Origin of the sequence: Stenotrophomonas sp. TWI377, from assembly GCF_039674525.1 — a bacterium.
In the GTDB taxonomy this organism is placed as follows: Bacteria; Pseudomonadota; Gammaproteobacteria; order Xanthomonadales; family Xanthomonadaceae; genus Stenotrophomonas.
Genome location: NZ_JBDJNT010000001.1, coordinates 519043 through 576433 on the forward strand (window position 1 = coordinate 519043; position 57391 = coordinate 576433).

Sequence of the window (57391 nt, forward strand, 5' to 3'; positions counted from 1 at the left end):
ACCTGATCGATCAGTTCCTCCGCGATGGCAGTAACCAGCGCACCGACGACTACGGTGGCAGCATCGAGAACCGCACCCGTCTGCTGGAGGAAGTGGTCCGCGCGATCGTCTCGGAAATCGGCGCCGACCGCACCGGTGTGCGCCTGTCGCCGGTGACACCGGCCAACGACGCTGCCGATTCCAACCCGCAGCCGCTGTTCGAACGCGCCGTCGAACGCCTGGATGCCATTGGCCCGCTGGCCTTCATCCATGTGATCGAAGGGGCGACCGGTGGCCCGCGTGACAACATCGCCTTCGACTACGCCGCCCTGCGCGCCAAGTTCAAGGGGGCCTGGATCGCCAACAACGGCTATGACCAGGCACGCGCGGAAGCGGCCGTGGCGTCGGGCTATGCCGACATGATCGCGTTCGGCCGCCCCTTCATCGCCAACCCGGATCTGGTCGAACGCTTCCGTCTCGGCGTAGCGCTGTCCGACCTGGACCAGGACACGCTGTACGGCGGCGGTGCGCACGGCTATACCGACTACCCCAGCGTTTCAGGCTGATCCGCGCGCGGTTACGGGTCGCGCATCGCATCGGTCACATCGCCGCCGGCAAGCACCGGCAGCAGCGCCCGGGGCAGCGTGCAGGGGCGCGTGGGCACACTGTCCACGCGCCACCCGCGCCCGAGCAGGATGCCCTTCCCCTTCGAGGGCGGGCCATTGCCGGGTGCCGGACAGCTGATGTCACTGAGCAGCACCTGTCCGTCGCGATCCAGCCATTGCTGGACGAAGTACTCACCCTCGGCAAAGCGCATGGTGCCGAGATTCAACAGCGTCAGCGGCTGACTCTCCACGCCCCCTTGCCAGGTGGACTGCAGTTCCACGCCGCTGAACAGCAGGCGTCGTCGCAGCAGCACCTGATGGTTGGCATCCAGCAGGACCAGTTCCTCATCGCCCCCGTCCAGATAGCGGCGCGTCCAGGTGCGGTCCGCGCCCCAGGGCAGGATATCGAAGCTCTCCGGCGGCGCCGGTTCGCTGCCATCGGCCAGCATCATGCCCAGCTTTCCGTCCCGGCGGAATACCACCCGGCTACCGTCCATGCGCACCACATCGTCGACGGGACGACCCACGATACGGCCACGCTCGAGGTTGTACAGGTGCTTGACGCCGGCGGCCTGATCCCGGAGCAACAGCAACGGCGGAGTGACGTGGTTTTCGTCGATGGCCATGTCGGCAGGCACCGTGTAGGCCGTGCGTCCATCCCACCACAGGCGCGGTGAGGATTCGCTGCCAAACCTGCCGAGCAATCCAGTGCCGACGGCGTCGAACCGGGTCACGTCTGAAGGCGCGAACACGACCTCGCCATGGCAGTCCAGCACCCCTGCGGTCTCGGTCTGGGTGGGATGGCGCACGCGCCACGGCGGTACCTGCCGCTGTTCGGCATCGGGTTCGTCGAGCACCGCTGCCAGCCCGGCCGGGGCGGCGGTGGGCGGGTGGGCGCCCTCCTTGTCCAGCACCTGCCAGCGGCCACCGCAGTAGTCCAGGCGGACGGCGCCACGCTGTGCGGCAAAGTGTCCGTCGGCCATCAGCCAGCCGGGCTCGGGCGTGTCGTCGGCGCTGCCGGTAGCGTGCCGATAGACCTGCTCGGGCCAGTCGCGCCGGCCTGCGGTACCGCCGTACTGTCGGTAGCGGGGATACAGGCCATCCTGCCGATAGCGGGCGATGTCCGTCGCCCTGCCCTGTGCATCCACCCGCCGCCACAGCTCGCCCTGACGCAGCCACCAGCCACCGTCGCTAACCGGCAACAGCGCGTCGATGTCATCGGAAAACACCGTCGTGCCGTTTTCATCCCGCACCTCGCAGTGCTCAGGCACCTGGACACTGCACGCAACATACACGTGGCGGCCGGCGAAGGGCCCGGCCACCCACTGGACCTGTCGCTCGTCCAGTTCCATGACCGGGCGCCCCTGCAGGTCATGGAAGCGCAGCGGACCACTGCGCGCGTTCCACAGCACGCGATCGGGTACCGCCAACGGCAGCCATTCGCCATCCTTCAGTGCCGGCAGGCGCACCTGCCCCAGCGCATCCACGACGCCCCGGCCACCGACCGCCTCACCATCCGTCTGGATGAACGCCTCCCACACAGGATCACCGGGTGGGGCCTGCCGCAGCACGAACCGTTCGTGATACTCGGTGTAGCCGCGGTCCTCGCGCAGCAGGCGTCCTGCATCGTCGTACCACTGCTGCGGCGTAGTGGGGCCCTGCGCGCGCATCCAGCGGTCGGCGGACAGCCGATGCATGCGCGCACCATTGGGGGGCACCAGCAGACGGCCATCGACGGACACCAGCGCCTCGGCGCCGAAACTGTTGCCCAGCACGGTGAACGACTGCGCGGGCGCGCCGCCTGCCAGCGACATCAGCGCGCCGACCACGAACATCCTTTTCATCGGTCACATCAGGGAAAGCGGAGCTGCACGCTACCGCCTGTCCACGGACGATGCAATGCAACCGGAGCGGCCCCGCACGCGGCGTGCCAGCGCAGCCGCGTGGGAAAGCAGGCTGTGTCCGCTCAGTACACCGGCAATGAAATGAAACTGGCCTGCTGCGGCGCGTGCCAGATCTGCTGCGTCGCCTTCTGGTAATCGCCCGGCTTGGCCAGGTAGATATTCGGCACGAACGTCTGCGGATTGCGGTCATACAGCGGGAACAGGCTCGACTGCACCTGCACCATCACCCGATGGCCCGGCTGGAACACATGGTTCGCCGTTGGCAGGCCGAATCTATAGTCCAGCACCTGGTTGCCCGCGATCGCCTTCGGGTCGCTGAAGCTCTCGCGGTACCGGCCACGGAAGATCGCCATCGAGACCGACAGCTCGTACCCGCCCATCTCGGGCGTCGACGGCGTCTGGTCGGGATACACATCGATCAGCTTCACCACCCAGTCGCTGTCGCTGCCACTCGTCGCCGCCTGCAGATTGACCTGCGGCGCACCACCGATCCGCAGCGGCTCGGTCAAGGGCTCACTGACGAAGGTCAGCACGTCCGGCCGGCCGTCCACGAAGCGCTGATCCTTCACCAACCAGCTCGTCCACATATCGCGGTCAGCGAACCGCACCGGGCGCGGCACGAACGGCACCGGCTTGGCTGGATCGGACACATACGCCTCGAACGTCGCCTCTCCCGCCTGCGGTGCTTCGAAGGACAGCTTGCCGCCCGCGCGCAGATACAGCGGCCTGGATTGGGCCACGCTGCGCGGCCACTGCTGCAGCTTGTCCCACTGGTTTTCGCCGGTGTTGTAGATCAGTACCGGCGGCGTCTGCGCCTTGGGCGCGCCATCCACGAGGTACTGATCGAAGAACGGCTTGAGCACATCGCGGCGGAACTGCAGCGCGGTGTCGCCGTCGAACTTCAAGGCGCCCAGGCTGCTGCCGTCGTAGTTGACCTGGCTGTGCCGCCACGGCCCCATCACCAGATAGTTCAGTGTGTTGCCGGTGTCACGCGGCTCCATCGCCGCATAGCTGTGCACCGCGCCCCACATGTCTTCCTGGTCCCACAGCCCCTGCAGCCACATGGTGGGTACCTTCAACTCGGTCTTGGCCATGCGCGCGTCCAGCGCCTGCTCCTGCCAGAACGCGTCGTAGCTGGGGTGTTCGATCAGCTTGTGCCACCACGGCAACTGATCCAGGCCATTGGCCTTGGCGTAGTCCCCGGCCGAGCCGGCGCGCAGGAAGGTCGTGTAGTCGTCGTAGCCCACGCTGGGAATCGACGGCCCCTTGCCGCGCTTGGCCAGCTGACCGGTGAAATAGCCGAAATTGACCTGCCGGAACGCACCGTAGTTGAGCCAGTCATCGCCCATCCAGCCATCGATCATCGGGCTCTGCGGCGCGGCCACCTTCAATGCCGGGTGCGGGTTGGTCAGCGCCATCACCACGGTGAAACCCTCATAGGACGAGCCCAGCATGCCGACCTTGCCGTTGCTTTCGGGCACATGCTTGACCAGCCAATCGATGGTGTCCCATGCGTCGGTCGCGTGGTCCACCTTCGTGGTGTTGAGCGGCCCGCGCAGCGGCCGGGTCATCACATAATCGCCCTCGGAGCCGTACTTGCCGCGGATGTCCTGGAACACCCGGATGTAACCGCCATCAACGAACACCTCATCCCCCTGCGGCAGGATGTCGCGCATGTTCGGCGAATCCATGCGCTTGGCACGGTTGGCGGCATCGTACGGGGTACGGGTCAGCAGGATCGGCGCGTTCCTGGCGCCCTTGGGCACCACGATCACCGTGTAGAGTTTCGTTCCGTCACGCATCGGCACCATCACCACGCGCTTGTCGTAGTTGTCCTGCGCCGTGGGCGTCACGAAGCCCTTGGCGGGAATGTCCGGGGTCATCGGCGAGGTCTGCGCCGACACACTGGCCGCAACCATCAGACTCAACAGCGCAACTGGCAATACACGCACACGCATGGGGCTCTCCCGGCAGTGATGGCAACTCCCGCAGCCTAGCGCCGCAGGCGCGGCCCCGGTAGATGCCGATCGGCCTGTTCCGTGGCCGTTTCGCGCATTCAGCTGCCAACCACCGTTTCGTGCAAAGCCTGCCAGCGCAGCGTGCCGTCCGGGCGGCTCACGAGGACAGCCAAGGCCTCACGTCGATGGCCGGTGCCATCCGCACCGATCTGATCCTCGCGATAGCGCACCGCGCAGGCGGCTGGCGCGAGCGGCAGGTACTGCAGTGCATCGACCGTGATCCGCAACCCGGGCCGGCTGCCATGGGCGGCGGCGAAGAAGCCGGCCAGCGCGGGCGTGTCCAGGCGGACGCCACGGATCCCGACCATGCTGAAGTCCTCGCTGAAGTGGGCCAGCAGTGTGTGCAACGCAGCCACCGGCGAGCGCCCGGTGAACCAGTCTTCGATCAGCACATGCAGGTCATGGATCTCGTTGAAGGCAAGCGTGTCATTCATGGGGAGGTTCTCAAGGCAAGGGAAGACGCCGGCAGGCGCCATAGCAGAAGCATCGGCAGCAGGCTCATGGCCGCCGCCAGCATCAGGGTGAGCGGGAACGCGTGCGCTGGCAGCACGGACGACAGCACTGCCAGCACACAGGCCAGCAGCGCGGCGGCCAGACAGAAACTGAGTTGACGGTTGAGATTCCACAGCGCACTGCCCGGCAGCAGCTCCGCGTCCGCCAGCCTCTGGAACGCGAGCGTCTGTGCGCTGCTGCTGCACAGGCTCCCGCCCAGGCCCATCAGTGCGAAGGCCAGCACCGGCAGCCACGGCTGGCTGGCCTGTATGCCGATCAACAGCGCGATGCCGACCGCCTGGCATCCCATGCCGGCCGTCAACAGCGGGCGCGCCCCGATGCGTGGCAGCCAGTGTCGTGTGGTGGCGATGGCGCAGGCCGAGGCGATCGCCCACGGCAGCATGAAGCCGCCGATGGCCGCGGCGCCGTAGCCCTGGCGATGCAGCAGCAGCGTGGCCACCAGCTGGGTGCCGATGAACGTACCGGGCACCAGCAGATAGACCAGCATCGCCAGCCGCAGCGAGGCATGCCGCAGCAGCGACCACTGCAGGACCGGATGATCCGTACGGCGTGCACTGCGGGCATACAACGCCAGCACCAGGGTGGCGACCACGAGCAGGCCCGCGCCCAGCATCCACTGCCCCGGCTCTGCCAGCAGGCTCAGCGCGACCAGCAACACGCTCAGGCCCAGTGAGCCGAGCAACAGCCCGCGACGGTCCAGCGCAGGTACGGCCACCGGCGCACGCGGGCGTACCCACGCGGCCGCCAGCGCGAAGGCCACCATGGCCAGCGGCACACTGACCAGCAGCACGCCGCGCCATGAGCCCCACTCCACCAGCACACCGCCCAGTGTGGGCGACAGCGCCGGCACCAGCAGCGCCACCGCCATGATGCGGGCGGTCAGGCGCGCGCGGTCGGCCGGTGGGCATTCGCGGTAGGCCATCGCCTGCCCGACCGGAATCAGCAGTCCGCCGCCCAGCCCCTGCAGCAGCCGCCAGCCGATCAGCCCCTCGATGCTGGCCGCGGTGCCCGCCAGTACCGCGCCCACCGTGAACAACGCCAGCGAGACGCACAGCACCCGGCGTTCGCCAAGACGCGCCGCCAGCCAGCTGCCCAGCGGAATGACCAGGGTCAGACCAAGCATGTAGGCATTGCCGATCCACGCCAGCTGGGGCACGGACGCGTGCAGCTCGGTGGCGATGGCCGGATACGCGACGGTACCGATGAACATGTTCACCAGGTCCAGCGAGAATCCCAGCAGGTACAACGTTTCCACCCTGGCCCGGTATGTCATGCGGCGCTCCGATTGCGAGGCGGCAGCATGCGCGTTGGCGGCGGCTGGATATACAGGCAACCGGATGCAAGACTGTCAAACCTTTTTTGACAGTCAGAGCGCCGCCATGGTCAGCCTGGACCGCTTCGAGACCTTCAAGGCGATTGTCGACGCCGGCAGCCTGACCGCTGCCGCGCAGCGCCTCGGCCAGAGCCGCGCCGTGGTGAGCTTCAACCTCAAGCGACTGGAACAGGAACTGGGCGTGACGCTGCTGGTGCGCAATACGCGCAGCCTGGCGCTGACCGAGGCCGGCGAACGCTTTTACCAGCACTGCACTGCCCTGTTGACGACTGCCGAGCTGGCGATCGAGGAGGCACGCAGCGAACAGCTGCAGCTGCGTGGCACGCTGCGGCTGACCACCACGCCGGAGTATGCGATCGCCCGGGTCGTGCCGGTGCTGGAATCATTCCGCGCCCTGCATCCGGAGCTGCGCCTGCACCTGTCCACCTCACCGGCGCCGGCGGACCTGATTCCCGAGCGGTTCGATCTGGCGATCCGGTTGGGGCGCCTGCAGGACTCGCAGCTGCGCGCGACCCTGCTGGACGAACACGCGCTGTGCGCGGTCGCCGCGCCGTCGTTGTTGTCCACGCTGCCCGATGATGCCGCGCGCGATGACCCGGACTGGATCCGCACGCTGCCACGATTGGGGTATCCGCGCCTGGCGGATCTACCGCTGGTGGCGCCCGATGGCAGCGACCAGGTGTTTGCCTGCAACCCCGCCCATGCGGTGGTCACGGTCGACAACGCATCCACGCTGCGCGCCTTTGCGCTGGCCGGGGCCGGCGCGACCGTGTTGCCGCAGTGGTTGATCGATGACGATCTGGCGCAGGGCCGGCTGCTGCCGATCCTGCGCCGTCATCGCTTCCCGCGCCAGGGCGTATATGCGGTGTTTCCGAACACCGCCCAGCCCTCGCGCCGGGTCCGGCTGCTGCTGGCGCACCTGCGCGAGCACCTGCCGGGGTGAGCGGTGGCACGACCACCGGTCGTGCCCCACCCCGTAACGCGCGTTGCGTCCGATCCGCGGCCGGTACCGCCCGTGGGTCGGTACCGGCGCGTTCGTCAGCTCAGCGGACGACCTGCTCGGCCAGCTCCAGCGGCACGCGCTGCACCGGTGCATTGGCCGCGCGCGAGAGCTGCACTTCGTACTGCCCACCGGCGATCTTCCACTGCTTGGCGGCGGTATCGAAGCTGGCCAGCGTCTTCGGCTCGGCTTCGATGCGGATCCGGCGGCTTTCGCCCGGCTGCAGCGTCACCTTCTGGAAGCCGATCAGGCGGATCGGGGTGGTGCTGCCCTGCGGCAGCTGCAGGTACAGCTGCGGCACATCCGCACCGGCGACCTTGCCGGTGTTGCGCACGTCCACGCTGGCGACCACACGCTGGCCTTCCACGACCACCTGCAGGTTGTCGTAGCCGAAGCTGGTGTAGGACAGGCCATGGCCGAACGCGTACTGCGGGGTCAGGCCCTTGGCGGCGAACCACTTGTAGCCGACGTTGGCGCCTTCGATGTCGTAATCGATGGTGTCATCCGGCTTGTTCTTCGGGTTGAAGCCCAGGCCATTGACGTGCGGGCGCGGCAGCTGGCTGACATCGGTCGGCCAGGTCACCGGCAGGCGACCGGACGGATTGACCTTGCCGGTCAGCAGCGCGGCGATGCCTTCACCGCCCCGGATGCCCGGGTACCAGGCCTGCAGGATGGCCGGCACCTGCTGCAGCCACGGCAGCTCGACCGGACCATTGGTTTCCAGCACCACCACGGTCTTCGGGTTGGCCTTGGCCACACCGGCGATCAGCTTGTCCTGGTTGTCCGGCAGCTGCATGTGCGGCAGATCGACCGATTCGGCCGACCACTGCGTGGCGAACACGATGGCCACATCGGCGGCTGCGGCAGCGCGCGCGGCGGCGGCCACATCGCGGCCATCCACGTAATCGATGCGGGCATCCGGACGCTCGGCGCGCAGCGCTTCCAGCGGCGAGGACGGGTGGAAGATCACCGGGCCCGGCCAGGTGGTCGGCATCACGCCCGGCACCGCATTGGTGCCCCGCGCGGTCCAACCCACCATCGAAGAACCGCCGCCGCCGATCACGCCCTTGTCGGCATGGCCACCGATGATGACGATGCGCTGCACGTCCTTGCCCAGCGGCAGCAGATCATCGGCATTGCGCAGCAGCACGCTGCCTTCTTCAACGGTACGCTGCGCGGCGTGGAAGCCGGCCTCATCGTCGATCGGCTCATGCACCGGCGGCAGATCGAAATTGCCGTGCGCGAACATGGTGCGCAGGATGCGGCCGACCATGTCGTCCAGGCGCGCCTGCGGCACCACGCCACCGGCCACGGCCAGGCGCAGCGGTTCGTCGAAATAGACCGCCTTGTCGAACACTTCACCGGCCGACTGCTGGTCCAGGCCGGCCAACGCCGCCTTGGAGCCGCTGTGCACGCCACCCCAGTCGGACATCACGAAACCGGGGAACTTCCATTCCTGCTTGAGCACCTCGTTCATGAGGTAATCGTGTTCGCAGCCGTAGGTGCCGTTGATGCGGTTGTACGAGCACATCGCCGAACCGGGCTTGCCGATGTCCATGGCGATCTCGAACGCCAGCAGGTCCGATTCGCGCATCGCCTGCTCGCCGATCTCGGCACTGTGGAAATTGCGCGAGGTCTCCATGTCGTTGAGCGCGAAGTGCTTCATCGTGGAGATGACGTGCTGGCTCTGCACGCCGCGGATCGACTCACCGACCAGCACACCGGCCAGCAGGGGATCTTCACCGGCGTATTCGAAATTGCGGCCATTGCGCGGATCGCGCTGCAGGTTGACGCTGCCGGCCAACAGGATGTTGAAGCGCTGCTGCCAGGCTTCGCGCCCCATGGTGGCACCGCCAGCGAAGGCGATGTCCGGGTTCCAGCTGGAGGCCGTGGACGGGCCGGACGGCATCGCGGTGGCGTGGTCGCCCTTGCGCAGGCCGCCCGGATTGGTCACGCCAACACCGGCATCGGCCGACTGCTGCGCCGGAATGCCCAGACGCGGGACGCCCGGCACGAAACCGGCCGAACCCACCGCGCCCTCCGGCAGCGGACCGCCATCCTTGCCCAGCCCGAAGTAGCTGTGCAGCATCTGGAACTTCTCATCCACGGTCATCTGCGCGACCAGGGCCTTGGCGCGGGCATCGGCGTTCAGGCCGGTGTCCATCCACGGCGTGTCGCCACCGACCGGCGCGGCATAGCCCAGGGTCAGCAGCGTGGCGGCGGTGGTGCCCTTCTTGCCGTCATGGGTGCGCAGCTTGATCGCCGCCGACGTGGCAGACTGGAAGCCATCGCTGAAGTAGCTTTCATTGGCTTCCAGCGCGACACGCGACGGATCGAAGCCCGCGGTGGTGGCCGCATCGGCGCTGACCGCGCCCAGCAGCACGGCCGGTGCGCCCAGGCGCGAACCGGTGACCAGCGGCGGCAGTGCCGCGGCATCGGCGGCGCTGGTGTACAGCGCGACCACGTGGCGGCCATCGTTGAGGCGCAGGTAGTTCAGCGACGGCTGCTCGGTGCCCGATTCGGCCTCGATCGGCAGGCGGGTGAGCACGACACTGCCGGTCTGCTGCGCGGCGGCCGGATCGGCGGTCACGAAACGATAGTGATAACCCAGCGCATCGGCCAGGCCCTGCAGTGGGTCCACGCGGTCCGCGCGGCGCTCCACGTTGCGCACGGTCACTGCATCGACCTGCAGCTGCTCCAGCTGCGCGGCGACCACGGCGGCGTCCAGGTCACCCGGGGTCTGTTCCAGGGTCAGCACGGTGAACGCGTCGGTGGTGGCGGCCGGGGCAGCAGCCCAGGCGGAAGCGCTCAGCGAGAGCGCGATGGCGGCCGTCAGGGCCAGGGGCTTTGAAATCGTTTTCATGAGCGGACGAAACACCTTTGCTTGCGCAATAAATCCAGGGAGTCTTGCCGCAGAAGGGTGCAGCGCCATGTCGGCGGGAACCACGCGCGGGCGCGCGGAACCGTTTACAACGCAAGGCGATGACGGCTACGTCCAGGCCCCTCCGCCCGTCGTGACAGCCGCACCACCCGGGAGCCCGTGACCGGCGCCCCACCCGGAAGAGTGGGCGAGCGTGTTCATGCCTGTCAACAGGATGCTTACATTTGAGACACCGCAACCCGCGCGAAATCAGGGTGACAGGGGCTTCATCACCCGGGTGTCGGCGCCCTCAACCACCTGCCCACGCTGGTCGCGCGGCTGCATCGGCGCCAACGGCAGCCCATCGCTGTCGGCTTGCAGCACCGAGCGTGGCTCGCCGGGCGCGAACAGGAAGGCCTCGCCCCATTGGCGCAGCGCCACCACCAGCGGGAACAGCGCGCGACCGCGCTCGGTGAGCACATATTCCTGATAGCTGCGGCCTTCGCCCAGCGGCTGCTGCGTCAGCACGTCCGCCTCCAGCAAGGCCTGCAGGCGCTGGCTGAGCATGCTGCGCGACATCCCCAGGCGGCGCTGGAAATCGCTGAAGCGTCGCACCCCGTCGAAGGCCTCGCGCACGATCAGCAGCGACCAACGGTCACCGACCAGATCCAGCGCGCGCCCCACCGGGCAGGGGGTAGTGGCATCGGTTGTCATGTGCGGCCTCCTTTCGAGGTTTCATTTTAGAACCACATACTCCAGAATCAACTGGTTCTGTTTTGAGACTGCATCATGCCGCTCCCTGCCTCCGCCTCGCGTGCGTCCACCTCCCCGCTCCCCTCCGCCCTGCTGATGCTGTTCGCCTGCGCCGCCGGTTTGAGCGTGGCCAATGTCTATTACGCCCAGCCCTTGCTGGATGCCTTGGCCGCCGATCTCCAGATCAGCACGTCCCGCATCGGCGCGGTGATCGCCGCCACCCAGCTGGGGTCGGTGGCGGCGCTGCTGTGGGTGGTGCCACTGGGTGACCGCGTGGACCGCCGCCGCCTGATCGCGATCCAGACCATTGGCCTGGTGCTGGCCCTGCTGGCCGTCGCGCTGGCGGCGCAGGCCTGGAGTCTGTTGCTGGGCATGCTCGCAGTGGGCCTGCTCGGCACCGCGATGACCCAGGGGTTGATCGCCTATGCCGCCGCCGCTGCAGGCGTGCACGAGCGTGGCCGCGTGGTTGGTGCCGCACAGGCGGGCGTGGTGGTCGGGTTGTTGTTGGCACGCGTCGTGGCCGGCGCAGTCGCCGATCTGGGCGGATGGCGGGCGGTGTACCTGCTCTCGGCGGCGCTGATGGTGGTGACGGGCGCGCTGTTGTGGGCGCGTCTGCCACGGCTGCCGGCCTCGACTGCATCCACCGCACGCACCGGGTTGATCGCCTTGCTGCGGCAACAGCCCGTGCTGCGCCAGCGCGGCGTGCTGGGCCTGCTGCTGTTCACCGTGTTCGGCCTGTTCTGGAGCAGCATGAGCCTGCCGCTGGGCGCGCCGCCGTATGCGCTCAGCCACACCGCCATCGGCGCCTTCGCGCTGGTCGGGCTGCTGGGTGCGTTGGCGGCGGCACGCAGTGGGCACTGGAGTGACCGGGGCCATGCCGGGCGGGTCACCACCGGCGCCCTGTGGCTGATGCTGCTGAGCTGGCTGCCGATCGCCGCGATGTCCCACCACCTGGGCTGGCTGGTGGTCGGCGTGCTGCTGCTGGATCTGGCGGTGCAGGCGCTGCACGTGACCAACCAGAGTCGGATTCTGGCCGCAGCCCCGCACGCGCAGGCGCAGGTGATCGCCGCCTACATGCTGTTCTACGCTGCCGGCAGTGGGCTGGGGGCGCTGGCCGGCAGTGCGTTGTATGCCGCGTTCGGCTGGCCCGGGGTCTGCATGGCGGGTGCCAGTGTGTCGCTGCTCGCGCTGGTGGTGTGGTGGGCGATGCCGGGTTATCACGCCATCACCGGTGGTCATGAGCCCTGCCCGGTTCCGGGCGGATCGCGGCTCGATAATGACCGCTCACGTCCCGGAGCCGCCGCATGCCCCCACACCGCCACTTCGATCAACTCTGGCGCGACCGCAACGACACCTCCCGGCAACGCAGCCCGCGGGTGCTGATCCGGGTGTTCGTCGGCCCGGGCGAACTGGAAGCACGGGTGGCGTTCTACGAGCAGTTGCAGGGCGTGGTCGCCGATGCGGGCTTTCCGTTCCCCGAGGCCGGCCTGCGCCTGGCGATGGTCGGGGCATTCCTGCTGATCGAGGGCGCGCCGGACAAGCTGGCTCCGTTCACCTCCACCACCGGCACGCTGCTGGTGGATGACGTGCAGCCCTATTACGACCGGCTGGTGGCGGCCGGGGCGCAGATCATCTTTCCACTGCAGGTCGTGCCCACCGGCGCGGCCTTCAACGCCGTGCATCCGGACGGCACCGTGGTCGAGTACGTGCACCACCGGCCCGATCCGCAGGGGCGCTGAGTAGATCCTCGCCATGCGTGGATGCCCTCCATCACGCGCGTGGCCATCCCATCTGGCGCGCTGCCATTCCGCTCTCCTGAAGCATTCATCACCCTCAACCGGTTCGGAATCCGGCCGCCGAATTCGTTAGCATTTTTACTAATTGCAGGTAGGATTGTCGGTCTCAGCCTTTGACACGCGTGCTGCCGATACTCGCCGCCATGCCCTTGTTTCCTGCCCGTTTCCGCCTGCTCCAGCCCTGCCGGGAGGCCCGCTGATGGGCGCCGTGCTGGCCCTGGACCGGCTGCTGGAAACCCGCCGGGTCTGGCGGGGGCAGCCGCGTGCGGCCTTCCCCGAGGTGGCCCCGCACCCGACCGGCCACCCGGCGCTGGATGCCCGACTGCCCGGCGGTGGCTGGCCGCCCTCGGCGCTGTCGGAGGTGCTGCTGGCCTCGCCCGGGGTCGGTGAGCTGGCCCTGGTCTGGCCGACGCTGGCGCGGCTGAGCCAGCAACAGCAGACCGTGGTGCTGATCGCCCCGCCGCACCTGCCGCATGCCCCGGCCTGGGCCCGCGCCGGGCTGGCACTGAACCAGGTGCAGGTGGTCCAGGCCAGCCCGCGCGATGCCTTGTGGGCCGCCGAGCAATGCCTGCGCTCGGCCGCATGTGCGGCGGTGCTGTGCTGGCCGCAGCAGGCCGATGACCGCGCGCTGCGCCGGCTGCAGGTGGCGGCCGAAACCGGCCAGTGCCTGGGGTTTTCCTTCCGGGATGCCCGGCATGCGCGCAACCCCTCCCCGGCCGCGCTGCGCCTGCAGCTCGACGATGGCCAGGTGCGGGTGCTCAAGTGCCGCGGCGGGCTGGCACCGGCGCAGCCGCTGCCGCTGGCCGTGGCTCATTGAGCCGCCGCCGTGGACTGGGCCTGCCTGCTGCTGCCGCACCTGGCGCTGGATGCCGCCCTGCGCCAGCAACCGGACCCGGCTGCGCCGCTGGTGCTGGTCACCGGCCCGGCGCAGCGACGCGTGCTGCATGCGGTCAGTCCCTCGGCCCGGCAGCTCGGGCTGCGCCGCGGCATGCTGCTCTCAGCTGCGCAGGTGCTCACCCGCGACATGCTCACCGTGGAGTACGACCCGCGCGCCGAACAGGCCACCCGCCAGCTGTTGGCCAGTTGGCTGTACGGCATCAGCTCGCAGGTCAGCCTGGATTTCCCGCACGCGCTGGCACTGGAAATCCGGGCCAGCCGCGCGCTGTTTGGTGATTGGCCGAAGGTCGAGCAGCGGTTGACCCGTGGCCTGACCGAACTGGGTTTCCGCCACCGGCTGGTGGCCGCACCGAATCCGCATGCCGCCAGCGTGCTGGCCCGCGTGCATGGCCGGCTCGGCGTGGGTGCGCACCAGGTGGAGGCGGCGCTGGCCCAGGTGCCGATCGAACGCAGCGGGTTGCCGGCCGAGGCGGTCACGGTGCTGGCGCGCTCGGGGTTGCGCACGCTGGGCGCGGCGTTCGGCCTGCCGCGCGAGAGCCTGGCCCGGCGCTTTCCGCCACAGGTGCTGGCGCACCTGGATGCGCTGCGCGGGATCAGCACGCCGCCGCTGCGCTATTTCCAGCCGCCGGACCGCTTCGATGCGCGCATCGAGTTCGAGTACGAGGTCGAGTCCACCCAGGCCATGCTGTTTCCGTTGCGGCGCCTGACCGCCGATCTGGCCGCATTCCTGTGCTCGCGCGATGGCGGCGTGCTGCAGTTCGATCTGTGGTTCGAGCACGAACACCACCCCGATACGCGCCTCTCGATCGGCCTGCTCGCGCCCGAGCGCGAACCGGCGATGCTGTTCGAACTGGCCCGCAACCGTGTGGATCATCTGCAGTTGCCAGCGGGCAGCCGCGGCCTGCGCCTGCAGGCCGAGCAACTGCCGCCGTTCGTCCCGGCCGCACGCGATCTGTTCGACCCGCGCCCGCAGCAGGCGATGCCGTGGGAGCAGCTGCGCGAGCGTCTTCGCGCCCGGCTCGGCGATGACGCCGTGCAGGGGCTGGGGCTGCGTGCCGACCATCGGCCCGAACGCGCGACCGGTGACGCCCAGGGCGCGCCCAAGCCCCCGCCCCCGGTGCTGCCGATGCGCCCGGGCTGGCTGCTGGCCCAGCCGCAGGCGCTGCAGGATCCGCACCTGCGCATCCTGTCCGGGCCGGAGCGGATCGAATCGGGCTGGTGGGATGCCGGCGACATCCGCCGCGACTATTACGTCATCGAAACGCCGCAAGGCCAGCGCGGCTGGGCGTATACCGCCGCCGATGCACGCAGCGGGCCGTTCATGCTGCACGGCTGGTTCGCATGAGCGCACCGCTGCCCGGATACGCCGAGCTGCATTGCCTGTCGGCCTTCAGTTTCCAGCGCGGCGCGTCCATCGCCGAGGAGTTGTTCGCGCGTGCCAAGGGCCAGGGCTACCACGCGCTGGCGATCACCGATGAGTGCTCGCTGGCCGGTATCGTGCGCGCCTGGCAGGCTGCGAAGAAGCACGCACTGCCCCTGATCACCGGTGCCGAATTCCAGCTGGAGGACGGCCCGAAACTGGTGCTGCTGTGCACCGACCAGGGCAGCTACGCCGCGCTGTGCCAGTTGATCACGACCTGCCGCCGGCGCGCGCCCAAGGGCGAGTACCGCTGCCTGCGCAGCGACATCGAACCGCTGCACGCCGGCCTGCTGTGCCTGTGGGCAGACCCTGCCCCGGGCATCGAGGATGCGCAGTGGCTGCAAGCCTGCTTTCCGCAGCGGCTGTGGCTGGCCGTTGAACTGCACCGCGAGGCCGATGATCGCGCGCGCCTGCAGCGCCTGCGTCGTTTCGGCCGCGACCAGGGCATTCCACTGGTGGCCAGCGGCGATGTGCACATGCACGTGCGCCGCCGCCGCGCGCTGCAGGACACCCTCACCGCAATCCGCCACCACTGCACGCTCGGCGAGGCAGGCTGGCGGTTGTTCCCCAACGGCGAGCGTCACCTGCGCACCCGCCAGGCCCTGGCCACGCTGTACCCGCCCGAGCTGCTGGCCGAGACCCTGCGCATCGCCGAGCGCTGCCACTTCGATCTCAAGCAACTGAAGTACACCTACCCGCGCGAACTGGTACCGGCCGGCCACGACCCGGCCAGCTGGCTGCGGGTGCTGGTGGAAGAAGGCATGCAATGGCGTTGGCCCGCGGGCGAGACGCCCCAGCAGCGCCACCAGATCGAACACGAACTGGCGCTGATCCACACCAAGCAGTACGAGTCGTACTTCCTGACCGTGCACGACATCGTGCGCTTCGCGCGCCGGCAGCAGATCCTCTGCCAGGGCCGTGGCTCGGCCGCCAATTCCTCGGTGTGCTACGTACTGGGCGTGACCGAGATCGACCCCAGCGAGATGGAGCTGCTGTTCGAGCGCTTCATTTCCGCCGAACGCGACGAGCCGCCGGATATCGACATCGACTTCGAACACGAACGCCGCGAGGAAGTGCTGCAGTACGTGTTCAACCGCTACGGCCGCGAACGCGCCGCCTTGACTGCCGTGGCGATCAGCTACCGGGGCCGCAGCGCGGTACGCGATGTGGCGCGGGTGCTTGGCCTGCCGCCGGACCAGGTCAACGAACTGGCCGCCTGCCTGGACCGCTGGAGCAGCCATGAGCCGCTGCCGGAGGCCTTGCGTGAGCGCGGCTTCGATCCGGAGACCCCGCTGATGCGGCGGGTGGTGGCGCTGACCAGTGAACTGGTCGATTTTCCACGCCACCTGTCCCAGCACCCCGGCGGCTTCGTGATCTCCGAACACCCCCTGTCCACGATGGTGCCGGTGGAAAACGCGGCCATGGCCAACCGCACGGTGATCCAGTGGGACAAGGACGACCTGGATGTCACCGGCCTGATGAAGGTCGACTGCCTGGCGCTGGGCATGCTCACCGCGGTACGCAAATGCCTGGCGATGCTGGAAGCGCATGGCGGACCGACGATGACCATGGCGAAGATTCCGCAGGGCGATGAGCCCACCTACGACATGATCTGCCGCGCCGACACCCTGGGCGTGTTCCAGATCGAGTCCCGCGCCCAGATGGCGATGCTGCCGCGCATGCAGCCGCGCTGTTTCTACGACCTGGTGATCGAAGTGGCGATCGTGCGCCCCGGCCCGATCCAGGGCGACATGGTCCACCCGTATCTGAACCGAAGGAAGAAGCTCAAGGAAGAAGGCATCGAAGAGATCGACTACCCACCCGCGCTGGAGAAGGTCTTCAAACGCACCCTGGGCGTGCCGCTGTTCCAGGAACAGGTGATGCAGCTGGCGGTCGCCGCCGCCGGCTTCAGCCCCGGCCAGGCTGACGCACTGCGCCGCTCGATGGCCGCCTGGAAGCGCCACGGTGGGCTGGAGCCGCACCGCGACAAACTGCTCGCCGGCATGGCCGCCAACGGCTACAGCCGCGAATACGGTGAGCGCCTGTTCGAGCAGATCAAGGGCTTCGGCAGTTATGGCTTCCCGGAAAGCCACGCGGCCAGCTTCGCGCTGATCACCTATGTCAGCTGCTGGCTCAAGTGCCATCACCCCTCCGCATTCGCCGCCAGCCTGATCAACAGCCAGCCGCTGGGGTTCTATACCCCGGACCAGATCCTGCAGGACGCGCGCCGTCATGGCGTGCCAGTGCTGCCGGTGGATGTGCGCTATAGCGACTGGGACTGCACGCTGGTGCCGCCCACCTCGCCAGGCCGGCCATTTGGCATCCGGCTGGGGCTGCGCCTGGTCGATGGCTTCAGCGAGGCGGTCGCCACCGGCGTGGTGCAGGCGCGCCACCGTTCGCCCTTTGAGAGCGTGGCCGACCTGAGCCAGCGCGCACAGCTGGACCGTCGCCACCAGGGCCTGCTGGCCGATGCCGGTGCACTCAAGGGCCTGAGCGGCCATCGCCATCGCGCGCGCTGGGACGTCTCCGGCGTGGAAAAGCCGCTGCCGCTGTTCGACATGGCCCGCGCCACCGCCGAAGCCGCCGTCGCGCTGCCGCTGCCCAGCGCGTTCGAGGACATGCAGGCCGATTACAACACCACCGGCACCACGCTGGGCCGGCACATGGTCTCCTTCATCCGCAGCCAGCTGCGCCAGCGCCGCTGCCACCGCTCCGACGAACTGGCCGCCCTGCCGCACGGGCGCAGCGTGCGGTTTGCCGGGCTGGTACGCATGCGCCAGCGCCCGCAGACTGCCAGCGGGGTCACCTTCCTCACCCTGGAAGACGAATGCGGCATGGTCAATGCGGTGGTCTGGCGCAAAATCGCCGACCGCCAGCATCGCGTGCTGGTTGAAGCGCAACTGATGCAGATCGACGGCCGGCTCGAGCGCGTGGACGGCGTGCAGCACCTGATCGTCCGCCAGATGCACAACATCGACACCCTGATCGACGGCGTGCGTACCCACAGCCGCGATTTCCGCTGAGCCATCCCGTGACCAACCTCACGCTCTGAATGTAATCCCAGACTTTTCCGACTGGTGCCGTGAAGGGCGTATCCGGTATGGTCGCAGCCTTCCAAGGATCCGGAGAACCCCATGTCGCGCGCGCTGACCGTCACCACGCTGGTCGTTTCCAGCCTCGCCCTGATCGTTTCCGGTTGGACCGCGCTGCGCCTGCACCAGAGCCAGTCCGAGGAGCGTGTCATCACCGCCCGTGGCGTGGTGATCCGCGATGCCAGTGGCCAGGCGCGGGTGATTCTCGGCGCCCCCGTCCCCGATCCGCTCACCAAGGGCATCACCCAGGGGCCACGTGCGTCACCGCTGTCAGGCCTGATCCTGCTGGGCGCCGATGGCTCCGAGCGTGGCGGCTACGGCACCGCCGATGTCGGCGACGAGGCCATCCTCACCTTGGACGATGCCACCGGCACCACCGAGGTATTCAAGGTCACCGCCAACCCGGATCGCGGCGCCACCCTGGTCGTCAAACACCAGAACAGCACCGGCGCGATGCTGACCTCCTGGCAGGGCAAACCGGAACTGATCTTCCTCAACGACGACGAACAGACGCACTACGTCAGCCCGAACGCCGCCGCCGCGCCCTGACATCGGCGGGCGGTGATTTTCGGGTAGCGCTATGACAACCTGTCCGTTGTTACGGGACCGCCCTGCTGGCGCGCCGACGCGCCGCAGCCGTCCCCGCTTCCGGAGCTCCCCATGCCCATCGCTGCCCCCACCTGGCCCCAGGCCACCACTGTCGACGAGATCCGCCACAACCTGGCGATGGTCCGCGAACGCATCGCCCGCGCCTGCGCACTGGCCGGCCGCGACCCGGCCGGCGTGCGCCTGCTGCCGGTCAGCAAGACCGTCGATGAGGCCCGCCTGCGCCTGGCGTGGGAGGCCGGCTGCCATGAGCTGGGCGAGAACAAGGTGCAGGAAGCCCAGCGCAAGGCGGCGGCGATGGCCGACCTGCCCGGCCTGCGCTGGTCGGTGATCGGCCACCTGCAGACCAACAAGGCACGTGACGTCGCACGCTTCGCCAGCGAGTTCCAGGCGCTGGACAGCCTGCGCGTGGCACAGGCGCTGGATCAGCGGCTGGAACTGGAGCAGCGCACGCTGGATGTGTTCGTGCAGGTCAACACCTCGGGCGAAGACAGCAAGTACGGCCTGGACCCGATCGAGGTCGCCGACTTCGTGCAGCAGTTGCCAGCGTTTCCGAATCTGCATGTGCGCGGGTTGATGACCCTGGCGGTGTTCTCCCCGGATCCGGAACAGGTGCGCCCGTGCTTTGCGCGCCTGCGCGAACTGCGCGACCGGCTGCGCCCCACCCTGCCGACGGGCATCAGCCTGGAGGAGCTCTCCATGGGCATGTCAGGTGATGTCGAGATCGCCATCGAAGAAGGCGCGACCGTGGTGCGCGTGGGCCAGGCCATCTTCGGCGCGCGTTCGACGCCGGACAGTGTCTACTGGCCGACCCCGACATGAGCGGCTATCGCCTGCAATCGCAGCAGGCGGTCGGTGAGCAGCGGCGGCTGCACAGTGGTCCGGATGGACTGAAGGTGCTGAGCAGCGAGGCGGTTTATCGGGATATCCCTGCGCCATGAACGGGCGCACCCCGGATTCACTTCAGCGCACCCATCGCACGCCGATGCGCCGGCCGACACCGGATGTGCCATGCTCGCCTCCGTTGCAACCCACCTGGAGAGCGTCGCCATGGCCAAAGGCCTGAACAAACAGAAAGAGCAGAAGAAGAAACCTGCCAAGACCGCCAAGGAAAAGAAGGCGGAAAAGAACGAAAAGAAGACCACCCGCGGTTTCGCCCCGGTCTGACCGGCGGCACCTCCGCTTACATCGCGGGCATCATGGGAGTGCGGCCACACCACGGTGTCCCGCAGCTCCTCCCGATGTCATCGCGCAACCACCGGGCGGAAGTCCAGCGGGCTCATCGCCGTGACCGCCCTGAAATGGGCATGGAAGCTCGAGCGACTCATGCACGCAACGCGCGCCACCTCATCGGTACGCCAGACACCGCTGAAATTCGCCCGGATCCACACGATCGCGCGGACACTCGCGGCACGTAAACCCGCAGCGTGCCTGCCCGGGCACCGCGCGGGCACCCGCGCTTGAAAGCACAAACCGACAGATTCGGTGAAGAGGACCGGCGAATCACCGTGGGATAATTCGCCCCATGACCTCGCCAGACCCTCAACGCCCTCTCCTGTCCAGGGATGCGTGGAAGCGCCGTGCGGCCCTGTGGGGCGGTGCCGTGGCTGTCGCCCTGGTCGCGATCGTGTTTGCCAAGGCCAGCGATGCGGCCTTCCGGGTCTTCCAGTCGATCATCGCCCAGTCGATCTGGTGGGCGCTGCTGCTCACCCCAACGGTGTTCGCGTTGTTGGCGTGGCTGACCAGTGGTGCGCTCAAGCCCACCCGCGGCAGCGGCATTCCGCAGGTGATCGCGGCCCTGGAGATCCCGACGCCCACGTTCCGGCGTGACAATCTCTCGCTGGGCGTATCGGCCGGCAAACTCGCCTTGACCACGCTGTCGTTGCTCGGGGGCGCCTCGGTCGGCCGGGAGGGCCCTACCGTGCACGTCGGTGCCAGCGTGATGTACATGTTCGGGCGATGGTTCGGGTTCCGCGATCCGAAAGAGCTGTCCCACTTTCTGCTCGCCGGTGGCGCAGCCGGCATCGCGGCGGCCTTCAATACCCCGCTGGCGGGCATCGTGTTTGCCATCGAAGAACTCAGCGGCCGCTTCGAGCACCGCTTCTCCGGCACGCTGCTCACCGCGGTCATCGTGGGTGGCGTGGTGTCGCTGGGCCTGCTCGGCAACTACACGTACTTCGGCAAGGTGACTGCCACGTTGCCGCTGGGGCAGGCCTGGCTGGCGATCGTGCTGTGCGGCACCGTCGCGGGACTGCTTGGCGGCCTGTTCGCCAAAGCCGTGCTGCTGACCATGGAAGGCAGACCACGCTGGCTGGGCACGCTGCGCCAGCGCCATCCGGTCCTGCTGGCGGCGCTGTGCGGGCTCGCCCTGGTGCTGCTGGGCGCCGCCTTTGGCGCAGGGGCCTTCGGCACCGGCTACGAGCAGGCCAAGGGACTGGTGCAGGGAGCGCCCTCGGTGGGTCACGAGTTCGGCCTGATGAAGCTTGTGGCCAATCTGGTCTCCTACGTCGCCGGTATTCCCGGCGGCCTGTTCTCGCCCGCCCTGGCCGTCGGCGCCGGGCTCGGCCACAACCTCGCCGCCCTCATGCCTTCGGTCGATGAACGCATCTTCGTGCTGCTGGGGATGTGTGCCTACCTGACCGGCGTCACCCAGGCACCGTTGACCTCGGCGGTCATCTCGCTGGAGCTGACCGACAGCAGCGATATGCTGCTGCCCATTCTGGCCACCGTGCTACTCGCGCGCGGCGTCTCCGGCCTGGTGTGCCGCGTGCCGATCTACAAGGCCATGGCCGAACAGCTGGTCAAGCAGCTGCCTGGCCCCCACCCGGCTTAGTGCCGCGACAGGATCACGCGTTGACGTCGACCACAGTGCGGCCCTGTACACGCCCCTGCAGCACCTGGTCGGCCAGCGCCGGCACCTCGGCCAGCCCGATCATCTGCGTGGTGCGCGCCAGCTTGCCCAGGTCCAGATCGGTAGCCAGGCGCGTCCAGGCCTGCTCGCGCGCGGCGTAAGGCGCGTTGACCGAGTCGATGCCGGCGAGCATCACGTTGCGCAGGATGAAAGGCAGCACCGAACCTGGCAGATCCGCACCTTGGGCCAATCCGAAGGCCGCCACCACGCCACGATAGCGCGTCTGCGCCAGCACATTGGCCAACGTGTGGCTGCCCACCGCGTCGATCGCACCGGCCCAGCGTTCCTTGGCGATCGGTGCACCTGGCGCGGACAAGGTCGCCCGATCGATGATCTCGGCCGCACCCAGCGCCTTGAGATACGCGGACTCCTCCAGCCGACCCGTCGATGCAACCACCCGATAGCCCAGCGTGGACAGCAGTGCGATCGCGATGGAGCCGGCGCCGCCGTTGGCCCCGGTGACCAGGATATCGCCGTGATCGGGACTCACCCCGCCGTGCTCGAGTGCCAGTACCGAGAGCATCGCGGTGTAGCCGGCGGTACCGACCGCCATCGCATCGCGGCTGGAAAATGCCGCGGGAATCTTCACCAGCCACTCGCCGGGCACGCGCGCCTTCTGCGCATAGCCTCCGTGGTGGGTCTGGCTCAAACCCCAGCCGTTGACCAGCACGCGATCGCCCGGGGCAAACCCGGGGTGGGTCGACGTTTCAACCACACCGGCCAGATCGATACCGGGAATCAGCGGAAACGTGCGGATCACCGGCGAGCGCCCGCTCAGCGCAAGGGCGTCCTTGTAATTCACCGTGGAGTACTCCACGGCAACGGTGACGTCGCCGGGCATCAGATCCTGCTCGGTCAGCGGGACGACACCGGCCGCGATGGTATCGCCGGTCTTGGTCGCAAGGAGGGCGTTGAAGGACATGGGATCTCCGGTTCCTGTGCATGAGGGACAGTGCAGACAGGACCAGTGTGCGCACCTGGCCGTACCGACGCGTTAAACGGCCCCGGCTAGCGCCCGCTCATGGGATAGGACCCGGCGCACACGTCACCCTCCTCGACCCCGCCAACCCAGGCCTTGAGCTGCTTGATCCGATCCAGGGTCAGCTGCTCGTATTCAACGCTCTGGCACATCGGCAGCACGCTCCCATTGTCGTCTGGAGACGGATACCGCGCCGCGATCTGGGCATCGCGGAACACCAGCCAGGCGCGCTGGGCTGCCTTGAACCGTTCCAGGAACACCGTGTCCTGGGCATTGAGCGCCAGCACCTTGGCATAGATCCGATTGAGCTCGGCATCGGCGCGCTGCGCGCTGTTGCTGGCACATTGGTTGAGCCCGGCCTGCGACTGGTTTGGGCTGTCGCAGGCCATGCCATCGGAGGTATGCGGTGACGCCACGGCCCCGACAGCTGCCTTGGGTGCCTGGGCGTATGTCGCCCCCACCGGGGCCAGCGCGCAGACAAGGAGAAGCGAAGGAAGCATGCGCATTGGATCCGCTCCACACGGGACAGCGGGGAGGCCGCCACAGGCGGATTAACCGCGCCGATCCGTGAAATCCACGTGACTGCGCTTGCTTCCCCAGCACGGTTGCAATCGTGGCTGCCAGCAGCGCCCGCTACGTGTGTCGGCGTCTTCGGGCGTGCGGCCGCGCGCGATGTCGTGCTGCCGCAACCACGCGGTGATCGCCGCACGGGTCTGCCTGTCGTGCCGGCGCAGCACCTGGGCAATCACCGGATCGCGATGCGCTTCGGCGGTGATCTCCGCATACAGCGCGACATTGGCGATGGCATTGCCACGGTGAAGTTGTCCACCGGCTCAGCCGCGCTTCTTCGGGCGCACGGATGGTCTTCGAGCGCCGACCATCGCCAGACAATCCTCCACCACAGCCGCACTGAATGCCGCCGCATCCTGCTCCGGTGTCGCGATCAAGTCATCGGTTGCGCCATGCACACCGGCATAGATCAACGAGGCCGTCACCCTGGGACTGGGCAGCTGCCATAGCCCGGATGCCACCCCCACTTCCAGGATGCCCTGCAACTGCTGAAGGAGCGCATTCCGCTCGCGGTTGGCTCGATCAAGATGATGATGGTTGGCGTACACCACGTCGTGCACGGCATGGGTCCGGGCATAGAGGGCGATGCTCGCTTCGATCCAGGCGCGCAGGCGAGCCTCTCCATCATCCGCCGGATGCTCTTGCGTCGCCTGCTCCAGTGCGTCCACGAAGCGCTGCGTGTAGCGCTCCGCCAGGGCTCTCAGTACATCCGTTTTTGAGGCGAAGTAGGTATAGAACGTGCCCTTGGCCACATCGGCGGCAGCGACGATCTCGCTGATCGTCGTCTGTTCCACCCCGCGCGACAGGAACAGCGTCTCGGCCGCATCCATCAGTTCTTCGAGACGGATGGAGGCGGGTTTGGTGCGTGGCCTGGCCGGGGCTGGGGTCTGCATCGTGGGTATTGAAAGGGGAGCGATGGGTGTCGGTAGTGTAATCCGCCGAGACAGATGACTGACCGTCGGTCATTGACCGACGGTCAGTCATTATCTAGGATAAGCGCGGTCGCTCTACAGGCTCCGTCCCATGCAGCACTTCAAAAAGCCAGCGTTGGTGCTGGCCGCATACCTCGGTACCTTCCTTGCCTCGCTGGACATCAGCATCGTCAACGTCGCGCTGCCGACGCTGCAACGGGCGTTGCAGACCGACCTCGCCGGGCTGCAGTGGGTCATCAATGCCTATGCCATCGCGCTGTCCGCTTTCATGCTCTCGGCCGGCCCTCTCAGTGACCGCCATGGCCATCGCCGGATGTGGCTGGCGAGCGTGGCAACGTTCATTGCCGGATCACTGGTCTGCGCGTGCGCCACCGATCTGCCGGTCCTGGTGATCGGCCGCACGATCCAGGGCGTGGCGGGAGCGCTGCTGATCCCCAGTGCGATGCCCCTCCTCACCCATGCGTTTCCGGACCCCGGCCAACGGGCGCGCGCCATCGGAGGATGGTCCGCCTTCAGCGCGCTGGCGCTGGTGCTTGGGCCGTTGCTGGGCGGCCTGCTCGTACAGTGGACCGGATGGCAGAGCATCTTCCTGATCAACCTTCCGTTGGGGGCGGTGGCACTGGCGCTGGGCGCCTGGAGCATTCCCGAGCGACGTCATCCTCAGCACGCGGCCATGGATCCCGCTGGGCAGATCCTCAGCACGCTGGCCTTGGCAGCCCTCTCCTACGGGCTGATCGGTATCGGCGGGCGCGGGTGGTCCGCACCCGCTACCTGGTTCTCGTTGATCACGGCGCTGGTGGCATTGTTGGCGTTCTCGCTGATACAACGTCGGGTCACGCGCCCGCTGCTGCCGCTGGATCTTTTCGCCGACCGTCGCTTCGCCCTGCTCAATCTCGCCTCGTTCGTGCTCGGCTTCACTGCCTATGCCAGCCTGTTCTTCCTTTCATTGTTCTTCCAGCAGGTACAGGGAAAGACCGCGGCACAGGCCGGATGGCAGCTGGCCCCTCAATTCCTGGTGATGGGCGTGGTGTCGTTGATGTTTGGCCGCATTGCCGTGCGCCTCGGGCTGCATGCGGCGCTGGCGTGGGGCTATGCATTGGCAGGGCTGGCGCTGTGTGCGATGGCCCGTTTCACTACGGACACCGCCGGAGGCTTTGCCACTATGTGCCTCATGGCGCTGGGAGCAGGCATGGGTCTGGCGGTGCCAGCTACGGGCATGGCGGTCATGGCGCGCACCCCACCGGAACGCGCAGGTATCGCCTCAGCCACCATGAATGCCCTGCGCCAAGCCGGGATGAGCCTGGGCATCGCATTGCTTGGCAGCCTGATGAGCCTGTGGGCCGTACAGCAGTTCCGTACCACTGCGACGGCAACCGGGCAGTTCGTGCTCGCACAGCACGCGCACAGCATGATCCAGCACCCGGCTGCCGTTACGGGGTCCTTGCCAGCAGTGATTTACCGCAGCGCGATGGCCGGTGGCTTCGCCTGGGTGATGGGCATCGCCGGCATCTGCATGCTGGCTACCGCTTTCGCACTTCACCGGCGTACGCCGACGCGCACAGGCTGCCCTCCAGACGACAGCCCTTGAGGCCGGACTACTGCATCTGCGGCTCGCCCAACGGGCGTTCCTGCCGCTCGTCCTGATCGAACGTGATGTAACGGCGATGGATGAGCTTTGCCTCCATGTCCCAGCGATACGTCTCCACCCCGCCGTTGCCTGCACCGTCGGACAGCAGGCCCACGATGCCACGGGTCAGGTTGTCCGTGAGCAGCACCTGGGCCGCACCATCGGCATCCACGCGCAGGCTCAGGCGATCACGCAGGTGATCCTCGCCCTTCCCCACCGGAGCTGACGTCGTGCTGGCGGCGACGCCAGTCCGCCAGATCCTGCCCTCCAGCACTGCCTACGGCTGCTCGGTCATCACGCGCTCAATCCAATCCGCGTAGTGGCTCATCCGCACATTGCAGGTCACCTGACCATAGCGCCCGGGTCGAGCCGTCAGCACATTACCCTGCACGACCTTCCAGGCGCCCTGCCCGGCCAGCAGCCATTGGCCATCGCGCTCGATGAGCACCGGACCACCGCTGTCGCCGTTGCCCAGCACGCCCTCGAGGGGCAACGCTTCCGGCGGTTCGTCGAACACGTAGCAGAGCCAGCGGTCGTAGGCACTGGTGATCCGGTTGAACGCACGCCGGAGCTCGGTGCGATTGGGGCCGTTGGGAGAATGCCCGGTGGCGCCGGTACCCGTTGCACCCTTTCCTAAAATCTTCGCGATCTGACCGGCCTCGTCGCTGTCGCCGTAAAGGGCCACCGGCGCCACGTCGGTGACCGGCGCCTTCAACCGGATCAGCGCAACATCATCGCCCGAGGCGAGAAACACCACGATCAGCATCGCCTCGCCGCTGGCCATGGCCTGATCGATCAACGTCTGGGGCAGCGTCCTGTAGCCGGGATGGGTGATGACGCGCTCAACCTCCCGCGCAGTACCGTTGATCATCACCTGCTTGAGATCGGCCTGCATCGGCAGCGTGTGCGCGGCAGTCAGCACCCACTGTGGTGCGATCAACGCGCCGTGGCCCTCGCCGGGCATGTCCACGAGGGCGGGAAACTCGGTGGCGCGAACGCGGTACGCGGCATCCTCCACATCGTGGCGAATGACGATGGCACTGGCGGGTAACGACACTGCAAGCAGCAGCGGAAGCAGCGGGAATCCTTTCACGTGGAATGCCTTGAGGTTGTGACTGGGCCAAGCGACGAACAGGTGGGCTGAAACGTCCGCGGTGCGTCGTTACGGCTCGCGCTCCCGCGCTTCCAGCGCGCTGGCGAACTTTGCCATCAAACGCACCAGCTCCGATACATCCTGCGCAGGCCAGGAGGCGAAAATCTCCCGGCCGATCCGCTCACGTGCGGCATCCAACCGGTCCGTCATGTCCTTGCCCTTCGGCGCAATGGTCGCCTCACGGATGCGGCGGTCCTGGGGGTTACCGCGACGCGTGACCAGTTCCATCGCAGCCAGCTTGGCCACCTGACGGCTGATGGTCGTGTAATCCCGGCCCAGGCGATCGGCCAGCTCAACCACCCCGATCGGCCCTACCCGTTCGATCACCACCAGCAGCCGGAACAACGCCTGGTCCAGCGTCACGCCCGCCTCCTGGATCAGCCGTTCATCGTTGCGCGGGCGGTTCATCACACTGGCGAGGCTGACCATCGAGAGGTGAAGCGACCTCAACTCGGCCGAATTATGTGTATCTTGCACCTTCTTTTTCACCGGCATAGCATCCCCTCCAAGTAAGTGCATATTACACATACCTGGAGCGATGCAATGGGCAACACCCCTGACGTAGTGATCTGTGGCGCCGGCGCAGCCGGCCTCACCCTGGCCATCGAATTAGCCCGCCGTGGCGTGGCATTCCGCCTGGTGGAGCAGCGGGAAAACCCGTTCCATGGGTCGCGTGGCAAAGGTATCCAGCCGCGTAGCCAGGAAGTCTTCGAAGACATGGGCATCGTCGATCAGCTGTTCGCGGCCGGCGGCCTCTACCCGGTCTCGCGCTCGCATCATGCTGATGGCACCCACACGGACGCCGCCGTCATCGAAGCGGCGCCGGCTTCCCCGGCCGAACCGTATCGACAGCCGCTGATGGTGCCGCAGTTCCTGACCGAGTCCGTGATGCGCGACCGCTTGGCGGAGCTGGGGCACCGGGTCGACTTCGGACACGGAGTGATCGGCGTCGAGCAGGACGACACCGGGGTAAGCGTCCGTCTTGCCACGCCAACGGGCGAGCAGACCGTGCGCACGCGCTACCTGATCGGCACCGACGGCGGGCGCAGCTTCGTGCGCCAGGCGCTGGGTATCGGCTTCCCCGGCAAAACGCTGGGCGTGCGCGCGGTGGTGGCCGACATCGTGCTGCAAGGGCTGCCACGCGACGCCTGGCATACGTTCAACCAGGACGACATGGCGCGACGGATATCTCTGTGTCCACTCATGGGAACACGCCTGTTCCAACTGCAGGCGCCGGTCCCGCTGGAGGGTGAGGTGGACCTCTCGGCCGACGGCCTCGGTGCCATGGTGCGTGCGCGGACCGGTCGCCATGATCTCACCGTTCACGACGTGCAATGGGCCTCGGCCTACCAGATGAGCGCCCGGCTGGCAGAGCGTTACCGCGACGGCCGCGTCTTCCTGGCAGGCGATGCTGCCCATACGCATCCACCCACCGGCGGCCAGGGCCTGAACACCAGCGTGCAGGATGCGTACAACCTTGGATGGAAACTGGCTGCAGTGCTGCAGGGTGCACCGGACGCGCTTCTCGGTACGTACGAACAAGAGCGACGCCCCATTGCGGCCTCCATGCTTGGGCTTGCAACCACGCTGCTTGACCACGCACAACGCGGCGACAATCGACGTGGGCGCGAGGTCCAGCAGCTCGACCTCGGGTACGCCGACGCCTCGCTCTCGCTACCTGCCGAGCCCCGAAGTGGGCGTATCACGCCGGGTTGCCGCGCCCCTGACGCCCTTTTGCAGGGTGCGGGGGGGCAGCCAGTACGCCTGTTCGAGGTTTTTCGCGGGACCCATTGGACGTTGCTGGGTTACGAAACCCGCCGCGCCGCCGCACCTGCGCGGAAGGGTCTGCGCATGCATGTCATCGGCCAGGGCGGCGATCTGCGTGATGCGGCCGGACACTTCGCCGAGGCCTACGGTCTGGAGCCGGGTGAGTGGCTGCTGATCCGGCCGGATGGCTACGTGGCTGCTGTCGTTGTTGAGGCAGACATCAACGTGCTTGAAGCACACTTCGAACGGCATGCACCGTGATGCGATGCGCTCCTCACTTGCCGGCAGGGCCAGCCCGGGTTCCCTCGTCGCCCTGCGTCGCCGCACGGCTCTTCGCGAACTCCGGGAAGGTCTCCGCTATCGACGCTTTGTCCGGCAGGACGTAGAACACCCCGCCCCGCTCGAACGTTGCCTGGATGACCTTCTCGTAGAACCCTGGCGACACATTGATGCAGCCATGGGTAACGCGGTTGTCGTCCGGCGAGGGAGATGCCAGACGTTCCACGCGCCTTTCGGCCGGGACGCCCATCGCCGTCGGATGGATGGAGACGGCGGACTCGTAATCCACCCACAGCACGCGACCGGCATCGATCGACGGGCCGTACCCGCCCACGAAGCGACCTGCAGGCGTCGTACGGTCCCGACCCGGAATCTCGCGAAGCGCAAGACCGGCAATACCGGGGGCCGTATGGTCACCGGTGGCCGAGCCGAACAGCCCGGACGCCGCGCCGCGAAGCCGGCCCTCGCCATCGAAAACCAGCACCTGGGCAGCGGCCTTGTCCATGATGGCGAACGGATAGCCCTGGCTGTCCTTGGTGGCAACCACCCAGCCCGCGAGTTCGATCACGGTGTTGGATACTTCCTGGCCTGGCGGGAGTTCATCGACAGCGGCTGTCGGCTGCGCAGCTGCATCCTCGGCGTTTGCCACGCCGATGCTTGCCAGCGCCAGCGCCATGGTCAGTGCGCCGCGAAGGGCCAGGACTACGGGGTAAGAGTGCGTACGGATGGGACACTTCCTTGCAATGACGATTGCACGATCATCGACAACGGGTGGCCTGCGTAGGCCACCCGTTGTCGATTCAAACGTTGCTCACACACGGAGCACGAGCGATCAACCGCGTGGCTTGCGGCGGGGCGCCTGTTCGAGCTGCTGCACACGGCCTTCGATCTGATCCAGACGCTGGTTGGCCTGCTGAGCGGATTGATTGGCCGATTCGGCGCTCTGGGCCGCGCCCTGCACCTTCGTGTCGAGTTGATCAAGGCGTGAGTTGATCGTTGCGAACTCGTCCTTGTACGTGGCGCAGGAACTGAGGCCTACGGTAGCGATGATTGCCACAGCCAGCGTACGCGCCGTCGTCATTTGTTTTGTGGTCAGAAACATTGCAGTGCCTCCTTTGTCTGGGGTGTTCGGACTATAGCGGCCTTTTCACCAGCGCCATGACCGGCATTCAGTTGAAGCTGGGAGACGTAGAGGGAGCGTGATGATGGGCCGCCACCGGCGTGGTACAAGACGCAGCGTCCGATTTTCAGGCCCGGCCAGGCGAACCAAGCGGTGAGCCAGCTAGAGGCGACGTGCACGCTTTTCCATCGCTAGCGCACGAGGCGCGCGCACGACGACATGAGGCGACCGGGCGAGTGGCAGGACACGCGTTGCGCGCCACGTACTGCGCGTTGCGGATCTGGGCCAGCACGCGTCAGCCGTTGGGCACACCACCCAACCGCGCCAGCACGTCTTCCCGGCACACATCCAGAATCTCGTCCGCCAGCGGCGAGTCGTCCGGGCAGGACCTGGACAACACCATCGCGCCGACCGCCTGGGCCATCAACGCGATGCGCCGAGCACGCGCCTGTTCCGACGTGGGGCCGTCGGCCTGCCCTTCCGCGTAGGGAGAGACGGCCAGCTGCGCCTCGATACCTGCAGCGAAGGCCGCCTTGACCGGATCCGGCTGACGCGCCGCGTCGGTGCACAGCGCCGCCATGGTGCAGCCCTGGCCTGGCGCGTCACGATGCTGCCGGGACAGGTAGTAGCGCATGAAGCTCGCCAGGTCCATGTCGGCGGCGGCATCGGCCGATTTCGCCAGGCCGCAGCTTGCTGCCTCCGCCATCAGGTCGGCCTTGGAGCCGAAGTGCTTGTAGAAGCCGCCATGGGTAAAGCCGGCGGCCGCCATGAGGTCTGCGACGCCCACACCGTCGTAGCCCCGCTCCCTGAAAAGCGTGGAAGCGGTGTCGACGATGTGCGCCCGGTTGGCCTGCGCCTGTGCCTTGGTGACCTTCATGACGGGTGGTCTCTTGCCGTTCTGCCTCGATAGACGCGCACTTTACCACGGATAGATGATCACCATCATCAAACCATTGACATCTAAGATTACGGTCATCATCATTGTGTCACTTCCAGGCGACGCCACTGCCGGCCCGCCCGCGCCATCCCTCACCGCTCACGACCCCGCACCCACCATGACGACCTCGACGCTCTTCCAGTCCTACCCCCTTGGCCCGCTGACCCTGGCCAACCGCATCGTGATGGCACCGTTGACGCGCAACCGCGCCGGGGCCGGTCTTGTGCCCGGTCCGTTCGCCGCCACCTACTACGCCCAGCGCGCTTCGGCCGGCCTGATCATCACCGAGGCCACCCAGATCTCGGCGCAGGCCCAGGGTTACCAGGACACGCCGGGGCTTTACACGCAGGATCAGATCGATGGCTGGCGCAAGGTCACCGATGCCGTGCACGCGCGCGGCGGGCGCATCTTCGTGCAGCTGTGGCACGTGGGCCGCATCTCCCACGTGGATCTGCAGCCCGGCAACGCCGCGCCCGTGTCCGCCTCGGCCATCCGGGCGCACACCAAGACCTTCGTCCACAACGGCTTTGTCGATGTGTCCGAGCCGCGTGCACTGGAGATCGACGAACTGCCGGCCATCGTCAACGACTTCCGTCAGGCCGCCGCCAATGCGATCGCCGCCGGGTTCGATGGTGTCGAAATCCACGGTGCCAACGGCTACCTGCTCGAGCAGTTCATCAAGGACGGCGCCAACCAGCGCACCGATGCCTACGGCGGCTCGATCGAAAACCGTGCACGCCTGCTGCTGGAGGTCACTGCGGCCGTAGCCGCTGAGATCGGCGCCGATCGCACCGGCGTGCGCCTCTCGCCGGTCTCGCCGGCCAACGCCATCGCGACCATCAGCGATCCGCAGCCGCAGTACGACTACATCGTCGATCAGCTCAGCGCGCTGGGCGTCGTCTACCTGCATGTGGTCGAAGGCGCGACGGGCGGCCCGCGCGATGTCGCCCCGTTCGACTTCGACGGCCTGCGCCGCCGTTTCACCGGCACCTACCTGGCCAACAACGGCTATGACCTGGAGCTAGCCAACGCGCATCTCGCCGGTGGCAAGGCCGACCTGTTCGCCTTTGGCCGTGCCTTCATCAGCAATCCGGATCTGGTCGAACGCCTGGAAACCGGCGCGCCCTTGAACGCCCTTAACCCGGCCACGTTGTATGGCGGCGGCGCGGAAGGCTACACCGACTACCCCGCCCTGACCGACACGTTCGCGCAGTAACCCCGTCGCCATCGCCGCGCTGCATCCCCGTTCCCCCATTACATGTCAAGAGACACACCATGAGCCTGCTTCCTGCTGTCCTCATCACCGGCGCCTCCAGCGGCATCGGCACCGTTTACGCCGAACGATTTGCTCGCCGCGGCCACGATCTGGTACTGGTCGCGCGCGACACGGCGCGGCTGGACGCACTGGCCGTGCGCCTGCGCCACGACACCGGCGTTGCCATCGATGTACTTCCGGCCGACCTCACCCTGCGCAGCGACCTGGCCACCGTTGAAGCCCGCCTCCGCGAGGATGCGCGCATCGGCATCCTGATCAACAACGCCGGCATCGCCCAATCCGGTGGCTTCACCGAGCAGTCGGCCGACAGCATCGAACAACTGATCACGCTGAACACCCTCGCCCTGACCCGCTTGGCCGCTGCGGTTGCACCGCGACTGGCCAACGCCGGTGAAGGCGCGATCATCAACATCGGCTCGGTGGTTGGGCTGGCGCCGGAGTTCGGCATGTCCGTCTACGGTGCGACCAAAGCCTTCGTGCTGTTCCTGTCGCAAGGGCTCAGCCTGGAGCTGACGCCCAAGGGGGTCTACGTTCAGGCTGTGCTGCCGGCGACGACGCGCACCGAGATCTGGCAGCGGGCCGGTATCGACATCAACACGTTGCCGGAGGTGATGGATGTCGGCGAGCTGGTTGATGCGGCGCTGGTCGGCTTTGATCGCCGCGAGACCGTCACGATTCCACCGCTGCATGTGGCCGAACGCTGGGACACGCTGGACGCATCGCGTCAGGGCCTGCTCTCGGACATCCGGCAGGCGCAGGCGGCGGAACGCTATCGCCCCACCGAGTGAAGCCCTGACCCCACAGGTACGCGACCATGACGCTTCCCAGCACGCCCCCCGCCTCCAGACGTTCGTTCGAGAATGCACCGACCCGCTCGCTGGAGGTCGATGGCACCCGTTTCGCGTACCGCGAACTGGGGCCGCAGCACGGCTCCCCGCTGGTCATGCTCAACCACTGGGGCGCGGTGCTCGACAACTTCGACCCGCACATCGTGGATGGCCTGGCCAGCAGGCATCGCGTCATCGCCATCGACTACCGTGGCATTGGAGGATCAGGTGGCAAAGCACCGGTAACCGTCGCGGAAATGGCGCAGGACACGATCGCGCTGATTCGCACGATGGGCTTGGGCAGCGTCGATCTGCTCGGCTTCTCGCTCGGCGGTTTCGTTGCGCAGCAGGTGGTGCTGGACGCGCCCGACCTGGTGCGGCGGCTCATCCTGACCGGTACCGGGCCAGCGGGTGGCCGCGGTATCGACCGGGTGGGCCGCGTGTCCTGGCCCTTGATCCTCAAGGGCCTGCTGACGCGGCGCGATCCCAAGTACTACCTGTTCTTCACCGCCAGCGCCCGCAGCCGACAGGCGGCCACCGCGTTCCTGCAACGGTTGAAGGAACGCACGAATGATCGCGACAGGCCAGCCTCACCCGGGGCGTTCCTGCGGCAACTGAAGGCGATCACCGCGTGGGGCAGGCAATCGCCCCAGGACCTGGGCGACATCCGTATCCCGGTGCTCATCGCGAATGGGGACAGCGACATCATGGTCCCCACGCCCAACAGTGGCGATCTGGCCCACCGCATTCCCGATGCAACGCTGGTCCTCTACGACGACGCCGGTCATGGCGGGATATTCCAGTATCACGCCGAGTTCGTTCGGGACGCGCTAGCGTTCCTCGATAACTGATGCGCCCACCACGTTCCCTGCCCAGCAGCCTGACGGCAACCCTCCACCAGAGACACACCGCCCATGAAAGCCTTCCTCGTCGACCGTTATGGCAAAAAAGAGACCGGCCGCATCGGCGACGCCCCACAGCCTCCGCTGCGCGATGACGATGTGCTCATCCGCGTGCACGCGGCCAGCGTCAATGCGCTGGACACCAAGATACGCACCGGGGAGTTCAAGCTGATCCTGCCTTATCGCCTGCCGCTGATTCTTGGCAACGATATGGCCGGCACGGTGGTAAGTGTCGGTGCCGGGGTGCACCACTTCAACCCCGGCGATGAGGTGTATGCGCGTCCCGACGATGATCGCATCGGCACGTTCGCCGAATTCATTGCGGTCAATGCTGCCTCGGTGGCGCTCAAACCCGGCAACCTCACCATGGTGGAGGCCGCCTCGCTGCCCCTGGTCGCGCTGACCGCATGGCAGGCACTGGTCGAAACCGCCCAGCTCAAAGCTGGGCAGAAGGTCTTCATCCAGGCCGGCTCCGGCGGCGTCGGGACGGTGGCGATCCAGCTGGCCAAGCATCTGGGCGCCTTCGTGGCCACCACCACCAGTACCGCCAACGTCGCGTGGGTGAAGGATCTCGGCGCAGACGTCGTCATTGATTACAAACAGCAGGATTTCGCGACGGAACTGCGCGACTACGATGTGGTGCTCAACAGCCTCGGCAAGGATGAACTGACCCGCTCGCTGCAGATCCTCAGGCCGGGCGGGCATCTCATTTCGATCTCGGGGCCACCCACGCCCGCGTTTGCCAGTGCGCGCGCGCTGGCCTGGCCGCTCAAGCAGGTCATGCGCCTGCTCAGCCATGGCATCCGCAGCAAGGCCAAGCAGAAGGGCGTGACGTACACCTTCGTGTTCATGCGGGCCAGCGGCCAGCAGTTGAGCGAGATCACCTCGCTGGTGGAGGCTGGTGCGATCCATCCGGTCATCGACCGGGTCTTCCCGTTCCAGCAGACCCAAGGCGCCCTGGCCCATGTTGAGAGCGGCCGGGCCAAGGGCAAGGTGGTGGTGGAGATGCGGTAGGTCGCAGACGATCCAGCACCTCTTCTACCTGCGGTTACCGTCTTCCTTCCGGCGCGTCAGACGCCACCCGTCAGAGTCCCTCTCCAGTTGCCAGCCCTCGCTGAGAGCGAGGCTCCAGCCTGGTCCTGTCCAGTTCGAGGCACCACCAGCAAGCGCGCCGCCGCCCAAGGTCACGAGCCTCCAGTCTTTCGACAGCAACGCACCAGATTCCGCCGTCAGCTCGCCCCATTCGTCGCGCACCGTCAGCGGCGTATAGACCGTTCCCACCTCGCCCAGCGGAAAGAGCGTGCGCGGATCGAACGACGCGGAGGGCTTGCTCAGTGGCAGCCGAACGGCATCGCTTCCGAGGAACCGTTCGCGATACACAGCACTGCGCTGCGCCCGGATCGCTGCGCGCTCCTGCTCCTGCGCACGCACCTCGTCCATCCCATAACCGCGCCCGATGTCCTCGAGATCGGACGCGCTGGGCGGCATACCGAGTTGATCGGCCAGCAGCCCGGGCAGGTCGGACGTGGTCGACAGGCCGCTGCGCCAGCCCGGGGACCAACGATCCAGCAGAATGCCGTACGCCGGCCCGGTCACGTACGCCGCCGAGCGGACATAGCTTGCCGAGGCATCTGCCGCAGCCAGCGACCTCACCAACGCGGGCAGCACACTCTCTCCGTTGGCAGCGGCCGCCACCTTGCGGCCTGTGTACTCGGCAAGGCCCTCGTTGCGTTCAACCTTCGCCTCTTCGGCGAGCGCGCGGGCGCCCGACGCCACCTCGCCAGATCGAAGCGCCCGGAACCGCAACGCGGCCGCGATATGCCTTCGGCGATCGCCATCATCGGTCGCGGACAGCGCCTGCCCGAGCGCACGCAGCTCCAATCGCACTGCCGTTCGGCCACTCTCGTCATCCAGATGCGCTGTATCGCCTTCAGACGCCGAGAGTCCAAGCGCTGTCTGCACGCAGTGCCATTGTTCATGCCAGAACAGGGTCGCGAGTCCGTCGTTGTCCACGGGCAGAGGCAGCACCAACAGCACGTTGGAGGTGCCGTCGATGTCGATGCAGGTGTTCGCGGGCGGTTGATCCTTGCGCAGCGCAACAGACTCCACACCGCCAGTGACGGCATTCAAACGCCAACGTGTTCCGGTGGTGCGGTCATGCAGCACCACGGGCGCATCCAACGGCGTTCCCCACAATGTCTCTGCTGCCTGCGTCGAGGCGGGCGCCTGCGCGACGGCCGCTACGCGGTGGAGCGCCACCTCCAATCCGCTGGGCAGCGCCTCGGTCGCTGCTGCAAACGTCGTCAAGCCGACAGCGGAAAACGCAGCGGCGAGGAAAGTGGGCATGGATATCCTTATCATTGCAGGCACGTCTCCTTGACGATCCGATGACAGGTTTCAGGCCGATTCTAAGCCATACGGGTCACTGCCCGAAGGCGTCATAGGCCCGCACAAAAAGCGCGACGGTTGCACCGCACTCGGCCATGGGCCTTGCCCCACCAGGCAGGCCATGCCCTGCAAGGAGGAGCGTGAGGAACTTCTCGCCGTCACCTGCATTGCTCGCGCGGACTGAAGCCTTCGCAAACGCTTGCTCCGCACACGTGAGATACGGCTCCAGCATCGCGTTCCAATGTTCGATGTAGACCTCACTGGCGTAAATGGAGCGCGACAACGAGGCGCAGAATGCCCGACAGGAAGCATCTGCCGCCAGTCGTCCGATACCACTACTGATGCGCATCAGCGCGTCGCCCAGGCCTGCCGTTCCCTGCATGTCGGGCTTACCCGACGCCATCGTTGCGAGATGGCTGTCCATGACCGCCTTGTAGAGGCGCTCTTTGTCACGATAATGCGCGTAGATCGTGACCTTGGTGACGCCACAGACAGCAGCGATGCGCCTCATCGTTGCGCCCTCAAACCCTTCCTCTGCGAACACGGTAGCGGCCGCGTCCAGGATGCACCGTCGGCTCTGCGCCCTGGCATTCTCCCAGCGCAGCGTGGTTTTGCTTGCGAAGGAGCTTGAGGCAGCCGCGTTCATAGGCGTCGGAACAGCACACTGGCATTGACGCCGCCAAACCCAAACCCGTTGCTCAGGGCAAATTCGATATCTGCCTTCTGTGGCTGACCGGCGACGATTGAGAGCCCTTCTGCCAGCGCGTCAGGATGTTCGAGATTGAGGGTCGCGGGCGCAACCTGATCACGCAGGGCAAGAACGGTGAAGATGGCCTCAATGCCGCCAGCCGCTCCGAGCAGGTGGCCCGTGCTGGACTTGGTGGCAGAGATCAGCAGATCGGAGCGGGAACCAAACAGCGCCCGCATCGACGCGAGCTCTGCCCGATCACCGACCTGCGTAGAGGTCGCATGCGCATTGATGTGATCCACCTGCGCCGGCGTGATGCCCGCCTGCGCCAGCGCAATCTCCATCGCCCGCCGCGCGCCACTGCCGTCGTCGGGACCGGCCGTCAGATGGTAGGCATCAGAGGTTGTGCCGTAGCCAACCAGTTCGGCAAGCGGCTTGGCCCCACGCGCCAGGGCGTGGTCCAGCCGCTCAATGACCAGCAACCCTGCCCCTTCCGACATGACGAACCCGTCCCGCTGCGCATCGAAGGGGCGAGACGCTGCTTGTGGGGTGTCATTGAAAGAGGTACTCAACGCCTTGGCCGCCGCGAAGCCCCCCAGGCTGACCCGGTGCATCGCGGCCTCCGCCCCACCGCACAGCGCGATGTCCGCCTCTCCGGCCCGGATGAGGCGCGCTGCGTCGCCGATCGCCTGGACGCCCGCTGCGCACGCCGTCACGGGCGCGCCCTGCGGTCCCTTGAACCCGTAGCGGATCGATGCCTGCCCAGACGCCATGTTGGCCAGGAAGGTGGGCGCAGTGAACGGCGACAATCGACCAGGCCCGCGGCTGTCGGTGGTGTGGACCGCATTGACGATCGATCCAAACCCGCCTATCCCGGTGGCAATCACGGTGGCGGTTCGCAGCAGCCCGCGTTCATCGGCATCATGCCAGCCCGCCTGCTCAAGCGCTTCATGCGCGGCAACCAGCGCAAACTCAACGAACCGATCCATCTTCTTGAGATCTTTTGGCGCAATGATCCCGGTGGAATCAAAGCCCGCCTCCGGGTCTTGAACGCGGTCAGGCACACGTCCGCCGACTTCACTGCCGGTTCCGGCCGCAAGATCAGCACCCAGCGATCCGATGCCGGAGCGCCCCGCCAACAGACGGGACCACACGGTTTCAACCCCGCAGCCGAGTGGGCTGACTACGCCCATTCCGGTCACCACGATGCGGTCTTTGTCAGCAATGCTCATGAATCACTCCCATATAAAAGCGGTCCGGGCCATGTCAGGCAACGGGGGTCTTTTCCGCTCGGACCTTGAACCAGATGGCATACATCGCCGGCAGGAAGACCAGCGTCATCACGGTGCCGGCGATGGTGCCGCCAATCAACGTGTAGGCAAGCGTTCCCCAGAACACCGAATGGGTCAGCGGAATGAACGCAAGCACCGCTGCCAGGGACGTCAGGATCACCGCGCGCGCTCGGTGCACCGTCGCCTCGATGATGGCGTGGAAGGTTTCCATCCCGGCTTCTTCGTTCTCGTGAATCTGGCCGATGAGGATGAGCGTGTTGCGCATCAAGATGCCTGACAACGCAATCAACCCCACCAGCGCGTTGATGCCGAACGGCTGCTGGAACAGCAGCAGCGTTGGGACCACGCCGATCAGCCCCAACGGACTGGTCATGAAGACCATGATCATTGCCGAGATGGACCGCACCTGCAGGATGATGATCAGCAGGGTCACCGCCAGCATGATCGGGAACAGCGGCAGCATGGCGCTCATTGCCTTGCCCGATTCCTCAATGGAACCAGCCTGGGCAATGGCGTAGCCCTCGGGCAGCGAGGCAATGAGGGGCTCAAGCTGCTTGCTGATCGCTGCCGATACGTCCGGTGGCTGCAACGCATCGTCAATGTCACCGCGCACGGTGATGGTAGGCACCCGGTCACGGCGGCGCAGCACCGGCTCTTCCATCCGGACCTGCACCGTGCCGATCTGGGACAGCGGCACGCGCTGGCCCGCAGCGCCGACCAACGTGAAATCCGCAATCCGCGCAGGATCCAGGCGTGTGTCCCCGCCTGACCGAGCGACAACCTCGACGGTGCGGATGTCCTCGCGCACGGCAGTGACCGGCACCCCGCTCAGGAAGAACTGCAGTTGCTGCGAGACAGAGGCCGACGTCATTCCCATCGCTTGCAGGCGGTCCTGATCCAGCGTGAAGTGCAGCGTTGGCGTGCGCACGCCCCAATCGCTGTTGACCGTGCGCATCATCGGGCTGGCGTGCAGGGTCTGCTCAACCTTGGCCGCAATGCCACGGATGACGTCCGGGTCCGGACCACTGACGCGATACGCCACCGGGTAAGGTGAGTAAGGCCCAAACACCAGCTGGGTCACACGCACCCGCGCTTCGGGCGCCAAGCCCTCCGCCACCGCCTGACGCAGCCGTGCTTTCAAGGCATCGCGCTGTTCCTGGCTGTCGGTACGCACCACGATCTTGGCAAACGCCGGGTCCGGCAGTTCCGGCGAGATGGCGAGATAGAACCGGGGCGCGCCCTGACCGATGTAGGCCGTGACGATCTTCGCTTCTTCCTGCCCAGCGAGCCACTGCTCCACCTTCCTGGTGGCCAGGTTGGTCTGTTCGATGGCCGTGCCGTAGGGCATCTGCACTTCGACCAGCACTTCCGGCCGATCGGAAATGGGGAAGAACTGCTTTTTCACCAGCCCCATGCCCACTACAGCAAGCACAAACAGGCCAATCACCGAGCCTGCGGCAAGCCACTTGCGCGCAATCACGCGCGCCAGGATCGACCGGAAGCGGTTGTATCGCGGCGTGTCGTAAAGACTGCTGTGACCGCCTTCCACAACCTTGAGCTCAGGCAGAAGCTTCACACCCAGGTACGGCGTAAAGAACACCGCGACCGCCCACGACACGATCAGCGCGATGCCCACGATCCAGAACATGTTGCTGGTGTATTCGCCCGCGGTGGACCGTGCAAAGCCATTGGGCATGAAGCCCACCGCAGTCACCAAGGTGCCCGCCAGCATCGGCGCTGCCGTATGGCTCCACGCGTAGGCCGATGCCTTGACCCGGCTGTAACCCTCTTCCATCTTCACTACCATCATCTCGATGGCAATGATCGCGTCGTCCACCAGCAGGCCCAGTGCCAGGATCAGCGAGCCGAGCGTGATGCGATCAAAGTTCTTGCCGGTTGCGGCCATCACCATGAACACAGCAGCCAGCGTCAGCGGCACGGCTGCCGCCACCACGACACCCACCCGCCAGCCCATGCTGACAAAGCAGACCAGCATCACCACCAGCAGCGCGGCGAAGAACTTCATCATGAACTCGTCGACCGACGCGCTGATGTTCACGGCCTGGTCGGTGACCTTGTCCAGTGCCATGCCCACAGGAAGCCCGTCATTGATCTTCTTGACCTCCGCATCGAGTGAGGTGCCAAGATCCAGGCCATTCCAGCCGTCGCGCATGACGATCCCAAGCAGCATCGCCGGCTCGCCGCCGTTGCGGATCATGAAGGTCGACGGATCCTCATAGCCCCGCTTGACGGTGGCAATGTCCTGCAATTTGAGGGTCTTTCCCTGTGCAACGATGGGCGTATCGCGAATCTTGTCCAGCTGATCCAGTGCGCCATCGAGGCGAATGAAGATCTGCGGGCCCTTGGCCTCGACCGAGCCTGCGGGGGTCAGGGCATTCTGTCCGTTCAGCGCTCCGAATACCTCCTGTGGCGTGATACCCAAGTTCGCCAACCGCTCGTGGGACAGCTCCACATAGATGCGCTCGGATTGCTCACCAATGATGTTGACCTTTTTCACGCCAGGAACGTGCAGCAAGCGCTGACGCAGCGTCTCGGCATCACGCGCAAGCAGGCGGAACGGCTCACCCTTCGCTTTCAGTGCGAACAGAGCGAAGGTCACATCCGCGTATTCGTCGTTGACCATCGGACCGATCACGCCTGCGGGCAGGTTCGCCGCTTCGTCGGCCATCTTCTTGCGCGCCTGGTAGAACTCCTCCTGCACTTCCGAAGGCGGCGTGCCGTCCTGCAATGTCAACGTGGTGAAGGACAGCCCAGGCCGCGTATAGGTTTCGCTGCGGTCATACCAGCGAAGCTCCTGCAATCGCTTTTCCAGCTTCTCGGCGACCTGGTCCTGCATCTCCGTGGGCGTAGCGCCCGGCCAGGCCGTCACGATAGTCATGACCTTGACGGTAAACGCGGGGTCCTCCGCGCGGCCAAGCTGGAAGAAAGAAACAATGCCGGCAACGGAAATCAGGAAGATCGAGAAGACCGTGATGGCACGCTCGCGCACCGCAAGCGCCGACAGATTGAACCCACTCACTGACGGGCTCCGTTCGCAGCGGTGCTCGTGGCGCTGTCAGCCAAGCGAACCACCTGCCCTTCGCGGAGCAGATGTGCGCCTAGCGCCGCCACGCGATCCGAGGCCTTCAAAGCGCCCTCCACCAAGGCCTGGTCGTCGCCCAGCTGCTTGACCGCGACCGGCGTCCAACGAGCCTTGAGCGGCTCACCGCTGATCACCCATACGCCGGTTCCGGTGCCGGGATCGAACAGCGCGCCCAGCGGAACCTCAACGCCAGCCGAGACGCCGGCAGGCTCTGCGCCAGCAAGCGCTACGGCCACTGTCGACCCCAACGGCAGCGGCGTATTGCCGTCTTCCAGGGTGTAGCGGGCTTCAAAGGTCCGGGTTGCGGGGTCTGCGGACTCCGAGAGCACGCGCAACCGCGCGGGGATCTTGCCGCTGCCCCCGAACGAGGACGCCGAGGCCACGGAGCCGATCTGGGGACGCAGCGTCTCGGGCAGTTGGACCACTGCCTCCCTGCTGCCTGCACGGGCAAGCCGGGCGACGATCTGCCCCGCCGCCACAACCTGACCGGGCTCAGCGGAGATGGTCATGACCACCCCATCAGCATCGGCAACGAGCGCGGTGTATTGACTGGCATTACGCGCTACCCGGGCTTGCGCTTCGGCTGCTCTGAGCTGCGCTGAGGCCGCCTCCGCCGCCGCCTTGATCTGATCATAGGCCGACCGGGACACGACACCCTTGGCGGCCAGATCGCGATAGCGCGCTTCGTCGGCAATGGCTTGGACGCTCTGCGCCCGGGCCGCAATCACCGCTTGCTGCTGGGACGCCGCTGCCAGATTCAGATCGATGGGATCGATCCGGTAAAGCACGTCACCACGCTTGACGGTCTGCCCGGTCTCGACGAGGCGTTCGGTGACCTTGCCTCCCACTCGGAACGCCAGGTCGCTCTGCACCCGTGCGGCGATGGTGCCCGTAAACGTGCGTGCGTTCCCCGCGCCCGTTTGGACCTGGGCAACCCGGACGATGGGGGGCGCGGTGCGGGGGTCGATATCGTCCGACGTTCCGCAGGCCACAAGGAACAACGGAACAACGCAGGAGATGGCTAGGACTACAAAACGGCGACGCATACGGCCTTCCGGAGTGGGGTATCCGGACGCATTCTGTTCCTAGTGACCGTTTTCGTCAATAGTCACACCCGTTGAGGTGAAAGGCTCCTGAGAACCAGCTCCTGCAGGGCATTGGGCGATTCTTCGTGCATGACCGACACGTGTGGAAGCGTCACCGGATTCAGATACGGGACAAGGATCTGGTACACCGCGCGACTGGTCTGATCGAGCGCCGTCTGGTTCTCAAACGCCCCGGAGGCGCGGCCATCTTTCAAAATTTCCTCGACAAGCTGCCGGATGCGGCCTTGGTAGGCCCGGGTCGACGGCCATTGATCCGTCGCGGCCGCCACGGCAATTTCATAGAGCCGGCGATCCTGGAGGAACAAGCGAAGACTGGCCTCCACGATGGCGGTGAAGAGGACCCGAAGCCGATCCGGCGCCGCTTCAACCCCTTCCAAGGCGGCATGTACGTCGCTTTCGATCTGGGCGAGGCAATTGGCGCAGATCACCTCCCCGATCGCCTGCTTGGAAGCGAAAAACTTGTAGATGTAGGCCTTGGAAAAGCCGATGGCTTTGGCCAGGTCGGACACCGTGGTCTTGTCGTAGCCGTAGTGGCTGAAATGGGCGGTGGCAGCCTGGATGATCTGGGTGCGCACATCATGCTCAGCGGGGCCGCGCTCGGCATCGAGCGCTGCGGAGATTGAAGTAGACATGAGGCAAGAGTAACGCTGGGCAGAGATGCGGGCAAATGGTGACCATTCGGGTATCGGTTCACAAAGAGCACGTCAATGTGACTATTGCCTTTCTTGATCACTCCACAACGAATCCGACAATGCCTACTGGTGGACTGGAACCTGAGATTCGCCCTATCGCAGATGTAGATCCCCAATTACCTACCTCGACGGTGTCCGATTTCGGCCAGAAGCGGAGAACTCCCGGCAGGACGCCTTCACAGACGATACATGCTGTCTACGCCGTTCGCCGCCCTTTCAATGCAGTCGGCCATCGGCAAACCCTGCGACCATCCTGCCGCCATGGCTTGAGCATCACGCACTGCGTCGGATGCCTTGGCGCGCTCATTGCGAATTCGGCACGTTTCGGGGTCTTTGGCAAAAAGACCGCGCGCGAACATTCGGCCCTGCTCTGCCAGCTTTGTGGTCTTGGGTCCGCGGACTGCAACGAAACTCTGCAATGCTTCATCCAGGCAATCGCCGGTCCCACCCAGGCATCGCGCCAGGTGCCAGGCGTCTTCCAGTGCCTGGCAGGCCCCCTGGCCGGAGGTCGGTAGCGGCGCGTGCGCTGCATCCCCGATGAGCAGCACATTTGCTCGGCTCCACGTATGCAGCGGTTCGAGGTCGTGCACGGCAATCCGTTGTATGGAGTGCGCCGGAGTGGCCTCGATGAGGCGGCCGACAGGTTCAGGCCATCCTGCAAACAGATCACTCACCTCGTTGTGCATGTCCGCTGCGGGCGTCGCCCCAGGTAATGGCCGCGCCTGGGCGGCCGCCCAGTAAACCAGGTCTGTCCGGATCGCGACGCAGCCGAAACGATCGCCCGAACCCCAATAGTCCTGGATCGCGATGTCGCTCACCAGTGCACCATTTCCCTGTGCAATCCCGATCCAGTTCACAAAGCCTTGGTAGATGGGCGTGTTGTCCCCTGCGACGAAGCTGCGCGCCACCGAGTCCATGCGGCCATCCGCGCCAACAACCAGATCTGGACAAATGCTCTGCCCATTCGCGAACCGTGCCAAGGCCTTGCCGCTGGCATCCAGGTCAATCGCTACCACGCGATGTCCGAACTCCACCTGGATGCCCGCTCGTGCCACATGAGCCAGCAGTACAGCCTGCAGGTCCCGACGCAGGATCGTATGGGTTGGATATCCCATGATCTGGTCCAGCAGCGTGATATCCAAGCCTCCCAGCGAATCACCCGCTGCGTCTTTGCGGTGCACTGACAATGGCCGCCCGCCCGCTGCCCCGACATCCTCCAACAACCCGAGTTCCTGCAGTACGAAGCCAGCGTTGGGCCAGAGCGTCACGCCAGCCCCCATGGTCGATGGCCCAGCCCGACGTTCATACACGCGCGGGGTGTGCCCCTGCTTGTGCAGGGCAAGTGCCGCGCTCAAGCCTGCGATCCCGCCACCCAGTATTCCGATGTCCATTCCGATGCACCCCTTTTTCAATTCGCCCGGACACGCCGTTGCAGGGCATCCATTGGACGGGAGTGCAATCCTAGACTCTGCCGATCTGGCCAACTAGCATGCAGGATTGATATATGTTCATACCCTGAGCGGGATAATCATGCGCAGTACCCTCGACCTGAATACCGTCCGTGTCTACGTGGCCGTCGTAGACGAGCAGAGCTTTTCCGGCGCGGCGCGCCTGCTGGCCCTGCCATCGTCCAACGTCAGCCGTCACGTCGCCTCGCTGGAGCGCCGGTTGGGCGTTCGCTTGCTGGAACGCAGCACGCGCCATCTGCACATGACCGAAGCCGGAAGGCTGCTTTACGCGCGCGCCAAACCACTGCTCGACGCCTTGCTCTCCACGGAGGAGGAGCTTGGCGCAGTACAACGCGAATTGAGGGGGCCTCTGAGGATGTGCATGCCAAACGAAGCGCCAAGGCTGCTCGCTCCTATCCTCGCGGAATTCTGCAGTCTCCATCCCGGCATTGAACTGGAATGCGACACGCGCCTGACCGGCCTGGAAGTGCTGAGAGAAGACATGGACCTCTCCATCTTCTTCCACCGGGGGCCCCAAGATGACAGCGCGTTCATCACCCGCGAACTCGCAACATTGCCCAGTATCGTGGTCGCCGCGCCCGCTCTGCTGGCCAGAACCGGGATGCCGCGCCACGTGCGCGAACTGAAATCCTTGCCTTGCATCACCACCGCAAGCGCACTGAAGGGTCAGCCTTGGCAGTTTATCGACACCGCGGGCGACATCGTGAAGGTGCCTGTGCGCAGCCGTTATCGCGTCAACAGCGGCGAACTGGCCGTGGCGGGAGCACGTGAGGGCCTTGGCTTCGCAATTGTTGCGGCCTACCCCTGCCAGGATGATCTTGCCGTAGGCCGGTTGCAGGAAGTGCAGCTGGATCTACGCCCTGCGCCGCTGCAATTGCTTGGCGCCTACAGTCACCGTCATTCGGTGACTGCGCGGGTCCGGGCGTTGCTGGAGTTCATCCAGGCCCGGCTGCAAGGCGTCGGAGATAGTTCCTGACGCCTCTGGTCCTCGACCGCCGTCCGCTACATAGCGGTGCTGTTGTTGCAGGGTAGCCGCCTGTACACCCTGCCGCCGCTGTTTGCCACGTGTGCAGCCGTACGGGAAGCGCCCCATGACGGCTTCAGCCATCCGAGCAACACCTACCTCGGCGCTGACCACGAACACCGTCGGACCGGCCTGCAGGTGGACGCTGTGTTGTCCGATGGCAAGACACGCAGTTCGCGCTATTTGCTCCGCTTTGCCGATCAGGGCAATCCCTACCGCTTTGAGGCAACGCGCAGCGAATGACCGTCATGCCACTCACCGCATCACTGCGGTGCCGCTGGCGGCGGCGGGGAATCGGGTCCCCGGAGAGACCCTGTCGCCGGTGGCATAAGCGCGCGCTTTTACACGGAACGGGGGCATGCATCCGCGTCGGTGGCCGCGGCAGGAGTCCGTTCTTCCCCGATCAGCGCCAGCCGCGGTTGTGGTTACGGCGGTCATGGTCCCAGCGACGCTGGTCGTGACGGCGGTCGTGGCGGCTGGTGCGCTCGTAACGATGGTCGCGGTCATAGCGGCGATCGCGATCGTGGCGATAGTCGCGGTGGTCCCGGCGATCCTTGGTGGTCACATTGCCGATCGCACCGCCGGCCACTGCACCGCCTGCGGTCATCATCGGGTCGCCGTTGGACAGCACGTGCCCCGCGACGCCACCCACCACGGCACCCACCAGTGTGTTCTTGTCCTTGCGCGACAGCGCGGAGGCATCGCCTGCGGCGATGACGCCAGCGGTCAGAGCCAATGCCATGGCCAGGCCACGGAAGCTGAAAGCGGTTGAGGTGAGCATCGTTGGATCCTCCAAACGTATCGGTGTGGAATCGAATCTGGTGGCCGAAGATTGCCGGAACATTGCGCACCCGCGGATGAACCGACCCCTGTTCAGTTTGGCGAAAGTACAGCTTGGTGGGGCCATGCCCTCGCACCCAGCCGACGCCAGCGCCCCTACAGTGGCACGCGTGTCCCTCGCAACGGACGCACTCAACGACCGCTTCGGAGCCCGAGCCGCATGCACTCAACGATCCCCTCCCTCGCCCTCGCCGCTTCCCTGTTCGGCGTCTCCGTCACGGCGTGCGCTGCCCCGTCGCAACCGTCGCGCACCATTTTTACCGACGTCACCGCCACTCACGTTCCCACCGACGCGGAGCTCCATGCACTGGATGCGGCGTTGCTGGATGCCGATGGCGATGGCGATCTGGATGTCGCGGTGGCGGTGGAGAATGGTGCCAACCGGCTCTACCTCAACGATGGCACCGGCAAGCTCACACAGGCGCCCGATGCGTTCGGCACGATCACCGGCGACAACGAGCATGTACGCGTGGCCGATGTTGATGGTGACGGCCATATCGATGCGCTGTTCATCGCTGAAGACACCGAGCAGCACAACCTGTTCCTGGGTGACGGCCAGGGTGGATTCGTACGGGTCAGCGAGCGCCTTCCTGCGATGAGCCAGGCCAACGGCGTCGCCATCGGTGATGTCAACGGCGATGGCCTGCCCGACATCGTGGTGGGCAACACGACGGAGGGCAAAGCCGGTGTGGCGCAACCGTTCCTCTGGCTCAATGACCGCGCACGCCCGGGCTACTTCGTCGATGCCACCTCCACCCACCTGCCATCGATCAACGTGCAGGCACAGGGCATTACCCTGGCCGATCTGGATGGCGATGGCGATCTGGATATGGCCATCGCCAGCCAGGATCCCATCAACCGCCTGCTGATCAACGATGGCCGCGGCCGCTTCACCGATGCCACCGACCGCCTGGGAGCGCAGATTCCCACCGAGACGCGGGAAGTCCATGCGTTCGATGCGAACGGTGATGGGCGTCTGGACCTGGTCTTCTTCAACCTCACCAGCAACAACCAGGCCTGGGACAAGAATCCGCAGACGCGCCTGCTGATCAATCAAGGCGAGGCCCGTTTCAAGGATGACACCGCCGCACGTCTGCCCGCGCATCGTTTCTCCAGCTGGGGCGGGACGGTGGTGGATGTCAACGAGGATGGCCATCCGGACCTGGTGGTCAGCGCCATCGACGTGCCCGGCTTCGTGCCGCTGCAGGTTCGCGCCTGGCAGAACGATGGCAAGGGCAACTTCACCGACGTCACTGCCTCGGTGATTCCCGGCACCGCGGTCGGACGCAGCTGGAGCATGGCGCGCGGTGATCTGGATGGGGATGGCAAGCCCGATCTGTTCATTGGCGGGTGGCAGTCGCAGGCCCGCCTGCTGCTGACCGGCAACACGATCGACGAGTAGGCCTGCGCAAACCGATGGCTTCACGCTGGCATTTGCTATCGTGCCCTCCGTCCGTCCCTCCTTCTCAGGAATCCCATGCCCCGTAAGCCCTCCGCCGCCCCCTCCGCATCATCGATGAAGGCCAGCCTGGCAGCTGCGGTCGCGCGATCGGGAATGGATGAAAGCGCGCTGCTGCGGGCCGCCACGAAGGAGGCGTTCGAGCGCGCACTCGTGCTGCTCACGACCTCCTATGCCGATTTCAGCCCGGAACAGCAGCGCAGGATCCGGGCAGTCGTGGACAGCGCGGGGTCGGCCAGCCCCGCCCCGCGCGCCAAGCCGGCCAAGATTCCCCGCGAAGCACTGCCGCCGCGCTTCTGGCTGCCGCACAGCGGTGCCACCTGGTCCGGTCGCGGGCGCATCCCCGCTGCGTTCCTTGCGTGGGAGGGCACCGTGGCCCACACCGAATGGAAGAAGACGCACCCGGATCAGCGCTTCCCGTCCTACCCGGGCTGAGCAGGCGCTGCGGTTCGCGACGCAGGGCGATGGATCGAAACGACTATCATGGTCGCCATTGAACGAAGCAGTGGTTGCAGATGAGTCGCGGAATCAAGATGCGCAAGGCCGTGGGAACGCACGGCACCCTGCACCGGTTGGCCGACCTGCAGAAACGTCATGACGCGCAGCAGACCCTGCCCACGTTGCTCTGCGATGGCTGCAGCGTGCCGGTCCGATTCGTCCCGGCGCACGACAGAAGCGGTGCCGACGGTGCTCTTCCCGCCGCGGTTCCTGCGTACATCGCGTTGAACAAGGGCGCTGAGCATCTGCCAGGGTGCCGTTACAACGCTCCCTCACATCTGCAGACCCTGCTCGCCAGCGGAACCGATCCCGAGTTCCTGCCTGCGCTGGGCGATGGCCGGCATGAGCTGCGTTTGTTGATCCTCCAGCAGGCCCTGAAGCGGGGCAGCGCCGGGCCGACCCTTCTCCCGGCAGACGCGCCACTCGACGGTTACCTGCGCACCCTCACCGACCTGCTGATCCTGCAGGCGATGTGCGAGGACGACACGCTGCTGACCGCGCACCTGACCCTGCGCCTGGGCAAGAAGCGGGTCGACTGGGCGAATTTCCTTTACGGCCAGGACCGCTATGACGAAGCATGGGAACGGCTTGGCTCGGCATCCAGCGAGCTGCCGCTGGCCCTGCTCGGGACGGTGCGCTCACATCGCATGCCGCAGCCCGGTGACCCCCATGGCGTTACCTTCCTCAACTGTGCCCCGAAGTATCAGCAGACCGGCGTGACCGACCGCCGGGATTTCTACGAAGTCAGCGTCGGGCACACCGATGCGGCGTGGCTGAAGGCCTACCCGGTGGGCGCGGAGATCGTGATGTTCGGGCTGTGGCGCCAGGGAAGAAGCAGCACCACCTCCCGGCCGCACCCGACCGACCCGCGCCGGACCATCACCAGCATCACCCACAAGCTGGCATTGCGGCCCAGCCTTACCCGGCAGTTGAGTGTTGTGGAGTGAGCCGCGCGGCTGTGAAGGGTTTCTCGTGATCGACCCCGCACAGCGATAACGGCAGCCGTCGATATCGCTGTGTATCGCTACATTTCAAATGCGAATGGTTCGTGATACGATTGTTAAGATTACTTGAAACCCCCACACGGACGTCCCCAGCCATCGCCAGCGGGCTCCCATAGCCACGGAGTACTTTCGCGATGTCGCACCCCTCCCCTTCTTCCCGTCGTTCCGGCGCCACCCTCGCCGTCGCCATTGGTCTGGTACTGACCGCCCAGGCGCATGCCGACGCCGCTGCGGATGCCGCCGCCTCACCCCGCCAGATGGATACCGTGGTGGTCACCGCCACCGGCGCCCAGCAGTGGATCAAGGACGCCCCGGCCAGCATCAGCGTGATCACCCGCGAGGAGATCGAACGCAAGCCGGTCAGCAGCATCGGCCAGCTGCTGAGCACCGTGCCCGGCGTGACCGGCGGGTATGCACTGTCGGGTGCGCAGTCCAAGATCCGCCTGCGCGGCCTGCCCGAGCAGTACACCCTGATCCTCATCGACGGCCGCCGCCAGGGCAATTCCTCCGGCGTGAACTACCGCGATGACCTGGGTCCGCAGGACCTGAACTGGCTCTCGCCGGACATGATCGAGCGCATCGAGGTGGTCCGCGGGCCGATGTCCTCGTTGTACGGCTCGGATGCGATGGGCGGGGTGATCAACATCATCACCCGCAAGATCGCCAGCGAATGGGGCGGCTCGGTCACGCTCAACTACAGCAAGCCCGATTCCCCGACCCGCGGCGATACCACCCAGATGGGCGCGCTGTTCAGTGGTCCGCTGACCGAGAACCTGGGCCTGCGCGTCGGTGCCAATGTCACCAACCGCGAATCGGATACCGGCCGCCGGGAGACGCCCGGCAACAAGGCCGAGAACGCCAACGCCCTGCTCAACTGGCGCGTCAACGATGACCACACCGTGGGCGTTGAAGCCTCGCGTGGCGAGCAGCGCAACAGCGGTGCGGGCGCGGTCGGTGCGTGGGGTCTGTCCAAGCTGGTGCAGACCGGCTACGTGGTCATGCACGATGGTCGCTACGGCGACGCCGCCACGTCCAAGACGACGCTGGTACAGAACGATTACGAAGACAAGGGCAGCGCCGTCGGCAACCATTCCAAGGAGACGGTGTTCGATACCGCGTTCACCCGCAGCTTCCATTGGGGCGTCGAGCAGAGCTTGAATGTGGGTGGCCAGTGGAAGCGCGAAGAGCTGAAAAACGGCGACACCATCGGCACCGTGCCGGTCACCTGGACCGGTACCGGGCGGATCAGCCCGGTCAGTGAGGCCGACTCCTGGGCGCTGTTCGCCGAAGACCACATCACGCTGCACGAGCGCTTCATCCTCACCGTGGGCCTGCGCTGGGACAACACCGACAATTACGACGACAACCTGAGCCCGCGCGTCTACGGCGTCTGGCACCCGTCCGATGACTGGACTGTGCGCGGCGGTGTCTCGCAGGGCTTCCGCGCGCCCACCCTGAAGCAGGGCACCGCCGGCGCGGCGACCCAGTCCGGTGGCAACGGCTGCACCGCGTTGACCGTGGAAGGCTGGACCAACCGCTCGATCAGCGCCGACGGGACCACCGGCTGCTACATGGCCGGCAATCCGAACCTGGAGCCGGAAACCAGCACCAACTACGAGCTGGGCGTCGGCTACGACAAGAACGGCTGGTCGGCCTCGGCCACCTACTTCCTGACCGACTTCGATGACAAGATCCAGCAGGTCCCGCTGCGTGACATCCCCGGCCAGACGACCAGCTTCGTCAACGGTTTCTGGTGGACGGTCGCGCAGAACATCCAGAAGGCCCGCACCCGCGGCGTCGAAGCCAGCGTCACCGTGCCCCTGCATGAGCGACTGAACTGGATCACCAACGCCACGCGCATGCTGGAATCGAAGAACCGCACCACCGGCGCCAGCCTGCTGGTGGTGCCCAAGCTGACCGCCAATACCTCGCTGGACTGGCAGGTCACCGATGAATGGTCGCTCAACCTGAGCGCGCAGCACATCGGCGAACAGCTGGTGTCCTCCACCAGCGCCACGTTCGCCAAGGCGTATACCACCTGGGACCTGGTCACCGGCTACGACGTCAACGAGCACCTGACGGTGCGCGCGGGCGTGCTCAACCTCGGCGATGTCTCCACCATCGAGGAAGGCAACAACTACGACGGCGGTGCACGCACCTTCTTCGTGGGTGCCACGGCGCGGTTCTGACCGCGCCGGGTCGAGTGCAGACCTGACGTAACGACGGGCGGCGCGGACTTAACCGCGCCGCCCTTCTACGTTGTGAAGCAGCGCGTCGTTGCGCGCCACCGTCCATGCCCGCAACCCCATCACGGCCAGGCCGACGAACACCAGATACAGCACCGCGGTCACGTGCAGTGACTTGACCATGTACATGCCGACGTAGACCACGTCGACCAGGATCCACAGCCACCATGCGGCCGTGTGACGTCGCGCCTGCCACCACTGGGCGACCAGACTCAGCGCAGCCAGCATTGCATCCAGCCACGGCAACGCTGCATTGGTGAGGAAGTGCATCGCCGCGCCGAGCGCAATCCCGAAGGCGACGCCGATGCCGAGGTCACGCCACATGGCCACCCGCGCCAGCGGCACGATTGCGACCCGCCCATCGTCCTCGACCTGGCCACGCCAGCGCACCCAGCCGTAGACCAGGAAGCCGCCGAACACGATCTGCAGCAGCGTGTCCGAGTAGAGCCGGGCCTCGGCGAACACCAGCGCGTACAGGGCCACCGAGATCAGACCGACCGGCCAGGCAAGGGGCACCCGGCGCGTCATCAGCCACACGCCGAGCATGCTGACGCCGGCCGCCGACCATTCCAGGATCGCCGGGTTCATAGCGCGAACGTCACCGACAAACGGGCCTGACGCGGCGCGCCCGGGAACAGGTAGTAGTCACCCGAGCTGCTGCCGGTATCGCGCCAGTAGAAGCGGTTGAACAGGTTGTCCACCGAGAGGTTCCAGGTCACCGGATGCTCGCCCAGCTGATGTTTGAAGCGCAGGCCCGCGTCGAACACGCTGTAGGCCGGTGCGCTCACGCGACCATCGGCAGTGGCCACGTTGGAGGCCGCGTAACGCCAACCACCGGTCAGCCCCAGGCCGATCACGAACGGCAGCTGGTATTCCGCATGCACGGTCGCGCGCGTCTTGGGCACGTTGATCAGCTGGTGGCCTTCGTAATCCGGCGTGCCGGCATCGCGTGCACGGGCACGCAGGACGCTCGCACTGGCGGTCAGCGACAGGCGCTCGGTGAGCTGGCCCTGTGCGGTGAGCTCCAGCCCGGTATGGGTCTGCTGCCCTTCCTCGACGAAGGTGTAGCCGGCATCGCTGCCGTCCGGCTTGGCGTACTGGAACGGCTGCGAAGTGCGGAACAGAGCGGCACCCAACGTCAGCGCATCGCTGGTCACATACTTGACGCCCACTTCGGTCTGGCGCGACAGCACCGCAGGCAGGAACGTGCCTTCGTTGGAGGTCCAGAACGGCGCTTCCTGGCCGAGCGAAATGCCCCGCACGTAGCTGACATAGGCGTTGACCTCGTCGGTCGCCTTCCAGACCAGCGCGGTCTGCGGCAGGAAGCGCGACAGGCGGCTGTGCCGCTCCGGGTTGCCACGCTTGTCGTAGGCACGCTCGTCCAGGCGCACGAAACGCCCACCGGCCAGCCACTGCCAATCGCCGAAGCTCATCCGGTCCAGTGCGAAGACCGCCGTCTGCGCGCTGTCCAGACGCCGCGCGGACGGGCCCGGCATCAGCGGCGACGGGTCGAACTGCGGCACCTGTGCATCGTGGATGTTGGCAGTGCCCACGTATTCGTTGACGTTGCGGCGCTTGTCCACGGTGCGCTCGAAACGGTCCGCACCCACGCTCAACTCGTGCCGGATATCGCCGGTCGCGAAACTGCCGCGCAGCTCGCCACGGAATTCCAGGTTGCGGCGGGTATCGTCCGGGCTGCGGTAATCGTAGATGTCGTAATCGCCGTTGGGCGCGAAGTAGTTGCCCGGCACGCTGCCATCGGCGCATCCGGCGGCGTAGTAGCAGCCGTAGGCGAAGGCGACGTTGTCGTCGATCACCGAGCGGCTGTAGCTGGCCGACACCCGCGACTGCCAGCTCGGGCTGAAATCGTAGGTATGCAGCGCGGTCAGGTTGGTGCTGTCGATGCCGACCGGCCGCTGCCAGGTCTGGTACCCCAGCAGGTGCTTGCGGTCCACGCCGCGCGGCAGCCCGGTGGCGCCCAGCAGCTGATAGCCCGAGGCCGAGCGCTGCGCGCTGGTCTGGTAGTTGGCATCCACTTCCAGCTTGCCGCGTTCGCCGATCAGCCAGTCGGTGGCCAGTGAGTAGAAGTTGCGGCGGCCGTCGGCATGGTCGATATAGGAATCGCTGTCTTCCCAGGCAGCATTGAAGCGCACGCCGAAGCGCGGCGACAGCCAATGGCCGAGATCCACCGCGGTATAGCGCGAGCCTTCCGAATCGGTGCCGAGGGTGACGTTGCGGACCTCGGCCGGGCGCTTGCCCAGGTAATTGATGATCCCACCCGGCGCCATGACGCCCGCGGCGAGGCCGGCTTCGCCCTTGAGGATCTCCACCGACTGGATGTTCTCCAGCGCCAGGCGTTGCTCGCCGGTGATGGCCAAGCCATTGAAGCGATACCCGGTGCCGGTATCCAGCGGGAAACCGCGGATCGCGATGTTCTGGTAGTAACCGACCGGTGCATAGCTGTCGCCCAGCGAGGCATCGTTGCTGGCCAGCTCGGACAGCGTGCGCACCTGGCGGCTGTCCAGCAGGTCACGATCCAGCACGTTCACCGATGCAGGCGTGCTCTTCCAGTCACCCGCGCCGAAACTGCTGGTCTGCGTGGCGGTGGACGCCGGCTGATGCGCCTGCACGCGCACGGCGGCAAGCTCGGTCGGCGAGCGCTCGGGCGCGTCCGCGAGATCGTTGGCATGAAGAGGCAGCGCGGCACAGAGGGCGGCGGACAACAGCGTGGGGCGGAAGCAACGGTTCATTCGATTCGTCATCAGCTGGGGGAGACGAAGCGAAGGCGAGCACGCGCACCGACCCATCACGGCGGTATGCCTGCTGCTCAAAGCTCCCTACGCCGGTGCAAACCGGATCAGGTTCCAAGGGACTCTCTCAGCCTGGTTTCGCCAGGCACCCCCGCTTCTGTGACTATTTCACTACAAACCGTACGGATTTGCGAGCCTGCGCTCAGGCGGCGGCGTGCAGCGCCTTCAGCAGGCCCTGCCCTGCCAGGCTGCTGAACCAGTCAGCATGCCCCAGCAGGAAGGTGTGGTAGGCCACGTCGGCATTGGCCGGCGAGTGGGTCACGGCCTCGAAGTACTCGACTTCAGAGAGTGCGAAATCCAGCTGCACGATCGGCAGCAGATCGGCCAGCAGGTGGACGCGCTCGGCAGACAGCGGCACGATCGCGCGGTAGCCGGCCAGCAGCGCCAGCGCGATATCCACGCGCACCGCCGCCTCGCCGCTTTCCAGCGCCAGCCAGGCAATCGCGTTGCGTTCGATGGCGGTGGCCAGATCGAACAAGGCACTGGTCGGTGAGGCCAACCCAAGATCGAGCACGGTATCGACCACGGTGGACCTGCCGTCCAGCCGCCATAGCAGATTGGACACGTGCCAGTCGTTGTGCGCCCACAGGCGCGGTTCGGCCTGCAGCCGCTCGGCCAGGCCGTCATGCCATGGCAGCACCGCCCGCTGCAGATCGGCCTGCCAGTCCTGCCGCGCAAGATAGGCCGCCAACCCGGGGCGATCGTCCAGCCCGGCCTGCAGGGCGGCGATGGGATCAGCGGCACGGATCAGGTCATCGCGGGCAACCAGCAGATGAGTGCTGCGCTGGGGCGCGTGGTAGCTGGCCGATGCCAGATGCAGTCTGGCCAGCATCCGCCCCGCTTCGTGCGCCTGCGCGGTATCGGTCAACAGCGTCCAGGAGGGCGCATCGCGATACAGATCCTGGCCATGGCCCACGCCATGCAGTTCGTAGGTCCACCCTTCGTGCTCCACCGCAGTGGCGCCATCGCGGTCACGCAGTACCTCGACGACGGGCACGCCGTGATCGGCCAGGTGCCGGATGAAACGATGCTCTTCGCCCAGGCCAGCCGCGGTGCGGACGCTGCCATGGTGGCGCTTGACGAACACCCGGCCCGTGTCGCTCTCGACAATGGCCGCGGCGGACATCGGTCGCGGGCTGTGCCACAGCAGCCGGCACGCGCCCGCCAGCGGCGCGAAGCGCTCACTGAGCCAGGTGATCTCGCGGTCGGTGATGGCGGGCCAGTCGGCGGCCACCTCATCGTTGTTGAGGCCTTGGACGCGGTGGGTGCTGTTGCTCATGGGATGACGGGTCGATGACGGCGAAAAGGCACGCTGTCACCAGACAGTGGGCGCGGCGAGGATACCAAGCCACGCCCGGCCAGGGGGGAACAGATGCGTCCGGTCAGCGCGTGCCGTCACCCGGCTTCGTTGCGGCGGGCTTGGCCGGCAGCAGCCGCGGCTGCTCCGCATACCAGTCGCGGGCCCCGGCAAGGTGCCACTTGCGCTGCTCGCCCTGCAGCTCGATGCCGGCCCCCAGCACGCCCCAGCGCAGGTAGAGATCGCCACGGCGCTTGCCATGACTCAGATCCAGCCGCGCCTGCAGGGACAGTCGCTCGTTCTCGGCCTGCAGATCCTCCACGATCAGCTCGCCACTTCGCCAGCGCAGCTGCCCACTGGCCTGCACCTCTCCGGAATCCAGCATCCCGAGCACCCAGCGCGGGTATTCGCTGCGCTGGGCGAACACGCCGAGCAACGGCCCGGCATCGCGCAGGCGCAGGTCGGCCAGGCCATCCACCTGGAACGGCGCGGCCGCATCGATGTGGCCACTGCGGATCGCCACCTTGCCCCACCAACGCCCGTCACTCTTTTCATCACCTACGTGGATGTTGCGCAGGTCCACCGTGGTGCCACCGAGATCAAACTGGCGGCTGTCGAAATCCGCACGCTGCAGACGCGCCTGCAGCTGCGCATCGCCGCGCATCGCGATGCCGGCCACACTGAGCCGGGCGCCGGTGCCACGAAGATCGGCACTGCCCTTGCCTACCCGACCGGAGGCATCCAGCGACACATCACCGCTGAGCAGACCGGTACCGCCGAGCAGGCGCACGTTGTCGTTGCCCAGATAACGGTTGTAGGCGGTGAGGTCGGGCACCCGCGCATCGGTGAAGCGCAGCTGGGCGCGCATGCCGTCGCTCAACTGCTTCAACCGCGCATCCCCGCGCAGGGTCAGCGCCAGTTGGCGGCCATCGAACAACACCGCCTTCGGCGCGTTGGTTGGCGCAGCCTGGAAGCGCGGGATCTGTACCTTCAGCTCGGCCTGCGGTGGTTCGCCCTCCACGATCCGACCCTGTGCGTGGGCGTCGCCGCGCATCCGGACCCCTGCAACCTCGGCTACGGCGGCCACCTGCGGGATATCCACCGTACTGCCCGGCGCCAGTTGACCGTCGGCGATGATGACGTCTGCCTTGAGCAGCCCACCGCCGTCGAGGTGGAACCAGGGTTTCTTCACGAACAGATCGCTGATCCAGTTGAGCGACTGGAACTGCCAGGCGCCCTGCACCTTGCCAGACAGCCGCGGAAGCAGCTCGGCCGGCGCCTGGAACGGAATCTTCCGGCCGGTCACGCGCAGATCGGCATTGAGTTCGCTACCCGTTTCCGGGTCACGCGGGAGCCGGGCCTGGACACGCATGTCCTGCGCCACGTCCAATTGCAGGGACAGCAGGCCGCGGTCATCGG

Annotated in this window: 51 protein-coding genes and 1 riboswitch (2 of these 52 running past the window's edge); of the genes, 24 read left to right on the plus strand and 27 right to left on the minus strand. The window is 66.5% G+C overall.

What is annotated here, in order from left to right:
* On the plus strand, positions 1-545 hold the end of the coding sequence (locus tag ABE546_RS02165; protein ID WP_346462544.1) for an alkene reductase. It extends 550 nt beyond the left edge of the window; only the last 545 of its 1095 coding nucleotides appear in the window; its start codon lies off the left edge, out of view; it ends in the stop codon at positions 543-545.
* Positions 546-556: 11 nt separating this feature from the next.
* Here ABE546_RS02165 and ABE546_RS02170 read toward each other — a convergent pair whose 3' ends face one another.
* The 4 genes from ABE546_RS02170 to ABE546_RS02185 all read right to left on the minus strand — a co-directional run bounded on the left by ABE546_RS02170 (position 557) and on the right by ABE546_RS02185 (position 6292).
* Positions 557-2428 (minus strand): hypothetical protein, encoded by a 1872-nt coding sequence (locus tag ABE546_RS02170; RefSeq protein WP_346462546.1) that lies wholly within the window; start codon positions 2426-2428, stop codon positions 557-559.
* Between the two features lie 122 nt (positions 2429-2550).
* On the minus strand, positions 2551-4446 hold the full coding sequence (locus ABE546_RS02175; RefSeq protein WP_346462548.1) for a CocE/NonD family hydrolase: 1896 nt from the start codon (positions 4444-4446) through the stop codon (positions 2551-2553).
* 98 nt (positions 4447-4544) lie between these two features.
* On the minus strand, positions 4545-4940 hold the full coding sequence (locus ABE546_RS02180; RefSeq protein WP_313212394.1) for a hypothetical protein: 396 nt from the start codon (positions 4938-4940) through the stop codon (positions 4545-4547).
* Entirely contained in the window at positions 4937-6292 is a 1356-nt protein-coding gene (locus ABE546_RS02185) for an MFS transporter (RefSeq protein WP_313218598.1), read from the minus strand. The genes ABE546_RS02180 and ABE546_RS02185 overlap by 4 nt, the downstream gene beginning before the upstream one ends.
* Positions 6293-6398: 106 nt before the next feature.
* Here ABE546_RS02185 and ABE546_RS02190 point away from each other — a divergent pair, with 106 nt between their 5' ends.
* Positions 6399-7295, plus strand: coding sequence for a LysR family transcriptional regulator (locus ABE546_RS02190; RefSeq protein ID WP_313218599.1), 897 nt, complete (start codon positions 6399-6401; stop codon positions 7293-7295).
* A 100-nt stretch (positions 7296-7395) separates the two neighbouring features.
* Here ABE546_RS02190 and ABE546_RS02195 read toward each other — a convergent pair whose 3' ends face one another.
* Both ABE546_RS02195 and ABE546_RS02200 read right to left on the minus strand, forming a co-directional pair.
* Positions 7396-10215, minus strand: coding sequence for a glycoside hydrolase family 3 C-terminal domain-containing protein (locus ABE546_RS02195; protein WP_346462549.1), 2820 nt, complete (start codon positions 10213-10215; stop codon positions 7396-7398).
* A gap of 267 nt (positions 10216-10482) precedes the next feature.
* Complete coding sequence (locus ABE546_RS02200; RefSeq protein ID WP_313212390.1) at positions 10483-10926, minus strand: helix-turn-helix domain-containing protein; 444 nt, start codon at positions 10924-10926, stop codon at positions 10483-10485.
* Between the two features lie 75 nt (positions 10927-11001).
* Between ABE546_RS02200 and ABE546_RS02205 the strand changes: the two genes are divergently transcribed.
* From ABE546_RS02205 to ABE546_RS02250, 10 genes are all read left to right on the plus strand, one after another.
* The gene (locus ABE546_RS02205; RefSeq protein WP_346462551.1) at positions 11002-12348 is read left to right on the plus strand and encodes an MFS transporter; all 1347 of its coding nucleotides are present in this window, start codon (positions 11002-11004) and stop codon (positions 12346-12348) included.
* Complete coding sequence (locus ABE546_RS02210) at positions 12270-12704, plus strand: glyoxalase (protein ID WP_070425312.1); 435 nt, start codon at positions 12270-12272, stop codon at positions 12702-12704. The genes ABE546_RS02205 and ABE546_RS02210 overlap by 79 nt, the downstream gene beginning before the upstream one ends.
* A gap of 256 nt (positions 12705-12960) precedes the next feature.
* Complete coding sequence (imuA, locus tag ABE546_RS02215) at positions 12961-13578, plus strand: translesion DNA synthesis-associated protein ImuA (RefSeq protein WP_088433373.1); 618 nt, start codon at positions 12961-12963, stop codon at positions 13576-13578.
* A gap of 9 nt (positions 13579-13587) precedes the next feature.
* Positions 13588-15003: a DNA polymerase Y family protein gene (locus ABE546_RS02220; protein ID WP_313212387.1), complete on the plus strand. Its 1416-nt coding sequence runs from the start codon at positions 13588-13590 to the stop codon at positions 15001-15003.
* Entirely contained in the window at positions 15000-18101 is a 3102-nt protein-coding gene (locus ABE546_RS02225; RefSeq protein WP_346462553.1) for an error-prone DNA polymerase, read from the plus strand. Before ABE546_RS02220 ends, ABE546_RS02225 begins: the two co-directional genes overlap by 4 nt.
* 111 nt (positions 18102-18212) lie before the next feature.
* Entirely contained in the window at positions 18213-18719 is a 507-nt protein-coding gene (locus ABE546_RS02230) for a hypothetical protein (RefSeq protein ID WP_070470806.1), read from the plus strand.
* A gap of 111 nt (positions 18720-18830) precedes the next feature.
* Positions 18831-19598, plus strand: a complete 768-nt coding sequence (locus ABE546_RS02235) for a YggS family pyridoxal phosphate-dependent enzyme (protein WP_070470808.1) — start codon at positions 18831-18833, stop codon at positions 19596-19598.
* Positions 19595-19717: a hypothetical protein gene (locus ABE546_RS02240; RefSeq protein ID WP_302476400.1), complete on the plus strand. Its 123-nt coding sequence runs from the start codon at positions 19595-19597 to the stop codon at positions 19715-19717. The genes ABE546_RS02235 and ABE546_RS02240 overlap by 4 nt, the downstream gene beginning before the upstream one ends.
* A gap of 70 nt (positions 19718-19787) precedes the next feature.
* The gene (locus ABE546_RS02245; RefSeq protein WP_167390404.1) at positions 19788-19943 is read left to right on the plus strand and encodes a hypothetical protein; all 156 of its coding nucleotides are present in this window, start codon (positions 19788-19790) and stop codon (positions 19941-19943) included.
* A 358-nt stretch (positions 19944-20301) separates the two neighbouring features.
* On the plus strand, positions 20302-21609 hold the full coding sequence (locus ABE546_RS02250; protein ID WP_346462555.1) for a chloride channel protein: 1308 nt from the start codon (positions 20302-20304) through the stop codon (positions 21607-21609).
* 13 nt (positions 21610-21622) lie between these two features.
* Here ABE546_RS02250 and ABE546_RS02255 read toward each other — a convergent pair whose 3' ends face one another.
* From ABE546_RS02255 to ABE546_RS02265, 3 genes are all read right to left on the minus strand, one after another.
* A complete protein-coding gene (locus ABE546_RS02255; RefSeq protein WP_346462557.1) occupies positions 21623-22609 on the minus strand; it encodes an MDR family oxidoreductase in 987 nt (328 codons plus the stop codon).
* Positions 22610-22695: 86 nt separating this feature from the next.
* The gene (locus ABE546_RS02260; protein WP_346462559.1) at positions 22696-23166 is read right to left on the minus strand and encodes a lysozyme inhibitor LprI family protein; all 471 of its coding nucleotides are present in this window, start codon (positions 23164-23166) and stop codon (positions 22696-22698) included.
* A 333-nt stretch (positions 23167-23499) separates the two neighbouring features.
* Complete coding sequence (locus tag ABE546_RS02265; RefSeq protein WP_346462561.1) at positions 23500-24129, minus strand: TetR/AcrR family transcriptional regulator; 630 nt, start codon at positions 24127-24129, stop codon at positions 23500-23502.
* A 130-nt stretch (positions 24130-24259) separates the two neighbouring features.
* On the opposite strand from ABE546_RS02265, the gene ABE546_RS02270 reads away from it, so the two are divergent.
* A complete protein-coding gene (locus ABE546_RS02270; protein WP_346462563.1) occupies positions 24260-25756 on the plus strand; it encodes an MFS transporter in 1497 nt (498 codons plus the stop codon).
* A gap of 7 nt (positions 25757-25763) precedes the next feature.
* Here ABE546_RS02270 and ABE546_RS02275 read toward each other — a convergent pair whose 3' ends face one another.
* From ABE546_RS02275 to ABE546_RS02285, 3 genes are all read right to left on the minus strand, one after another.
* A complete protein-coding gene (locus ABE546_RS02275; protein WP_346462565.1) occupies positions 25764-26012 on the minus strand; it encodes a hypothetical protein in 249 nt (82 codons plus the stop codon).
* Between the two features lie 60 nt (positions 26013-26072).
* Positions 26073-26888 carry a trypsin-like serine protease gene (locus tag ABE546_RS02280; protein ID WP_346462567.1) on the minus strand — a complete coding sequence of 272 codons (816 nt, stop codon included), beginning with the start codon at positions 26886-26888 and terminating at the stop codon, positions 26073-26075.
* A 69-nt stretch (positions 26889-26957) separates the two neighbouring features.
* A complete protein-coding gene (locus ABE546_RS02285; protein WP_313218618.1) occupies positions 26958-27443 on the minus strand; it encodes a MarR family winged helix-turn-helix transcriptional regulator in 486 nt (161 codons plus the stop codon).
* Between the two features lie 48 nt (positions 27444-27491).
* Between ABE546_RS02285 and ABE546_RS02290 the strand changes: the two genes are divergently transcribed.
* Positions 27492-28976, plus strand: coding sequence for an FAD-dependent oxidoreductase (locus ABE546_RS02290; RefSeq protein ID WP_346462569.1), 1485 nt, complete (start codon positions 27492-27494; stop codon positions 28974-28976).
* A 13-nt stretch (positions 28977-28989) separates the two neighbouring features.
* On the opposite strand, the gene ABE546_RS02295 is transcribed toward ABE546_RS02290, so the two are convergent.
* From ABE546_RS02295 to ABE546_RS02305, 3 genes are all read right to left on the minus strand, one after another.
* The gene (locus ABE546_RS02295; protein WP_313212376.1) at positions 28990-29670 is read right to left on the minus strand and encodes a hypothetical protein; all 681 of its coding nucleotides are present in this window, start codon (positions 29668-29670) and stop codon (positions 28990-28992) included.
* Between the two features lie 156 nt (positions 29671-29826).
* Complete coding sequence (locus ABE546_RS02300) at positions 29827-30096, minus strand: hypothetical protein (RefSeq protein ID WP_121037094.1); 270 nt, start codon at positions 30094-30096, stop codon at positions 29827-29829.
* 313 nt (positions 30097-30409) lie between these two features.
* A complete protein-coding gene (locus ABE546_RS02305; protein WP_346462571.1) occupies positions 30410-30991 on the minus strand; it encodes a TetR family transcriptional regulator in 582 nt (193 codons plus the stop codon).
* A gap of 178 nt (positions 30992-31169) precedes the next feature.
* On the opposite strand from ABE546_RS02305, the gene ABE546_RS02310 reads away from it, so the two are divergent.
* The 4 genes from ABE546_RS02310 to ABE546_RS02325 all read left to right on the plus strand — a co-directional run bounded on the left by ABE546_RS02310 (position 31170) and on the right by ABE546_RS02325 (position 35070).
* The gene (locus ABE546_RS02310) at positions 31170-32267 is read left to right on the plus strand and encodes an alkene reductase (protein ID WP_346462573.1); all 1098 of its coding nucleotides are present in this window, start codon (positions 31170-31172) and stop codon (positions 32265-32267) included.
* 59 nt (positions 32268-32326) lie between these two features.
* Positions 32327-33115, plus strand: coding sequence for an SDR family oxidoreductase (locus ABE546_RS02315; protein WP_313218622.1), 789 nt, complete (start codon positions 32327-32329; stop codon positions 33113-33115).
* A 26-nt stretch (positions 33116-33141) separates the two neighbouring features.
* The gene (locus ABE546_RS02320) at positions 33142-34005 is read left to right on the plus strand and encodes an alpha/beta hydrolase (RefSeq protein WP_346462575.1); all 864 of its coding nucleotides are present in this window, start codon (positions 33142-33144) and stop codon (positions 34003-34005) included.
* 63 nt (positions 34006-34068) lie between these two features.
* Positions 34069-35070: an NADP-dependent oxidoreductase gene (locus ABE546_RS02325; RefSeq protein ID WP_346462577.1), complete on the plus strand. Its 1002-nt coding sequence runs from the start codon at positions 34069-34071 to the stop codon at positions 35068-35070.
* 24 nt (positions 35071-35094) lie between these two features.
* Here ABE546_RS02325 and ABE546_RS02330 read toward each other — a convergent pair whose 3' ends face one another.
* The 7 genes from ABE546_RS02330 to ABE546_RS02360 form a co-directional block, all read right to left on the minus strand.
* A complete protein-coding gene (locus tag ABE546_RS02330; RefSeq protein WP_346462579.1) occupies positions 35095-36402 on the minus strand; it encodes a hypothetical protein in 1308 nt (435 codons plus the stop codon).
* A gap of 76 nt (positions 36403-36478) precedes the next feature.
* Positions 36479-37090 (minus strand): helix-turn-helix domain-containing protein, encoded by a 612-nt coding sequence (locus ABE546_RS02335; protein ID WP_346462581.1) that lies wholly within the window; start codon positions 37088-37090, stop codon positions 36479-36481.
* The gene (fabF, locus tag ABE546_RS02340) at positions 37087-38364 is read right to left on the minus strand and encodes a beta-ketoacyl-ACP synthase II (protein WP_346462583.1); all 1278 of its coding nucleotides are present in this window, start codon (positions 38362-38364) and stop codon (positions 37087-37089) included. The genes ABE546_RS02335 and fabF overlap by 4 nt, the downstream gene beginning before the upstream one ends.
* 34 nt (positions 38365-38398) lie before the next feature.
* Complete coding sequence (locus ABE546_RS02345) at positions 38399-41464, minus strand: efflux RND transporter permease subunit (RefSeq protein ID WP_346462585.1); 3066 nt, start codon at positions 41462-41464, stop codon at positions 38399-38401.
* Positions 41461-42573, minus strand: coding sequence for an efflux RND transporter periplasmic adaptor subunit (locus tag ABE546_RS02350; RefSeq protein ID WP_313212815.1), 1113 nt, complete (start codon positions 42571-42573; stop codon positions 41461-41463). Before ABE546_RS02350 ends, ABE546_RS02345 begins: the two co-directional genes overlap by 4 nt.
* 62 nt (positions 42574-42635) lie before the next feature.
* A complete protein-coding gene (locus tag ABE546_RS02355) occupies positions 42636-43265 on the minus strand; it encodes a TetR/AcrR family transcriptional regulator (RefSeq protein ID WP_313212813.1) in 630 nt (209 codons plus the stop codon).
* Between the two features lie 236 nt (positions 43266-43501).
* Positions 43502-44716, minus strand: a complete 1215-nt coding sequence (locus tag ABE546_RS02360; protein WP_313212811.1) for an FAD-dependent monooxygenase — start codon at positions 44714-44716, stop codon at positions 43502-43504.
* A gap of 139 nt (positions 44717-44855) precedes the next feature.
* On the opposite strand from ABE546_RS02360, the gene ABE546_RS02365 reads away from it, so the two are divergent.
* Together ABE546_RS02365 and ABE546_RS02370 are read left to right on the plus strand one after the other, a co-directional pair.
* Positions 44856-45770 (plus strand): LysR family transcriptional regulator, encoded by a 915-nt coding sequence (locus ABE546_RS02365; RefSeq protein ID WP_313212809.1) that lies wholly within the window; start codon positions 44856-44858, stop codon positions 45768-45770.
* Between the two features lie 45 nt (positions 45771-45815).
* Positions 45816-46061, plus strand: coding sequence for a hypothetical protein (locus tag ABE546_RS02370; protein ID WP_346462587.1), 246 nt, complete (start codon positions 45816-45818; stop codon positions 46059-46061).
* Between the two features lie 160 nt (positions 46062-46221).
* Here the strand turns inward: ABE546_RS02370 and ABE546_RS02375 are convergent, their stop codons facing one another.
* Positions 46222-46599 (minus strand): hypothetical protein, encoded by a 378-nt coding sequence (locus tag ABE546_RS02375; protein WP_346462588.1) that lies wholly within the window; start codon positions 46597-46599, stop codon positions 46222-46224.
* A gap of 219 nt (positions 46600-46818) precedes the next feature.
* Here ABE546_RS02375 and ABE546_RS02380 point away from each other — a divergent pair, with 219 nt between their 5' ends.
* From ABE546_RS02380 to ABE546_RS02395, 4 genes are all read left to right on the plus strand, one after another.
* Positions 46819-48060 carry a VCBS repeat-containing protein gene (locus ABE546_RS02380; RefSeq protein WP_313212806.1) on the plus strand — a complete coding sequence of 414 codons (1242 nt, stop codon included), beginning with the start codon at positions 46819-46821 and terminating at the stop codon, positions 48058-48060.
* Positions 48061-48135: 75 nt separating this feature from the next.
* Positions 48136-48552: an H-NS family nucleoid-associated regulatory protein gene (locus ABE546_RS02385; protein WP_313212804.1), complete on the plus strand. Its 417-nt coding sequence runs from the start codon at positions 48136-48138 to the stop codon at positions 48550-48552.
* 80 nt (positions 48553-48632) lie between these two features.
* Positions 48633-49562 carry a hypothetical protein gene (locus ABE546_RS02390; protein ID WP_346462590.1) on the plus strand — a complete coding sequence of 310 codons (930 nt, stop codon included), beginning with the start codon at positions 48633-48635 and terminating at the stop codon, positions 49560-49562.
* Positions 49563-49753: 191 nt separating this feature from the next.
* Positions 49754-51808, plus strand: coding sequence for a TonB-dependent receptor (locus ABE546_RS02395; RefSeq protein ID WP_346462592.1), 2055 nt, complete (start codon positions 49754-49756; stop codon positions 51806-51808).
* A 48-nt stretch (positions 51809-51856) separates the two neighbouring features.
* Here the strand turns inward: ABE546_RS02395 and pnuC are convergent, their stop codons facing one another.
* The 4 genes from pnuC to ABE546_RS02415 form a co-directional block, all read right to left on the minus strand.
* Complete coding sequence (gene pnuC / locus ABE546_RS02400; protein ID WP_313211174.1) at positions 51857-52453, minus strand: nicotinamide riboside transporter PnuC; 597 nt, start codon at positions 52451-52453, stop codon at positions 51857-51859.
* Positions 52450-54615 (minus strand): TonB-dependent siderophore receptor, encoded by a 2166-nt coding sequence (locus ABE546_RS02405; RefSeq protein WP_346462593.1) that lies wholly within the window; start codon positions 54613-54615, stop codon positions 52450-52452. The genes pnuC and ABE546_RS02405 overlap by 4 nt, the downstream gene beginning before the upstream one ends.
* Positions 54616-54682: 67 nt before the next feature.
* A riboswitch (TPP riboswitch) is annotated at positions 54683-54778 on the minus strand.
* A gap of 39 nt (positions 54779-54817) precedes the next feature.
* Positions 54818-55954 carry a phosphotransferase gene (locus tag ABE546_RS02410; protein WP_346462594.1) on the minus strand — a complete coding sequence of 379 codons (1137 nt, stop codon included), beginning with the start codon at positions 55952-55954 and terminating at the stop codon, positions 54818-54820.
* Between the two features lie 103 nt (positions 55955-56057).
* Positions 56058-57391, minus strand: the 3' portion of a protein-coding gene (locus tag ABE546_RS02415) for a hypothetical protein (protein WP_346462595.1). It continues 865 nt past the right edge of the window; 1334 of the gene's 2199 nt are visible here — the last part of the coding sequence; the start codon falls outside the window, past its right edge; it ends in the stop codon at positions 56058-56060.

Excerpts from the sequence above, each read along its gene's own strand:
- ABE546_RS02170 (WP_346462546.1), bottom strand. The coding sequence starts at position 2,428 with ATGAAAAGGATGTTCGTGGTCGGCGCGCTGATGTCGCTGGCAGGCGGC.
- ABE546_RS02175 (WP_346462548.1), bottom strand. The coding sequence starts at position 4,446 with ATGCGTGTGCGTGTATTGCCAGTTGCGCTGTTGAGTCTGATGGTTGCG.
- ABE546_RS02180 (WP_313212394.1), bottom strand. The coding sequence starts at position 4,940 with ATGAATGACACGCTTGCCTTCAACGAGATCCATGACCTGCATGTGCTG.
- ABE546_RS02185 (WP_313218598.1), bottom strand. The coding sequence starts at position 6,292 with ATGACATACCGGGCCAGGGTGGAAACGTTGTACCTGCTGGGATTCTCG.
- ABE546_RS02190 (WP_313218599.1), top strand. The coding sequence starts at position 6,399 with ATGGTCAGCCTGGACCGCTTCGAGACCTTCAAGGCGATTGTCGACGCC.
- ABE546_RS02195 (WP_346462549.1), bottom strand. The coding sequence starts at position 10,215 with ATGAAAACGATTTCAAAGCCCCTGGCCCTGACGGCCGCCATCGCGCTC.
- ABE546_RS02200 (WP_313212390.1), bottom strand. The coding sequence starts at position 10,926 with ATGACAACCGATGCCACTACCCCCTGCCCGGTGGGGCGCGCGCTGGAT.
- ABE546_RS02205 (WP_346462551.1), top strand. The coding sequence starts at position 11,002 with ATGCCGCTCCCTGCCTCCGCCTCGCGTGCGTCCACCTCCCCGCTCCCC.
- ABE546_RS02210 (WP_070425312.1), top strand. The coding sequence starts at position 12,270 with ATGCCCCCACACCGCCACTTCGATCAACTCTGGCGCGACCGCAACGAC.
- imuA (WP_088433373.1), top strand. The coding sequence starts at position 12,961 with ATGGGCGCCGTGCTGGCCCTGGACCGGCTGCTGGAAACCCGCCGGGTC.
- ABE546_RS02225 (WP_346462553.1), top strand. The coding sequence starts at position 15,000 with ATGAGCGCACCGCTGCCCGGATACGCCGAGCTGCATTGCCTGTCGGCC.
- ABE546_RS02230 (WP_070470806.1), top strand. The coding sequence starts at position 18,213 with ATGTCGCGCGCGCTGACCGTCACCACGCTGGTCGTTTCCAGCCTCGCC.
- ABE546_RS02235 (WP_070470808.1), top strand. The coding sequence starts at position 18,831 with ATGCCCATCGCTGCCCCCACCTGGCCCCAGGCCACCACTGTCGACGAG.
- ABE546_RS02240 (WP_302476400.1), top strand. The coding sequence starts at position 19,595 with ATGAGCGGCTATCGCCTGCAATCGCAGCAGGCGGTCGGTGAGCAGCGG.
- ABE546_RS02245 (WP_167390404.1), top strand. The coding sequence starts at position 19,788 with ATGCTCGCCTCCGTTGCAACCCACCTGGAGAGCGTCGCCATGGCCAAA.
- ABE546_RS02250 (WP_346462555.1), top strand. The coding sequence starts at position 20,302 with ATGACCTCGCCAGACCCTCAACGCCCTCTCCTGTCCAGGGATGCGTGG.
- ABE546_RS02255 (WP_346462557.1), bottom strand. The coding sequence starts at position 22,609 with ATGTCCTTCAACGCCCTCCTTGCGACCAAGACCGGCGATACCATCGCG.
- ABE546_RS02260 (WP_346462559.1), bottom strand. The coding sequence starts at position 23,166 with ATGCTTCCTTCGCTTCTCCTTGTCTGCGCGCTGGCCCCGGTGGGGGCG.
- ABE546_RS02265 (WP_346462561.1), bottom strand. The coding sequence starts at position 24,129 with ATGCAGACCCCAGCCCCGGCCAGGCCACGCACCAAACCCGCCTCCATC.
- ABE546_RS02270 (WP_346462563.1), top strand. The coding sequence starts at position 24,260 with ATGCAGCACTTCAAAAAGCCAGCGTTGGTGCTGGCCGCATACCTCGGT.
- ABE546_RS02285 (WP_313218618.1), bottom strand. The coding sequence starts at position 27,443 with ATGCCGGTGAAAAAGAAGGTGCAAGATACACATAATTCGGCCGAGTTG.
- ABE546_RS02290 (WP_346462569.1), top strand. The coding sequence starts at position 27,492 with ATGGGCAACACCCCTGACGTAGTGATCTGTGGCGCCGGCGCAGCCGGC.
- ABE546_RS02295 (WP_313212376.1), bottom strand. The coding sequence starts at position 29,670 with ATGGCGCTGGCGCTGGCAAGCATCGGCGTGGCAAACGCCGAGGATGCA.
- ABE546_RS02300 (WP_121037094.1), bottom strand. The coding sequence starts at position 30,096 with ATGTTTCTGACCACAAAACAAATGACGACGGCGCGTACGCTGGCTGTG.
- ABE546_RS02305 (WP_346462571.1), bottom strand. The coding sequence starts at position 30,991 with ATGAAGGTCACCAAGGCACAGGCGCAGGCCAACCGGGCGCACATCGTC.
- ABE546_RS02310 (WP_346462573.1), top strand. The coding sequence starts at position 31,170 with ATGACGACCTCGACGCTCTTCCAGTCCTACCCCCTTGGCCCGCTGACC.
- ABE546_RS02315 (WP_313218622.1), top strand. The coding sequence starts at position 32,327 with ATGAGCCTGCTTCCTGCTGTCCTCATCACCGGCGCCTCCAGCGGCATC.
- ABE546_RS02320 (WP_346462575.1), top strand. The coding sequence starts at position 33,142 with ATGACGCTTCCCAGCACGCCCCCCGCCTCCAGACGTTCGTTCGAGAAT.
- ABE546_RS02325 (WP_346462577.1), top strand. The coding sequence starts at position 34,069 with ATGAAAGCCTTCCTCGTCGACCGTTATGGCAAAAAAGAGACCGGCCGC.
- ABE546_RS02330 (WP_346462579.1), bottom strand. The coding sequence starts at position 36,402 with ATGCCCACTTTCCTCGCCGCTGCGTTTTCCGCTGTCGGCTTGACGACG.
- ABE546_RS02335 (WP_346462581.1), bottom strand. The coding sequence starts at position 37,090 with ATGAACGCGGCTGCCTCAAGCTCCTTCGCAAGCAAAACCACGCTGCGC.
- fabF (WP_346462583.1), bottom strand. The coding sequence starts at position 38,364 with ATGAGCATTGCTGACAAAGACCGCATCGTGGTGACCGGAATGGGCGTA.
- ABE546_RS02350 (WP_313212815.1), bottom strand. The coding sequence starts at position 42,573 with ATGCGTCGCCGTTTTGTAGTCCTAGCCATCTCCTGCGTTGTTCCGTTG.
- ABE546_RS02355 (WP_313212813.1), bottom strand. The coding sequence starts at position 43,265 with ATGTCTACTTCAATCTCCGCAGCGCTCGATGCCGAGCGCGGCCCCGCT.
- ABE546_RS02360 (WP_313212811.1), bottom strand. The coding sequence starts at position 44,716 with ATGGACATCGGAATACTGGGTGGCGGGATCGCAGGCTTGAGCGCGGCA.
- ABE546_RS02365 (WP_313212809.1), top strand. The coding sequence starts at position 44,856 with ATGCGCAGTACCCTCGACCTGAATACCGTCCGTGTCTACGTGGCCGTC.
- ABE546_RS02375 (WP_346462588.1), bottom strand. The coding sequence starts at position 46,599 with ATGCTCACCTCAACCGCTTTCAGCTTCCGTGGCCTGGCCATGGCATTG.
- ABE546_RS02380 (WP_313212806.1), top strand. The coding sequence starts at position 46,819 with ATGCACTCAACGATCCCCTCCCTCGCCCTCGCCGCTTCCCTGTTCGGC.
- ABE546_RS02385 (WP_313212804.1), top strand. The coding sequence starts at position 48,136 with ATGCCCCGTAAGCCCTCCGCCGCCCCCTCCGCATCATCGATGAAGGCC.
- ABE546_RS02390 (WP_346462590.1), top strand. The coding sequence starts at position 48,633 with ATGAGTCGCGGAATCAAGATGCGCAAGGCCGTGGGAACGCACGGCACC.
- ABE546_RS02395 (WP_346462592.1), top strand. The coding sequence starts at position 49,754 with ATGTCGCACCCCTCCCCTTCTTCCCGTCGTTCCGGCGCCACCCTCGCC.
- pnuC (WP_313211174.1), bottom strand. The coding sequence starts at position 52,453 with ATGAACCCGGCGATCCTGGAATGGTCGGCGGCCGGCGTCAGCATGCTC.
- ABE546_RS02405 (WP_346462593.1), bottom strand. The coding sequence starts at position 54,615 with ATGAACCGTTGCTTCCGCCCCACGCTGTTGTCCGCCGCCCTCTGTGCC.
- ABE546_RS02410 (WP_346462594.1), bottom strand. The coding sequence starts at position 55,954 with ATGAGCAACAGCACCCACCGCGTCCAAGGCCTCAACAACGATGAGGTG.